The following is a 57,671-nucleotide window of genomic DNA, read 5'->3' as shown; positions in this document are numbered from 1 at the left end:
TGGGCGCTGCCGCCGGCTTCCTGTCGCTTTGGGGCCTGTCTTTCTTTTACCTGAAACTGCGTGGACGGCACGGCCTGGGCATGGGTGACGCCAAGTTCCTGGCGGGTGCCGGGGCTTGGGTCGGGTGGTTTGGCTTGCCGCCCGTTTTGCTGGTTGCGGCACTGGCCGGACTCGGCGCATTCCTGCTTAAAACCGTCAAAAAAAGGCAATTTGACCCGCAGCAGCCGATACCTTTTGGTCCCTGTCTCTGTTTCGGGACGTGGCTCATCTGGTTGTTTTTTGCCTACCCAAGATAGTTTTTAGCGACACTTTTGCCACATTTTGGCACATCCGCACCCCTTCCTGGACGCAGAATCGGAATGTGACATCAATGGTCAAGGAACTGCAAACAAACTGAAACATATCGGGATTACCGATCATTCCCCGTGAGCCAACAGTCATTCGTTGGCCATCTCGCTTGCACCAAATTTTCAAGCGACATCTTAGGCGTCGTACGGGGAATACAATGACAAACCTTCAGATCATGAAAAACACGCTTCTTGCAGCAGTGGCCGCTTTGGCCCTGGTTGCTTGTGGTGACGATAGCACAGAGCTTGCATCTCCGGGTACTCAGGGCCCGAACCCCGGCACCGGTGACGGTGGTGGTGACGGTGGCGGTGATGGCGGTGGCGACGGCGGCGGTAGCGCTGGCGAATGCCCGACCGGCACCACTACTGTAACTGTTGGCAGTGAAGACCATTGCCAGTTGTCAGGTACCATTACGGATGACCTGACGCTGTCGACCGACAATATTTATCAGTTGTCCGGTAAAGTGACGATCGGTGTTGACACAGGCGCGGACGGTTCCGCCGCTGCCGGTGATGCCGCAACACTGACAATCGAGCCGGGCACACGCGTATACGGCGCAACCAAAACCGACCTTCTGGTTATCGCGCGGGGTTCCATGATCGATGCTGAGGGTTCCGCAAGTGAGCCGATCATCTTCACATCCGGCCTGGACCTCGGCTACGCCAGCGACCTGGGCCTGACGCCACGTGGCGGGCACAGCGGTTCCGCACTGACCGAGCCATACACCTCCGAGTGGGGCGGCGTGATCCTCAACGGTAAAGCAACCATCAATACCTGTGACGGTGCTGGCGTTTGTGAAGCTGAGGGCGAGGGCGACAGCGGCCTTTATGGCGGCAGCGACGATACCGACGACAGCGGCACAATGAAATATGTGCAGATCAAATACGCCGGTAACCCGATCACGGGTGACGATGAACTGAACTCTCTGGCTCTGCAGGGTGTTGGTTCCGGCACAGAGCTGGACTATATCCACATCCACAACGGTGCAGATGACGGTATCGAATTTTTCGGTGGTACAGCACAAGTCAAGCACCTTGTCATCACAGGTTCCGATGATGACGGTTTCGACTGGACACAAGGCTGGCGCGGTAAAGCGCAGCATGTGATCATCATGCAGAACCCGAACCAGCCAGCATCTGATCAGGGTATTGAAGCTGATAACTTCGGCGACGGTAACGACTTCCTGCCGCGCGCCAAGCCGCGTCTTGCCAACTTCACCATCGTGGGTTCGCAAAGCCAGGGCGGCGAAAGCGACATCGGCATGCTGCTGCGTGAAGGTACAGGCGCAAACATCTATAACACTGTGGTCTCCGACTTTGGTGACGCCTGCCTTGACATCGACCAGGATGCGACTTTCACAAACGCCGGTTCTTCCGCGACAAACCTGACGGGCAACCTGACGATTGAAAGCACGCTTCTTGATAATGGTTGCGCGTCTGTCTTCAAGGATGATGGCAACAACTTTGATCTTGAAACCTACTTTACCAACCAGGACAACAACGTTGTTGGCACAACGACGCTGTCGAATGGCTTCATCAACGGTTCCGCTGAAAATGCGGTTGTTGCGACCAACGTTAGCGCAGTCGACAGCTTCTTTGACGCCACCGACTATGCCGGTGCGGTGAAAAGCTCTGGTGGTTCCGACAACTGGACCCTCGGTTGGACCTATGGCCTGAACCCGGATCCTGAGTGTCCTACGGGCACGACCGAAAATACGGACGGGCAGTGTGTGCTTTCCGGTACCTACACAAGTGATCTGCGCCTCGTTAGCGGCCTCGACTATGTGCTTGACGGCAAGGTGGTCGTTGGTGCCGACATGGGGCCGGACGCGGGCAGCCCACTTGCTGGCGGTTCTGCTGCTACGCTCACCGTTGAGCCGGGCGTGACAGTAATGGGTGCGGATCTCGAGAGCTACCTGGTTATCTCTCGCGGTTCGAAAATCCGCTCGAATGGTACAAAAGACGCACCGGTAACCTTCACGGCTATCAACCCTGATACCCGTAACCTTGACACCGACACTTCCCTCTGGGGCGGTATCGTGATCAACGGCCGGGCTACTATCAACACCTGTAACGGTTCCGGAATTTGTGAAGCCGAAGGTGAGGGCGATAGCGGTCTTTATGGTGGTGTTGACGACACGGACGACAGCGGCCAGATTTTCTACACCCGCGTTGTTTATGCCGGTAACCCCATCACCGGTGACGATGAGCTGAACTCCATCGCTTTCCAGGGTGTTGGTTCCGGCACGGAAGTTGATTATGTCAACGTCCATAACGGTGCAGACGATGGTATCGAGTTCTTCGGCGGTACGGTAAACGCGAAACACCTCGTGATCACCGGTTCCGATGATGACAGCCTCGACTGGACCCAAGGTTGGCGCGGTAAGGTACAGTACGTTGTGATCCTGCAGAACCCGAACCAGCCAGCAACGGACCAAGGTATCGAGGCCGATAACTTCGGCGACGGTAACGACTTCCTGCCGCGTGCTCACCCGCAAATTTCCAACGCAACCATCATTGGTGCAGGGGAAGCTGGCGGCGAAAGCGACATCGGTATCCTGCTTCGTGAAGGTACAGCCGGTAACATCTACAACACTGTTGTTGCGGACTTCGGTGATGCGTGTCTCGACATCGACCAGGACGCTACCTTTGCGGTTTCGGGTGCCAATGCAACCACGCTGACCGGTGACCTGACCATGCAGTCCACGATGCTGGCAGACACCTGTGCCTCGATCTACAAAGACGACGGTAACGTCTTTGACCTCGAGACATGGTTCCTGAACCAAAGCAACAACTTTGTTGGCACACACAGCCTGACCACGCAAAGCGGTGCGGCTTCTTACAAGAACTACATCAACGGTTCGACGGAAGCTGGCGCAACGGCAACGGATGTGACTGCAGTTGACAGCTTCTTCGACGCCACCACCCACATCGGTGCGGTATCGGGTGCAAACGCTGACTGGGTTGCAGGCTGGACCGTCTGGCTCAACCAGTAATCAAAACCATGAGCCGCGGTGGGAGAATATCTCTCGCTGCGGCTCCCGTTTATGCAAATCCCATAAGCTGGATGTGAAAAATGAAATTGTTCCACAATAGTCTTAAAGGCTCTTTGATGGCCTCGACTTTCCTAGTGGCAGCACCTGCGCTTCTGGCAGCAGGTGTAAATGCTCAGGATAGTGATAATCAAGACAGTGGTGTTGAGGAAATCACCGTTCAGGGTCGTTATATCCCTGACGAAAAGCGGGCTACTTCCGAGATCGCAAACGTCATCGACGCCGATGCCTTCTCTCTTGCCGGTGACAGTGATGTCGCGGTGGCGCTGCAGCGTGTGCCGGGCCTGTCGCTGGTTGGCGGCAAATACGTCTATGTGCGTGGCCTTGGTGAGCGTTATTCCTCAACCTTGCTCAATAACTCGGGTATCCCGAGCCCGGAACCACTGAGGAAGGTGGTGCCGCTTGATATTTTCCCAACAGCACTGATTGAAAGTGTTCTGGTTCAGAAAACCTATTCACCTGAGTATCCTGGTGAGTTTGGTGGTGGCGTGATCGACCTGCGGACCAAAGCTGTGCCGGATGATTTTGTGCTCGAGATCGGTATCGAAGGCAAATACAATTCCGAAGCCACCTTCAAGGACGGCCTCAGCTATGATGGCACTGGCTCCGAAATCTTCGGTTTTGGCGGTTCGCGCCGGAATATTCCTGATGAGCTTCTCAAGGATGTTACGCTTGAAAGCCTGACCGCAGACGAGATCGAAGCTGCGGGGGAGGCCTTGCCAAACATCTGGTCGATCGACCGTGAGACCAACCTGCCCGGCGCGGGTATCGATTTTGTCTGGGGTAACCGCTATGACGTGGGGGATGAAAGCGCCTTCGGTTTCTTTGCGGCCGTTACCTATGATGTCAACACCCGCCACCGTAACGGTGTACGCCGCACGGTCACCACGTCGAACGCCGGTCCGGTCATCCGCTCCAACTTCGCGCCGGAAGTCTGTAACTTCGAGGATTTCGAAGGACGCGGCGGTGATGATTGTGGCGTCCGCCAAACCAATATGGACGTGTCGCTCAACGGTATTCTCTCGCTTGGCTATGAGTTCAACAACAATCACTCGCTGAACGTGACGTCGACAGTGCTGCGCCAAAGCACAAAGCGCTCGCTCATCGAGAAGGGCTTGTTTGCGCAGGAAGATTCGCTCCGGACCAAATCCAGTATAGACTGGATCGAAAGTCAGGTGTGGGCCAACCAGTTGAGCGGTGAACATGTGTTTGCGCTCTTTGGGGACAGTGATACCTTCCAGGAAACCAGCTTCAAATGGCGCGCCAATATTTCTCGCTCCGACCGTGATGTGCCTCTGCGCCGGAACACGGTTTATGAGTATAACGATCAACTCGGTACGGACCTGATCCTCGCGCGGACGGACGGCAACACCACGTCTTACAACGTGCTTGATGAAGAAACCAAAGAGTTCGGTTTTGACATTGAACAGCCCATGTATGTGGCTGATATCCCGGTCGATATCCTTGGCGGTTTCACCTATGCCGACAAAGAGCGTAGCTTCGGCCTTGTGCGCTATAACTTTGCGTTCCCGTCCGGGACGAGCACGGACCTGCGTCAGCTCGCGCCCGAGATCATCTTTGGACCGGTCAATATTGATCCCAACGGCATCCGCCTGACGGAAATTTTCGATGCGTCTGATTTCTACACCGCAAGCTTTGAAAACATTCAGGGTTACCTTGGTGCGGACGTTGAAATTTCGGCCAAGGCCCGCCTTGCCTTTGGTGTGCGCTATGAAGACAGCACACAGATTGTCGACACGGTAGACCGGACAACCGACGATGCGATCACGGTGACGCAGAAGGGCGAATACTGGTTGCCCGCCGCGACCTTCACCTATGAGATCATCGACAATATGCAGCTTCGCCTTGCCTACAGCCAGACGATTGCCCGCCCGGACATGCGCGAGCTTTCAACAGCGCCGTTTGTGGACGACGAGCGCGGCCTGACAGTGCGTGGTAACCCGAACCTGCGCATCGCCGAGATTGATAACTATGACGCCCGCTTCGAGTGGTATTTTGCGGCCGGTGAAAGCCTGACCGTCGGTGCCTTCTACAAGGAGTTCACCAACCCCATTGAGCAAAGCGCGCAAGCCCTTGGTGAAGGTCGTCTCATCACCTATGTGAACGGCGAATCTGCCAAGCTGAAGGGTGTCGAACTTGAGGTCGAGAAGATCCTCTTCCTGCAGGACTGGCTCGGCTGGGACTGGCTTGGCACGCGTGAGGTGTTCGTCAAGGCCAACGGGTCCTACATTGACGGTGAAACCAAGACCGCCGAAGCGGATCTGGGTATTGTGACCAATTCGGTCCGCAGTTTTCAGGGGCAGTCCGAATGGTTGGGTAACATCCAGTTTGGCTGGCGTGATTACGAGCGTGGTGAAAATCTCGCGCTTGTGCTGAACTACACCGGCAAGCGCCTGTCGCTTCTGGGGGTGTTTGGTGCGCCGGACGAGTTCGAGAACCCACCGCTGATGCTGAACTTTGCCTATAGCAAAGAGTTCGACCTTGGCGGCAACGTGCTTGAGATGAAGCTTGAAGCGGAAAACCTGCTGGGGGATGAAATCCTCTACACCCAGTTCGGTATCGCGACAGAGCAATATGATCTTGGCCGTACTGTCTCGCTCGGATTTAAATATAAATTCTAGGATAAAGCCTTTAGGCTATGGCCCAATGCTGCGGCGTTGGGCCGCCGAGTTGAAAACACATATGAAAAACAGATTTCGTTCTTTCTTCGCTGCGCCTGAGACTGGTGGCGTGCAACGCAAGGCCCGGCCATCTGCGGGCCAAGCTGGGGGCCAAGGTGCGGGCCCGGTTCCGGCTCGCGTTGTTGTATTCATGTGCGAAGTCACGGCCACCCTGGCGCTGGCCTATATCGCCGTGCAGTTTACCCATACCCTGATGACACCCGAGCGCACGCCGTCTGCGACCGCGCCGCAAGCCATGCGGACAGTTTCGGGCACGGGCGCTGCCGACTATAGCGCCCTGTTGAACTTTGACCCCTTCTTCCGCGCGGTGAACGAGCCAGCGGCCTCACAAAATGACGTTGCGCCAGAAAGTTCGCTCAAGCTGGCGCTGTTTGGGCTGCGCGCAGGCGCTGACGGTAACGGCACCGCGATTGTTACAGCGTCGGGCGAGGCGCAGAAGCTGGTGCGTATCGGCGATGAGATCACATCAGGGGTGAGCCTGAGTGCGGTTTACGCTGACCGTATTGAGGTCAGCCGCCGCGGTATGCGCGAGACCATCTACCTCAAGCCGAAGGGGGCACGTATGGCTGCGCCGAAGGCTGCAAACCGGGGCGCGGGCATAGGGGGGCAGGACCTTCTGTCCTCACTCGGAAAGCTGGATCTGACCCCTGTTATGCGCGGTGGTCGCCTTGTCGGTTTCCGCACGGGGGAAGGCGCAGACAACGGGCTTCTGGCCCGCTTTGGCCTTCAGCCAAATGACATCCTGATCGCGGTCAACGACAGCCCGCTGACCTCCTTTGAACGGCTCAAGGAATTGCCGGATGAGTTTGCAACCGCTAAAAGCCTGACCCTTGAGATTGAGCGCAACGGCGCCCCGGTCATCCAACAGATTGATATGCAATAGTGCCTTTGAAGATTGAAAATGCCATGCTGAAACATATCCTGAAAATAACTTTCCTGAGCGCAGCCCTCGCCTTCACGGGCGCTGCTGCCGCGCAGGAGCATGTGCTCAACTACCGTGACGCGGACATCCGTGTCTTCATTGACGACATTGCGGCGCTGACCGGTAAAACCTTCATTATCGACCCGCGTGTGCGCGGCAAGGTGAATGTGGTTTCATCGGCGGAAGTCACCAGCGACGGCGTATTCCAGACCTTCCTGTCGGCGCTGCGCGTGAACGGTTTCACCGTGGTGCAGACATCATCGGGCGCGCTCAAGATCATACCGGATGACGAAGCCGCCCAGGACGCTGGGCCGGTGGATGAAAGCCGCGCCGGGGACCAGCTTATCACCCGCGTCTTCACGCTTAAGTTCGCCGACCCGCTGGCGGTGCAGGCGGCGGCCAAGCCTTTTGTGTTCAAAAACGGCCGCACCTTCGCGCGCCGGGGTATGCCGCACCTCATCGTTACAGACTATGCCGACAATCTGGCCCGCATCGAGAAGCTCATCGCCAGCATGGATGTGGACAAATCCGTCATCCGTACCGTGATGCTGGAGAACACGTCAGCGGGCGAAATGGCTGAAATCGCGCTGTCGCTGTCGGCCCAGCCGGGCTTTGAAGACAACAGCTACCAGACCCTGTCGGTCATTCCGCTTGAAAGCAGCAACACCCTTATCCTCAAGGGGCAGGCCGAGGTGATAGACACCTTCCTGCCGGTGATCCGCGACCTTGATAAAAACAACGCGTCGCGCGGGGACCTCCGGGTGATTTACCTCAAGCATGCCAATGCCGAAAAGCTCCTGCCGATGCTGGAGACAATCACCCAGTCGATCAAGAAGACAGACGGCAAAACCCAGCCGACGGCCTCCAATGAAGTGACGGTGTCGACCTATTCGGGTGCCAATGCGGTTATCGTTAATGCGGCGCCCGAGATGCAGCAGAAAATCAGCTCCATCATCCGCATGCTCGATGTACCGCGTGCGCAAGTGCTGGTGGAAGCCATTGTGGTTGAAGTCTCGGAAGGGGCAGCGAAGGACCTTGGTGTGCAATATGTGCTGGCGGGCGGTGACCGCGACGGCATCCCCTTCACCGTGGCCAACTATTCCAACACCGCCCCCAACGTGCTGGCGGTCACCGGTGCGCTGGTGGTGGATGATGACAGCGGCTCCGGCAGCGACGATGACAGTAGTTCCTCGTCGTCAACGTCTGACCTGCTGCGCGCGGCTGCCGTTGACAGCCTTCTGGGGTTCAACGGCTTTGGCCTTGGTATCGGCGGTCGCACCAAGGGTGGCGGTGTGTTCGGCGTTATCCTCAACGCGCTCGCCAGCGATACCGGCAGCAACATTCTCTCCACCCCGTCGATCGTGACGATGGACAACGAGCCGGCAAGTTTCCTGTCGGGACAGGAGATTCCCATTACCACGGGTGAAGCGCTCGGCAGTGCGAACGCCAACCCCTTCCGCACGGTGGACCGCAAAAATGTCGGCATCCAGCTTGAGGTGACACCGCAGGTCAATGAAGGGGATGAGATCCGCCTTGCCATCAGGCAGGAAATCTCCTCGATCGCCGGGCCGATAAATAGCGAGTCGACCGACCTCATCACCAACAAGCGCGAAATCCAGACCACAGTGCGGGTCAAAGACGGCGAGATTGTCGTGCTGGGTGGCCTTATCCAGCAAAATGAAACTACGTCGGTTGAGAAGGTGCCTTTCCTTGGTGACATCCCGATTCTGGGTCACGCTTTCCGGTCCGACAGCAAAAGCACACAAAAGACCAACCTGATGATCTTCCTACGCCCCACTATCCTGCGCGGCAGCGAGGATATGAGCGCGGTCACCGCGCGCAAATATGATTATATCCGCGCCAAACAGGCCGGGGTGAAATCGCAGATGCCAATTGACGATCTGGTGCGTGATGTCATGGGGCGCGGTGCGCTGCCGGGCAGCACGCCAGCCGGTCGCCCGGAATGAAATCATGACGGCCCGGAATAAAATCGGAATAAAATCATGACGGAACGCGCTGATCCCAGGCTTAAATACAGCTTTGCCCGCGAACACGGCTTCGCGCTGGTGGATGCGCGTGACGCTGACGCGACGGTGATGATGCGCGACGGCGCCAATGCCTTGATGCTGCGTGAAGTACGGCGCGCGATCGGCCTGCCGCTTGTCACGATGAGCCGGTCCGCCAAGGATTTCGACACCCACCTTTCGAACCTCTACGCCGCTGACGGCATCGGTGCCCATGTGGATACCGAGGTACCGGTTGAAAGCCTCGACAGCGCGCTTGAAGGCATGCCCAAGGCGGCTGATCTGCTCGCCAACGACGACGACGCACCGGTCATCAGGCTGATCAATGGCATGATGGCAGAGGCGGTGAAAACCAAGGCCTCAGATGTGCATCTTGAACCGTTTGAGAACAAGCTGTCTGTACGCCTGCGCACCGACGGCGTGCTGTCGGAAGTGGCCAGCCTCTCCGCGCGTCTCGCACCTTATATCGTGTCGCGCATCAAGGTGATGGCGCGGCTTGATATTGCCGAAAAACGTATCCCGCAGGATGGCCGTCTGTCGCTGACGCTGGGGGACCGAACTTTTGACGTGCGGGTTTCCACGCTACCGTCCCGGCACGGCGAACGGGTTGTGCTCAGGCTTCTTGATACCTCACAGGCGCATCTCAGCCTTGAAGACCTCGGCATGCAGCGAAACGCACATGACGGCATCCTCGATGCGCTGGCGGAACCAAACGGCATTATCCTTGTGACCGGTCCGACCGGTTCGGGTAAAACCACCACGCTTTATGCCGGGCTGTCGATCCTGAATGACCAGTCGCGCAATATCATGACGGTCGAGGACCCGATTGAATATGCGCTTGAGGGCATCAGCCAGACACAGGTGAACGCCAAGGTGGGCATGACGTTCGCCAATGGTCTGCGTGCTATTCTGCGGCAAGATCCGGACGTGGTGATGGTTGGCGAAATCCGCGACATGGAAACGGCAGAGATGGCCATTCAGGCCTCGCTCACTGGTCACCTTGTGTTGTCCACCGTGCATACCAACAGCGCCGTGGCAGCGATCACTCGGCTGAGGGACATGGGCGTTGAGCCTTTCCTGCTGTCCTCTACCGTCAAGGCTATTCTGGCGCAGCGCCTTGTACGCCGCTTGTGCCCTTCTTGCAAAAAGCCGGCGTCGGACGACAAGCGTATCCGCGCGCAACTGGCGGTGAGACCTGATGCGGAGGCGACCTTTTTTGAGCCGGTCGGCTGCCCGGACTGTGGCGGTAAGGGCTATAATGGCCGGATCGGCATCTATGAACTGGTCAAGATCGACGACAAACTGCGCCGCATGGTTCAGGAAGGCGCGCCCGAGCAGGATATGGAAGAATATGCCTTCAGGAAGGCCAAAACGCTTGCTGACAGCGGGCTTGATCTGGTGCTGCGCGGTATGACGACGGCGGAAGAAGTGCTGCGCGTCTCGAAAGTGCAGGGGGCGGTGGATGCTGGCGTTTGAATATGAAGCGCTGGATGGCCGTGGCCGCGCCAAAACCGGCATCATCTCGGCCGATAGCGAACGTGACGCGCGGGAGCGGCTGAAAGCCGGCGCACTTTTTGTCACGTCGCTTGCGCCCGCGTCGCAGAAAAAAGCCGCGCGCAAGTTCAATCTGCTCAGCCGTGAGGATGTGATCGCAGCCAAGGAACTGGCGCTCGTCACGCGGCAACTTGCGACCATGCTGGGGGCTGCGGCCACTGTTGAGGAAGCCTTGGGCGCCATCGCCGCGCAGGCGGAAAAACCCGGCCCGCGCCGTGTGCTGACCCGCGTGCGCGCCAGCGTGATGGAGGGGCTCAGGCTCAGCCAGGCCATGGAACAGGAACCCAAAAGCTTTGACCCGCTGTACCGGTCCATGGTGGCGGCGGGCGAAGCCTCAGGCGACCTCGCCCGTGTGCTAGGCAGTGTGGCGGAACATCGGGAAAAATCACAGGACACCAAAAACAAGGTCCAGTCCGCGCTCATTTACCCGCTTGTGCTGGCGGTGGTGGCTGCGGCGGTGGTAACCGCCTTGATGATTTTTGTCGTGCCCAAGGTGGTGGGCCAGTTTGACAGTTTTGGCTCGGAGCTACCGATGCTGACACAAATTGTGGTGGGTGTGTCTGATTTCCTCGTCGCCTACGGCTTGTGGCTGGCTGTTGTGATCGGGCTGGGCATTTTCGCCTTCCTCTCTGCCATGCGCGCGCCAGCGTTCCGCTTCCGGGTGCACTCTGCCCTGCTGCGCCTGCCGGTCATTGGCAAGCTCATCCGCGCGGTAAACGCGGCACGGTTTGCCCGTGCGCTCGGCACTCTGGTCGAAGGCGGCAGCCCGGTGCTTGAGGGCCTGATGGCCGCGCGGGAGACAGTCAGGAACGACCGCATGCGGCTTGCGCTTGACGGTGCCATCGGCCAGATCCGCGAAGGCATGGGCACGTCCGCCGCGCTCAGGCAGGCGGGTGAATTTCCACCCATGCTGGGCTATATGGCTGCGGCGGGGGAGAAAAGCGGCCAGCTTGCGCCCATGCTGCACCGGGTGGCGGACTATCTGGATAGTGAATTTGACGGCTTTACCAAAACAGCGCTCAGCCTGCTGGAGCCGATGATTGTAATTTTGATGGGCGGTGTCGTCGGTGCAATTGTGCTGTCGATCATGCTGCCGATCCTCAAGCTGAATAGCCTTGTGCTGGGGTAACGGAGAAAACGAATGATACAAAGCGTTAAAAAACTGCTGCGGGCCACGCTCCGGCAAAGCCGCCGCGATGAAGGTTTTTCGCTTATTGAGCTGATGGTGGTGATCGTGATCATTGGCTTGATCACGACTATCATCGTGGTGAACGTACTGCCAAGCCAGGACCGCGCCATGTTTGAAAAAGCACGCGCGGATGTGAAGCTTCTTGAGCAGGCGGTGGAGATGTACCGCATGGATACGCTGAAGTACCCTACGCTTGAACAGGGTGTCGAGGTGCTGACAAGTCCGCCCAAGGGCGCAAAGTTCCGCAGCGAAGGGTATATCAAGACCCTGCCGAAAGACCCATGGGGCAATGCCTATCAGTATCTGTATCCCGGAGAGCACGGCGCGTTTGATGTTTATTCCTTTGGTGCAGATGGCCGCTTGGGCGGGGAAGGCCTGAACGCCGACATCGGCAACTGGGAAAGCGAATAGGGTACAGGGATCATGCAGGGCACAGGGGCCATGCGGCGCGCACTGAAACAGGACGACGGCTTTTCGCTTGTCGAGATCATGGTGGTCATGGCTATCATGGGCTTGATGGCAAGTGCTGTTGTGCTGATGATGCCGCGCGCTGATGACCGGCTGATAGACGCGCTGGACGGCACCCGTTTCTATATGATGGCCATGGCCCGCACATCCGTCAGTACCGGGCGGGTGCTGGGCCTGAGGTTTGATGACAGGGGTTACACGCCGCTGGTGCTTGAGGCAGGCCTATGGCGCACTGACACTGCTCTTGTGGGGCGAGGTAAAGCATGGAATGACGCGGTGCTTACGGCTGTTGAGCTTGACGGCGCGCGCGTATCGCTTTCCCAAAAGACAGGCGACGCGCTCATGCCGCATGTCTGGTTCCTGCCTACGGGAGAGGTCGCGCCCTTCAGGCTTTCGCTGATGGTGGACGGCAGGACAGGCGCGCTGAAAGGCGCAGGCATTGGCCGGTTTGAGGTGTTGGCCAATGAAGGCTAGCGCACATCTGAGCGACGATGGCGGTTTTTCGCTTCTGGAACTGCTGGTGGCGGTGGCGGTGCTGTCGCTTGCCGCGGTTACGATGCTCGAGCATCAGGGTCAGGGTGCCCGCATGACAGCGATGGTGCAGGAACAGGCGCTGGCTGCCACCGTGGCGGAAAACCGCCTCGCGCTGATGGCGACACAGGAAGACGACCTGAGGGTTGGTTTGCGCAGCGGAGCGGAAGAACAACTTGGTGTAACCTACCGCTGGCGTGAAAGCGTTCGCGCCATTCCGGGCAGTGAGTTGCTGTCGCTCGATGTTACCGTAACGTCAGAAGATGGCGACGCGCCGCTCGCGCATCTCACTGGGTTCCGGAGGGTTGCGCCATGATGCCTCGTGATGCAGGTTTTTCACTTGTGGAAACCATGGTGGCGATGCTGATATTCGCTTTCGTCTCCGCGTCCGGTGTGGCGCTTCTGGTCAGCTTTAATTCGGGCGAACGTGCCATGGCCGCGGCGGACAGTTTTATCGCTGATATTCAAACCACGAAAAGCCTCATGCGCGCCGACCTTGAACACGCCCTGCCGCGCACCATGCGCGACAGCCATGGTGGCATGTTGCCGGTGTTTGCGGGCGGTATGCCAGTTGGTCGGCTCGTGGGCAGCGCAGATGATCTGGCAGAGCCGTTTTTGCGCTTCATTCGCGGCGGCCATCTGGCCGCGCTTGTTAGCGACACGGCGCCTGCCATTCAGCGCGTGGAATATGTGTTCGCGGGCGGTGATCTTATCCGCCGCTCCTACGCCCGGCCTGACGTCACACCCGACACACCCGTTGCACAGCAGATTTTACTGTCCGGGCTTGATAAAATCCGGGTGCGCTTCCGAACCGGTGATATCTGGGTGCAGGACTGGCAAGGCAAGGCAGGCGAACGCGGCAGCATGCCTGCGCTGGTTGAAATTGAGTGCGATATTGCGGGGCGTGGCAGGTTCCGCATGCTGCTGCCGGTGGGGGTTGGCGCATGACACATATCCTGCACAGATTCCTGCACAAATCTGCCGACGAACGCGGCGCCGCACTTGTCACCATCCTGCTTCTTGTCGCCATCATGAGCGTGGGAGCAGCCGTCGCATTTGAGCGGCTCGGTTTTTCCATCAAGCGTGCCACAGCGGTGAAAACCCATGACCAGGCAAGGCTTTACGCACTGGGCGGTGAAGCCATGGCGCTCGCAGCCGCCGAGCAGCTTTATCGCACCAATGCAAAACTTCTGGCGCTCGCGGGTGGTAACAAGGGGCAGGTTGTCTCCTATCCGCTGGATGGCGGGCAAATTGACGGCGCGCTGTCAGATGCCAGTAATTGCTTTAATATCAATAGTTTGGTCGCTGTGCAAAACACTGTGCATATCGCTGATCAGGCTGCTATGCAGCGCTTTGTCCGCCTTGGTGCGGCGCTTGGCCTGTCGGACTTTGAAGCTGAAAAGCTGGCCGCCAGCCTCACCGATTGGCTCGACAGCGATAGCCGGCCGCTACCATCCGGCGCGGAAGACTATGATTATGCAGCGCTCTCGCCTGCCTACCGCGCGGCAAACGGTTTGATGGCTGACATCAGCGAACTGCGCCTTGTGCGTGGCTTCACGCCCGAGGTTCGCGCCTTTCTGGCGCCTTACCTCTGTGTGCGGGCCACGGCTGAGCCGATCAAACTCAACGCCAACACCCTCAGGGTATCCGATGCGCCGCTTCTGGTTGCATTGGTCGGCAAGGGCCTTGACCTTGAGGACGCGCAGCGCGCCATCGCGGAACGACCCACCGGCGGTTATGCAGATAACGCGGCATTTTGGCGGCACCGCGCGTTTGCCGGGCTCACGCTGGACCAAAACATTCGCGCTCGTGTCGGGGTCAAGCCGCAGGCGTTTGACGCAAAAATTTCAGTTTCCTATCATGACGCAAGAGTGGAGCTAACGTCCACCCTTGCACTGGGGGATGACGGTTCGGCCGACGTCATCGCCCGCAGGTTTGGGGTAATCTATTGAGCGAGTATCTTGTTATAATCCTTAATGAAACCGGCGCTGAGGTCACGGAGGCCGGTCTTGTGAACAAGGCCGGGGCGTGGCTTGAGGCCGTGCCTGCGCATGCTGTGGCAAGCACCACCGCAGATCAGGTTGTTGCGGTGCTGACGGGGGCTGGTGTATCGCTGTGGCGCGAAACCCTGCCTGCGCTGCCGTCCGCCAAGTTGCAAAAGATATTACCCGGCCTGATGGAAGACCGGTTGGCGGGCCCGGCCAGCGCCATGCATTTTGCCCTGATGGGGACGAGCGCTGACGGTAGTCAACTGGTCGCCGCTGTGGACCGTAGCGTGATGGATAACGCCGCTGCTACGCTCGCGGCGCTGGGGCATGCTGCCGCGCGGCTCGTGCCTGATTTTATGTTGCTAAGCGAGAGCGAGGGCGCACAGGTTCTCAAAGGGCCGGATGGCCTGTGTCGGGTGCGCTTGCCTGACGGCACTGGTTTCACTGCAGAAGAAAGCCTGACCGAGAGCATGCTGGAATCCGCGAGTGAAGTGGTGGTTAGTCCTGAAAGTTGGCACGCCACGCTCGCGCGTGCTGCAGCCACCCCTATAACCCTGAAGCAGGGTCGTTATGCGGGCCGCGCAGACATGGTGACAGCTTTGCTATGGTTCCGCCGTGCCGGCCTGATAGCCTTGGCTGGTCTTATCCTCTGGGCTGTGACGGTCAGCTTCGAAACCACCCGGCTCAACAGGGAAGCGGATGCCGCTTATACCGAAGCCGAGGCGCTGTTCCGCGCCAGCTTCCCTGATGTCAGGCGCGTCGCCAACATGCGCGCGCAAGCACGTCAGGAGGTGATGAAACTCAGACAACTGAGCGGCGGCGAGTTCCTGAAGCTTTCCACACTGCTGTTTGAGCAAAGCAATACGCTAGAGGGTGTCTTGCTTGAAGGGTTGCGCTTTGACAATGCACGCGGCGAGCTTGCGGCGACGCTTTCATTTGCCTCCTTCGCGGACGGTGAAACATTCAAAAACGGGCTGTCGGCATCCGGGGTTATGGTCACCGAAGGCGGCAGCCGACAGGAAGGTGCCCGCGTGGTCACTGACCTCACACTCAGGAGCGCGTCATGAAGGATTACTGGAACGGCCTGACCGCGCGCGAACAGGCTTTGCTATTGCTGATGGCGGTGCTCACCACGCTTGTTCTGTTGTGGCTTTCGGTGGTGCGACCGTTGCAAGCCTCCCATGAAACTGCTTTGCGTGAGCGGGCTGCAGCGCTTGATCTCTATAGTGTGGTGGCTACTGCGGCGGCTGAGGCACGGGGCCTCAAGGCCGCAGGACAGCAAGCCGGAACCAAGGCCAGTAATGAACCGCTTCGGGTTGCTGTAGCGGTCACCGCGCGTGCCGCCGGTGTGTCCATCAGCCGTATCCAGCCGGGTGAAGACAGCACGATTACAATCTGGGCTGATGAGGTGGTCTCGGCATCGCTTTACCGCTGGCTGACCACGCTTGCCAATGATCGGCAGATCACACCGGTAAAGGTATCGGTGCAAAAGGCTGGTGACGGACGTACGCTGCGGGCGCAGGTGCAGTTTGAGGAGGCGGGTTGATGCTGTCGCGTGCGCAACTGCTGGCCCTGTTCGTCGTCGCCTTTGTGGTGTTTTTTGTCGCGTTCATGCCGGCCCGGCTGGCGGTGGGCTGGATGGGCCTCAGTGACACGATAAGGTACAGTGGCGTGGCCGGCAGTATGACAGAAGCGCGGCTGACGGCCGTGTCATACCGTGGTGTGCCTATTGGCGATATCACGATTGAACCGTCGGTGCCCGCGCTGCTGATGGGCTCCTTTCGGGGTGATGTCACGTTGCGTGGTGGCGAGACTTATGGTGATTTTGAGGTGTCAGAATATTCCGTATCCGAAATAATAATTGAAAAAGGTTCGCTGAACATGCCTTTTGCGGCCGCGCTAAAAGGCTGGCCGCTATCGGGGGCTGTGTCGCTGACCACGGACGGTTTGACGTTGAATACCTCTCAGGGCTGCGCAGACGGCAGTTTCGCGCTGCGGACTGATGCCTTTGCGCAGGCCTTGCGGGTCTTTGGTGGTGATGATGTTATTCTGGCCGGTGACGGCCGGTGCGCCGCAGGACGATTGAACGCAGACCTGAGCGGAGAGAATGCCGTTGTCTCGGTCACTGTTGCGGCAGCATGGGAACGGGGCGCCTCTCTGCGCGCAGACATCGTCCTGACTCCCAAGGCGGGCGCAACTGTGAGTGAGGCCACGCAAATGATGCTTGATTTTGCCGGGCTGCGCCGTGAGGGTAAGGTGTGGCGGGGGCGGTTGAGTGTGCCCGTAGGTTTTTAAAGCCGATGACTTCTAAACTAAGGAATTTTGGGCGGTGAAGAATATCCTGTTGCTCACTGTGGTGATGATGCTGGCGGCTTGTGCCGGGGGGGCGGAAAAGCCCGATGCGCGGGTGGCACAGGCGCAGAAGCAACCGCGCCTGGGCACCGATGAAGTGCTCTCGCGCTTTAGTGCACTGCCAGCGCAGACGTTGGCCAAGGGTGAATGTGGTCTTTTCCTGTGGCTCAAGCGTGAGGATGCGCCGCTGGTCTTTTTCCAACGCTCCGGCAGCTTGGCCGCTGAAATGATTGTGGACGGCAGCTTGCGCGCGCTGACCCGTGACGCTGCGGAAGGCCCGATTGGCATGTCTTTCTTCGAGCGGCAGAATTTTGTCGGGGACGATATGCGCGTGAACCTGCGTATTCAGGTAGAGGCTGACCGGTCGCTCCAGCAGGGGCTGAAAGTGCCGAGCGGCATGATCTCCATCGATACCCATGAAGGCTGGTCGGCGGCGCTTCCTGTCGCCGGTGCCATCGGCTGCAAATAAGCTTTCTGCCAAATATTCATCATGTCACGACTTTTCTTGCTCCCGGGCAGGGGAGCGGCTAAAGGGGTTTATTGCGCATTTTAGCGGAGCCCATGCCGATGAACGAGCTTGTGCCTGATCCCGTGACCGATGTGGTCGACCTGCCCTCCATCGCCTTTATCGGTGGAGGTAATATGGCGTCTGCCATTATCGGTGGTCTTGTGGCACAGGACTTTGCCGCCGCTGATATTATTGTTGCCAACCCCGGTGTGGGGCGGCGCCTGCATCTTGCTGAAAAGTTTGGCGTGCGCACCACGGACAGTGCGGCCGACGCTGTTGCATCCGCGCCGGTTGTTGTGTTGGCGGTCAAGCCCGATGTGTTGGGGTCTGTGCTCGCGGATATCGCGGCCGCCGGGCGTATTAAGGGTCGGCTTTTTATTTCTATCGTTGCCGGTAAACCGGTGAAGGTGATGGAGAAGGCGTTGGGGGATGAGGCAGCGATCGTACGTACGATGCCCAATATGCCCGTACTGGTCGGCTCGGGCGCGACAGGGCTTTATGCCAACAGGAATGTCAGCGAAGACCAGCTCAACACTGCGATCGCGCTGATGTCTGCGGTGGGTATTTGTGTGCCGCTGGATGATGAAGCGCACCTTGATACTGTGACCGCGTTGTCGGGCACTGGTCCTGCGTATTTTTTCCTGCTGATGGAAGAAATGATCAAGGCGGGCAAACAGCTTGGGCTTGACCATGATACCGCCCGCGCCCTCACGCTGCAGACAGCGCTGGGTGCAGCGGAACTTGCGGTGTCATCTGATGAAAATCCAGCGTCGCTTCGGGCGCGGGTTACCTCACCAAACGGGACGACGGAACAAGCGATAGGCAGCCTTGTTTCCAGCGGTTTCGGCCCGCTGATTGAGCAGGCAATCCGCAAGGCGAAACGTCGGGTGGCGGAGCTCGCGGGCTCCTGACTTTCTAGTGGAAATCACGGCTTTTGGGCACCAGTCCCTTCACGTTGCGCGGGTGCATGGCGGGCCGGTAGGCGGGCAGGCGTGTGTCGCCCGCTGTGGGGCAGAGCACTTCATCTGCCGCGGGTGTCGGTAACTGAAGCTGATCGTCCGACAGGCGCAGAAGCTCGGCCGAACGGTCTATGACCTCATCGGCGACGATATGGGTAACCCCGTCTTCGCGCTGCAGCTTGCCGTGAATAAGCGCGAGGCGGCTGCCCATGACGGCGGCGCGTGCCGCTTCAAAAACCTTTTTCCACACGATAATATTGGCGACCCCGGTTTCGTCCTCCAGCGTCATGAAAATGACCCCCTTGGCGCTGCCGGGGCGCTGTCGCACCAGCACAAGGCCAGTGATCGTCAGCTTGTCGCCGTCCTTCATGCGAGTGAGGTCTTGGGCGCGCACGGCACCTTCATCCTTCAGCAGGGGGCGAAGGAAGGAAAGTGGGTGCGCCTTAAGCGACAGCCTGAGCGTCTGGTAGTCGTTGACCACATGTTCCGCCAGCGGCATATGAGGCAGGGCAACACGGGCGTCGGGCCCCTGGTCGCCGGTGTCTGCATGGGTAAAGAGCGGCAGGTTCGGTGTGTCGGCCAGCGCGCGCACCTGCCAAAGCGCGGCGCGCCGGTCAAGCGCGCAGGAACGGAAGGCATCGGCTTCGGCCAGTTTTTCAAGCTGTGTTGTGGGCAGACGGGTGCGAGCATGCAGGTCTTCCACATCAAGGAAGGGGCGCAGGCGGGCGTTCTCAATCGCTTTGGCGCAGGCTTCCTGCACGCCTTTGACTTGTCGCATGCCCAGCCTGAGCGCAAAACCCCAGCGGTTATCCGGCGCGCGTTCCAGGGTGTTGTCCCAGTCGCTGTGGTTGATATCCACTGCCCGCACGTCAACACCGTGTTCGCGCGCGTCGCGCACGATCTGTGCCGGGGCATAAAACCCCATGGGTTGGGAGTTGAGCAGTGCGCAGGCAAACACATGCGGATAGTGGCACTTCAGCCATGATGAGGCGTAGGCCAGCATGGCAAAGGCTGCCGCGTGGCTTTCGGGGAAGCCGTAATCTGCGAAGCCCTTGATCTGCTCAAAACAGCGCACGGCATAGTCATGTTCGTATCCCCGGCCGGTCATGCCGCCGATGAATTTTTTCTCAAATTTGTGGATGGTACCCTGGTTGCGGAACGAGGCCATAGAACGCCTGAGCTTGTCAGCCTCCACGGGGGTGAAACCGGCGGCAACGATGGCGATTTTCATTGCCTGTTCCTGAAACAGGGGCACGCCATAGGTTTTACTGAGCACGGCCTTAAGCTCGTCAGGGTCGCCATGTTCGCGTGCGGGGCTTGGGAAGGTGACAGGCTCCTTGCCCTGCCGCCGTTTGAGGTAGGGATGTACCATATTGCCTTGAATGGGGCCGGGTCGCACAATGGCAACCTGCACCACAAGGTCATAAAACACATTGGGTTTCAGGCGCGGCAGCATGCTCATCTGTGCACGGCTTTCAATCTGGAACACGCCAATGGTGTCTGCCTTGTGGGTCATCTCGTAGGTAGCGCGGTCATCTTTCGGGATGTCATGCAGGCTCAGAGAAACGCCGTGATGAGTATGCAGGAGCTGAAACGCCTTCCTGATACAGGTCAGCATGCCCAGCGATAGCACGTCGACCTTCAGGATCTCCAGCGCATCAAGGTCATCCTTGTTCCATTCAATCACTGTACGGTCGGCCATGGCGGCATTCTGAATGGGAACAATTTCGTGCAGCGGGCTTTCCGTCAGTACAAAGCCGCCGACATGCTGCGACAGGTGACGTGGGAAGCCCACCAGTTCGTGCGCGATCTCCAGCGTTTGCCTCAGCCGCCTGTCCTCCGGGTTGAAGCCCGCTTCCGCCACCCGATCATCCTTGATATCGCGACCGTATGAGCCCCACACGGTGCCCGCCATGGCGGTGATGGTGTCCTCCGACAGTCCCATCACCTTGCCCACGTCGCGCACGGCGCTGCGCATGCGGTAGGTGATGGTGGTGGCGGCAAGCCCGGCGCGGTGACGGCCATAACGTGCGTAGATATACTGGATCACTTCTTCGCGGCGTTCATGCTCAAAATCCACATCAATGTCTGGCGGTTCCTCCCGCGCGTCGGAGACGAAGCGCTCAAACAACAGGTCAACCTCAAGGGGGTCAACGTCGGTGATATGCAGCGCGTAACAGATGATGGAGTTGGCGGCAGAGCCACGCCCCTGACAGAGAATTTCGTTCGCGCGGGCATAGTGCACAATGTCATGCACGGTGAGGAAATAGGGCGCATAGTTTTTCTGTGCGACGATGCCAAGCTCGCGCTCAAGCGTTTTTGCCTCGCGCTCAGGCACGCCGTTTGGGAAACGCTGTTGCATGCCCGCCCGCGCAAGGTTGGCCAGATGGGCCTGTGGGTCCAGGCCCTTGGGGGTTTGTTCGCGCGGGTAGTTGTATCGCAGCTCATCCAGCGAGAAAGTACAGCTATCTGCAAGTGTCAGGCTATTGCGCACCGCATGCCCGAACCCGTCAAAAAGGCGCGCCATCTCCTGCGGTGGTTTGAGGAAACGTTCCGCATTCTGCGCGGTGAGATACCCGGCGGTATCGATGGTTTTGTGTTCGCGCACACACGCCAGTACATCGGCCATCACCCGCCGTGCCGGCGCATGATACAGCACGTCCCCCGTCGCCAGCAGCTTTGCGCCGGTGTGATGCGCGATATGGTCAAGCCACGCTATGCGCTGCCGGTCCTGCCCCTGATAGCGGTGGGTGGCGACCAGATAGACGGCTTTGCCCAGCATATCCTGCAGGGTCGGGATGAAGGCAGCAAGGTCACCGGCGACAGTTTCCGGTAGAAGGGCGAAATGAATACCCTCCGCGTATGTGGCCACATCCTCAAGCCACAGATGGCAGTGCCCTTTGGCGGCGCGGCGGTTGCCGGTGGTCAACAGCGTCGTCAGCCGGGCGTAGGCGGGGCGGTCTGCGGGGTAGGCCAGCAGTGAAATACCGTCTGGCGCGGCATCACCGTCCACTTCATGCTGTCCCTCTGCCATCAGGTCAAGCCGTACGGCGGGGATGAATTTGAGGCCGTGTTCCTTTGCGGCCACATGCCCGCGCACCACACCCGCAAGCGTGTTACGGTCCGCGATGGCCATGGCCTTGAGGCCCAGCGCTTTTGCCATGATCACCAGTTCATCCGCGTGGCTTGCACCGCGCAGGAAACTGAAATTGCTGGTCACCTGAAGTTCTGCATACATGGCGGACACTCAGGCAAAAAAGCCGTGCAGGAACCAGTCCGGCCTGTCGCTTTCCCCCGGCCTCACACCGGGCACAGCATAAAGCCCGCGCCGGAACAGCCAGAAGCGGCTGCCGCCCGCCACTTCCACCCGGTAATAGTCGCGCGTGCGGTCATCCGCGTTTGTCCACCATTCATTGCTGATGCGTTCCGGTCCTTCGGCCTTCACCACCCGGTGTTCGACCCGCCGCCAGCGGAAGGAACGGGGTGCGCCTTCGGGCACGGCGGAAAGCGCGTCCACCGGTTCAGGGCGCGGCAGCAGGCGCAAGGGGCGCGGGGCACAGGTTGTGGTGGGGCAGTGGGCCCAGCCCAGCTCACTTGCCTCAAGCGTATTGCTTCCCTGTGTGGTGACGGTTTGTGCGCGTCCGGGCAGGTGGCTGGCGTTGTGCCTGAGGCGCAGCACTGAGCCGGGGCCAAGTCGCGCGGCCAGCCGGTCCATCAACAGCGCGGTGGAATGCGCTTCTTCCTGCCGTATATCGCCCACTTGGGTGGGTACAAGGCGTTCGCTTTCAAGGGCGGCGAGGGTCAGGAGGTCAAAACCAAACCCGGCATCAAGGCTACCCAGCTTCTCTGCGAACAGGCGCTGCATATGCGCCTTGTCCCGGCTGGGACGGGTCATGCCGACCATGATGGTCTGCACCGTGCCGTCCACCCGGTAGGCATCAAGGCGCAAACGCCGGGCACCACGTGTGGCTTCGCTGAGCACAAGACACAGGTCTTCCGCGAGTGCATCAAGGGCGCCCTCAACCTGCGCAAGGTGTTGCGTCGGTTCCATGAAAGCCTGCCTCACCTGCCATTCAGGCAGGGGCGTGAGCGGGCTGATCGGCTCATCGCGCCGGCCCAGGGCCTGGTCAAGCCGTTCCAGCAGTTCCGTTATTGCTTTAGCCGGGTTGCTTTGAAAACGTCGGGCTAGCGAGGCACGCGGCAGCTTGGTGATACTGCCGATGGTCTTGAAACCAAGACGGCTCAGCATCAGGGCCGTGGCATCGTCCAGCCTCAGCGCACGTAAGGGCAGGGGGGCGATGGCCGCCATGCTGGTGCCCGCATCCACGGTGCTGCCGGGGCTGTAGCGTGCCAGCGCCCATGCCGCACCCACACTTTCCGCGATGGCACCGCAGACGGTGATGCCTGCGTTTGCAAGGCGGGCAGTCATTTCCGCCAGCATGGCATCCTCCCCGCCAAACAAATGCGGGCAGCCGGTGATATCCAGCAGGAGACCATCACGCCCATCCATCGCCACAAGGGGCGTATAGCGCACCATATACCGCGCGAGGCTTTCAAGCGCGGTCGCATCTGCTGCCGGGCTGGCGGCGTCTGTCTTGATCGCGGGGTGGATGGCGCGGGCCTCGGCAAGGGTCATGCCAGCGGCAAGGCCCCGCCTCCCCGCTTGAACGTTGACAGCGTACAGACGCTGGGTTTGAGCCAGGGTTTCCGTGAGTACAAAGGCTGTATCAGCCTGTGGCGCGGTCTTGTGTCCACGGTTCGCCCGTTTGTGCCGTTCGATCGGCCATTGGGGCAGCCAAAGGGAAAGTATCCGGCGCATGGGTCCACTCCAGTATAGTCTCATGGGGGCGTGTGCCGCCCCGGTGTTTGACAAGCCCGGCTTGCAGGCGTGGTTCCCCCGGTGTGCTTTCAGCAAAATGTGGCGGTTGGCTTGTTGTCGCGCGTAACTGCATGCGGCTATAGGAGGCGCTTGAGGGTGCTTTTGCCGTGCGCAGCAGCAATGTGCAGCGTGTCATGACCTCCCTTGTGACAAGCGACAGGCGGCGGCTTTCCGTGAGATCAATGCCCGCGACCTCGCCTACCACAGCGGCGAGCTTGGCAGATTTCAGCCCTTCTTCAACCGCCCACAGCGCATCGATGCGGCTTTGGGCGCGCACGATGACGAGGCGGGCGGGGTCAATACCGAAACGCAACAGGCCGGGGCCATAGGGCAGGCCATGTTCAGATACCATGCGTGGGCTAGTGACCCACAAAATGGGGCGTTCGTCACTGCTGAGGCCCGCCAGCGCATAAGCCATGGCGGGCGTGAAATCATCGGGCTTTTGGGCCCATATCTCATGCGCCCAGCCGTTCGGGAACTCAGGCCGTGCAGGTGCCTGCATGGTCTGGGTGGCCGCTTTTTCTTCATCTTTGCCTTCATCTGGCAGGGTATAGGCGTCCGGCCGAGCTTCAAGCTGACTGACAGTCTGGCGCAGTTTGTCGAGAAGGGCGTTTTTGGGGCCCTCTGCTTTTTGGATACCAGTTTTTGGCTGGTCTGTTTTCTGGCCTGCATACTTGTCCCTGACGTTGTCTCCGGCGCCGTCCCCGGAGGGGCGGGAGCTGTTATCATTTTGCGCCAGATGCTGCACGGGTTTGCCTCGGATGCTGTTGTGACTCGGGATGTATTTTGTTCACTATTTGTTCTCATAAATGGAACGGAGAGTCAAGCTGGATGGCACAGGCGCCCAGCATGTTCACCAAGCCTTGATTACATTGCGCTTGACCTTGGACCATGGTTCAACCTTATAGTGCAGGCCATGATCCGCCTTAAACATACACTCGGCCTTGTGCTGCTGATGGTTGCCTTCCTTGGACAAGGCATTGCCGCGTCTGCTGATCAGGCAGGGTGCTGCGCACCTGAAATGCAGGTACGGATGCAGCAGGCAAAGATGGCGGGCATGGATATGCCGTGCCATGGTGATGAGGCAGGTACCCTCAGTGACACGAAAGCCGATACTTGCTGCAAGGATATGACAGGTGGCCCTGTTATAGCGGATATTGGCAGTATTGATGCGCTGACAGTTTTTTCTGCCAGCCTGCCGCGTCGCTTTGAAAAAGCCGCTGCTGAAGGCCGCCAGCCGGATTATATCCCACCCCCACCCAACGCCTGACCTTTGTTCGTGCGGGCACAGCTGTGCCTTGGATCAATAGGGTTAGGTGATATCAGATGAAATTTACGCAGGGCCTCGTGAGCGGGGCAATACTCACACTTGTTGGGGTGGGTGCGCTTTATATAAGCGGCGCTTTTGATGGCGTTTTCTCGGACAATGGCGCGGTTTCCGAGCGGGCAGATACCGTGACTGGGGAAAAGGAAATCCTATATTGGGTAGCACCGATGGACCCGGGTTACCGGCGTGACGGGCCGGGCAAGTCTCCCATGGGAATGGACCTGATACCGGTTTACAAGGGGGAGGAACAAAGTGGTTATGACGGCGTGGAGATTGACCCACGCCTTGTGGCTGCCATCGGTGTGAAAACCGCCCCGGTCCGGCGTGAAACCCTGACGCCTGAGATAACCACTATTGGCCAGTTCACCTATGACGAACGGCGCATGGAACATGTGCATGTGCGCGCCGCCGGATGGGTAGAAGAACTGTATGTGCGCGCCGTGGGTGAGCCGGTGCGTGAAGGCCAGCCACTGTTTGATGTATACGCGCCGGAGCTGTTGGCTGCCCAAGCCGACTATATCCAGGCGATGGAAACCGGACAGAAACAGTATCTGGACGGTGCGGTGGAACGATTGCGTGGTCTGGGTCTGACGGCAGAGGATATTAGCGCGCTTAAGGGGCGAAATTCCCTGAAGCCACTGCTGACCATCCGTGCACCACGCGCGGGTGTCGTTCACAATATGAATATCAGTGACGGAGACCGCATCAATGTGGGGGAACCGGCTATGAGTATTGCGGAACTGTCGCCAATGTGGCTGATCGCCAACGTGTTTGAGGCTGACACCCGGTATGTGAAACAGGGCGCAGCGGTGAGCTTTGCCCCGATGGACGGCGGTGAAGCTGTCACCGCAAAGGTGGATTATATTTATCCCACACTTGATACGGTCACGCGTACCAGCCGTGTGCGCATTGTGGTTGAAAACCCGGACGCGCAGTTTCTAAACGGCATGTATGCCCGCGTGAAAATCGCCCGTGCGCCGCTTGAGCGCGTGCTGACAGTCCCTGCAAGCGCTGTCATCCGGTTGGGCCACGGCGCCCATGTGCTGGTGGCACAAGGTGATGGGCGCTTTCGCCCGACCGAGGTAGCCCTGGGCGATGAGGTGGGCGAGCGCATGGTGATCACGGACGGGCTGACAGAAGGCGATGAAGTTGTTGTACGCGGCCAGTTCATGATCGATTCCGAAAGCAGTTTTCAGGGCGCAAAAATGCGTATGCTGGGCGACGCGGATGGGGCTGCTAGTGATATCGACATGGTGGAGGGTACCATCAACGCCGTAGACCTTGATGCGCGCAAGCTGACCATCACCCACGGTCCGATGGAGGCTTTCGGCATGATGGGAATGACAATGGATTTCCCGGTCGCGGAAGGTGTTGGCCTTGATGAAAGGCTTGAGGGTGTGCGTGTCCGCTTTACGGTTAAGCGCGAGGGTATGCGCTTCACGGTTATTCGCCTTGATGTGCTGGAGGCCGCGCCATGATTGCCGGGCTGATCCGCTGGTCGCTCGGTAACCGTTTTCTGGTGTTGGCGTTTGCGGCGCTGCTGACCGGGCTTGGCCTTGTCGCGGGGAAAAATACCCCCCTTGATGCCATCCCGGACCTCTCGGACGTGCAGGTGATTGTGAAAACATCCTACCCCGGTCAGGCGCCAAGGGTGGTGGAGGATCAGGTGACCTATCCGCTGACGACAGCCTTGATGGCGGTGCCGAAAGCGACGACCGTGCGCGGGTACTCCTTCTTTGGTGACAGTTATGTCTATGTGCTGTTCGAGGAAGGCACAGACCTTTACTGGGCGCGCTCAAGGGTGCTGGAATATCTCAATCAAGTGTCCGCGAGCCTGCCTGCCGGTGTGCAGCCCTCGCTGGGCCCTGACGCTACCGGCATTGGCTGGGTGTATCAGTACGCACTGGTTGACCGCACCGGCAAACATGACCTCGCAGACCTCACGAGCCTGCAGAACTGGTTTTTGAAATTTGAGTTGCAGTCGGTGCCGGGTGTCGCGGAAGTAGCGACAATCGGTGGCATGGTGCGGCAGTATCAGGTGACTTTGGACCCCGACCAGATGCGCGCTTATGGCCTGACGCTTGCAGGTGTGCGGCAGGCGATCATGGCCGGCAATGCCGAAGTTGGCGGGTCGGTTATCGAGATGGCGGAAGCGGAATACATGATCCGCGCGCGCGGTTATGTGAAAAGCCTTGGCGACCTTGAAGCCATCCCTGTCGGACGGCTGTCGAACGGTACACCGCTGATGCTTCGGGATATTGCCACCATCGCCTTCGGGCCCGAGATGCGCCGCGGCGTGGGCGAGTTGAACGGCGAAGGCGAGGTGGTGGGTGGTGTCATCATCATGCGCATGGGTGAAAATGCGCTGGGCACCATTGGGCGGGTAAAAGAAAAGCTGAACGCCTTGAAGGCAGGCCTGCCCGAAGGGGTGGAGGTGGTGGAAACCTATGACCGGTCCGGCCTTATTTTGCGTGCGGTCGATAACCTCAAGGAAAAACTGACCGAAGAATTTATTGTCGTCGCGCTTATCTGCGCCTTGTTCCTGCTGCATATCCGCTCGGCCTTTATCATTATCCTCACGCTTCCCCTTGGTGTGCTGGCTGCCTTTCTGGTGATGCGCACACAGGGCATCAATGCGGACATCATGTCGCTGGGTGGTATCGCCATTGCCATTGGTGCCATGGTGGACGCCGCGATTGTGATGGTGGAGGCGCTGCACAGAAGGCTGGAGGAAGAAGAGATCACCCCTGAGAACCGCTGGCAGATTGTCGGGGAGGTGTGTAGCGAGGTGGGGCCTGCGCTCTTTTTCTCGCTGCTGATCATCACGGTCAGTTTTGTGCCGGTGTTTGCGCTTGAGGCGCAGGAGGGGCGCATGTTCGCCCCGCTTGCGTTTACCAAGACCTACGCCATGGCAGGGGCGGCTATCCTCTCGGTTACGCTGGTGCCGGTCCTTATGGGCTACCTCATTCGCGGTCGTATGCGGCCAGAGCGGGCGAACCCCATCAACCGGCTGATGCTGGCGCTGTACCGGCCGGTGCTCAGACTGTCGCTGCGGTTCCCGAAAACAGTGCTGCTGCTGGCGTTTGTGGCAGCGGTGTCAGGTATCGTTCCGCTATCGAAACTGGGTAGCGAGTTCATGCCGGATCTCAATGAAGGGGACCTTCTGTTCATGCCGTCAGCTTTTCCCGGCGTGTCGGTGGGAAAAGCGCGGGAGATTGTGCAACAAACGAGCAAGATGATCATGACTGTGCCGGAGGTGAAAACCGCCCACGGAAAGCTAGGCAGAGCCTTGTCTGCCACCGATCCCGCGCCGCTGACGATGATCGAAACCGTTGTGCAACTTAAACCGCGCGCCGAATGGCGCCCCGGTATAACGCTTGCCGACATCAGGGCTGAGCTGAACGCGCGGGTACAGATGCCGGGGCTGACGAACCTGTGGGTGATGCCGATCAAAAACCGGATCGACATGCTGGCGACTGGCATCAAGACGCCCATCGGCATCAAGATCGCCGGTGCGGACCTTGAGGTGATAGGCCAGATCGGCGCTGAGCTTGAGGCACTGCTGAACCCGGTGGAGGGCACGGCGTCCGTTTACGCCGAACGTGTGGTGGGCGGGCGTTATCTGGATGTGGACGTCAAACGGACCGAGGCTGCGCGCTACGGCATGTCGGTCGCTGACGTGCAGGATGTGGTGCGTTTCGGTATTGGTGGCGCCAACATTGGCACCAGCACTGAGGGACTGGAGCGTTACCCCATCAATATGCGCTTTCCCCAAGCTGACCGCATGACGCCTGCGCTGCTGGAGCGCTTGCCGGTGGTGACAAAATCCGGCGCACATGTGCCGCTGGGCGCGCTTGCCACCCTAACGGTTCAGGATGGCCCCGGCATGATCAGGAGTGAAAACGCACGCCCCGGCGGTTGGGTTTATATTGATATCACCGACCCCGACGTGGGGGGCTATGTCAAACGCGCCAAGGCGGTTGTAGATGCGGGCCTTGACCTACCCACGGGGTATACGCTGCATTGGTCAGGGCAGTATGAATTTATGGAGCGCGCAACCAAGCGCCTGCAGGTGATTGTGCCCATCACGCTGGCGGTGATCGCTTTGCTGCTCTTTATGGTGTTCCGCCACCTTGGGGATGTGGCGATTGTGATGCTGTCGCTGCCGCTGGCGCTCACGGGCAGTTTCTGGTTCCTGCACCTGATGGGCTTTAACCTCTCTGTCGCGGTGGTGGTGGGGCTTATCGCCCTTGCCGGTGTGGCGGTGGAGACCGCCGTTGTCATGCTGGTGTTCCTGCACGGCAGTGAGAAGCACTATAAGGCCAGGTTCGGCGACAGCTATGACGTGAAGGCCATGGTGATGGACGGCGCGCTGCTGCGCTTGAGGCCGATCCTGATGACCGTGATAACCGTGATTGCAGGCCTCGTGCCCATCATGCGTGGTGACGGTACGGGGTCGGAGGTTATGCAACGTATCGCCGCGCCCATGGTGGGCGGTATGGTGACGGCAACTGTGCTGTCGCTTATTGCCGTGCCGGTGATCTTCTACTTGTGGCGGCGCGCGGGCATGTCCAAATAAGCGCTTGACCCTGTAGCTGGCTACAGGGTGTAGAATGAATGCGAATCAGGCCAAAGACTGGTTTTATCCGGCCCGAGGCGACAGACGAGGAGCATAATCATGAAAGCCATGACAATTGGCAAACTGGCAAAAGCCACCGGCGTTGGGCCCGAGACTATTCGCTATTATGAGCGGAACGGTTTTCTGCCTGCGCCTGAGCGCCTGCCGTCCGGCTACCGGGTGTATAGCAGCGATGCGGCAAAACGGCTTAGGTTCATCAAGGAAGCCCAAGCGCTTGGGTTTACGCTCAGCGAGATCAGCGAACTGTTTGCGCTGACAGATGACCCTGAGGCTGACTGCGCGGACGTGAACGTGCGCGCCGAGTCCAAGCTGCAGGAAATCAATGAGAAGATCGAACGCCTGACATTGATGCGTGAAAGCCTTGAACGTATCTCGCGCTATTGCCCGGCGGATGAACACCCGATCACCGAATGCAGCATCATTAACCACCTATACGGCAAGGCGGGGTTTGACGCATGAGCACACATCAGCACCAGTCGGGCTGCTGCCCAAGTGAAGTGTCGCAAAAGCCGGTTCACAGCCATGATGACGGTGGCGGATGCTGCCCACCCAAACAGAAGGTCGATTGGCTTTTGTGGGGCAGCGCAGCCCTTGTTGCGATTGGCTTTGCCCTGTCGTTTGTCCCCGCCCCGTTGCCGGGGTTCGTGCAAACCTACGCCGACGGTGTGTATGAGCTTGTCACCCGCATGTGGTGGGGCGTGCTTATCGGCCTTGTTATGGTGGGCTTGCTGTCAAAGGTGCCGCGAGAATTTGTGCTGTCGGTGCTGGGGCGCGGCGGCAGCATGACGGGACTTGTGCGGGCGGTGGCGGCAGGTGTGATCCTTGACCTGTGCAACCATGGTATCCTGATGGTGGGTGCGAAACTTTATGAACGCGGGGCGTCATACGGCCAGGTGGTGGCCTTTCTGGTTGCCAGCCCCTGGAACAGCTTTTCGCTGACCCTTGTTCTGGTGGCGCTCATTGGCCTCAAGTGGACAATTGCCTTCATCGTGTTTTCCATGGCAATTGCGCTGATAACCGGTTTCGTATTTGACGCGCTGGAACGGCGCGGGATGATTGCACCCAACCCCAACAGCGCAGATCTGCCGCAAGATTTTCATTTCTGGCGGGAAGCAAAGGCCGGCATGGCATCGGTACGGTGGGACGGCGCCTTTCTTGTCGATGTGGCAAAAAGAGGTGTGAGCGAAAGCCGCATGGTGCTGCGCTGGATACTTTTTGGCATTGTGCTGGCTGTGTTGGTGCGCGCGTTTATGACCGGCGATATGTTCGCAGACTATTTCGGCCCGACGCTGCTTGGTCTTCTGGCCACAATTGGGGCGGCGACAATTATCGAGGTTTGTTCGGAAGGCTCAACGCCGTTGGCTGCGGACCTTATCACCCGCGCTGATGCCCCCGGCAACAGCTTCGCTTTCCTGATGACAGGGGTGGCGACAGACTATACCGAGATCATGGTGCTGAAATCTGTCACTGGACGCTGGCTCAATGCATTATTGCTGCCGCTTATCACGGTGCCACAGGTGCTGGTCATTGCCTGGTTCCTCAATATGGGAGCCTGACGCTGGGCTTACTGTTTGTCAACTGGCAATTGCCGTTTGGCCGTTGCTAGCAGACCTACATATTCCTCAAAATTGGGCTTTGCGATCGTCAGGCAATATTGCTGGATTGTTGCGCCTATTTCTGTGCGGCTGACGCCCATATCAGCAAGGGCGGCAGCAAATTCAAAAGCATAAACATCGTGGCTGACATCCCATAAATACCGTTTGGTGTCGTTGTCCTCTTTGCCGACAAAGTTTGCCCACTCTGGCTCTTCATACTGGGCGCTGTTGATCTCGATAAGGTTCATGAGCGCTAACTTGTTGATGGGTGCCATGTCGACATTGAGATCATGACGCTTGCAATAGTTGATGTAAGCCCTGAATTTGGCGGCCGCCAGCACGTAATGATACAGGGGATGGTTTGTAAGCCGGATGCGAGACCATTGATCCAGCGTGAAGGTGCGCAATTTGGCAAGGCCGGCTTCTTCCGCTTCAAACAGGTTCCGGGGTACGTCGTATGTCGGCAGATTTTCCAGCGAAAGCCTGTCTTTGTTCCCCGCTTCCTGCGCGGATACGCTGGAAAGCGCAATGAAGCCCAGGAGAAAGGGCGTGAAAAATCGGCTGAAAATTTGCATGCTGTCCACCAAATATTGATTAGTGCCCACAGTTTGTAGGTTTCGCGCCGAGGCGCAAGAGGTAATATAGTCGCATATAGAAATTGACAGGCGAATCCATGATAGTTGAAACAATGACGGCACTTTTTATGCTCGCGGGAGAGGGGAATACAGCCTGCGCGCCCATTGAGAAGGAGATCATTGGCAAGTCGCTTGAAGGCCAATTGATGCCGGGCCAACTGGTGCATGTGTTGCCGATCGCCTGCCATGACCCTCGCCGTATGGATTTTGTCATCTTCACCGATGCCGAGAGCGAGAACCTTGTCATCAAACAGTTATGGGGGCTGCCGGGTGACAGTTTTCGGGTGGATGACCGCGGCGGGCTGTATGTGAATGGTGAACGCGCCCTCACTTCTTTTGACCGACCCTATACCGTGAACCGCTTCTATAAGAAAAAGCTCAAGAAGTTTGAAGGCGTGCTGGAAGGCTATCTGGTGCTGGGCCATCCCGGCAGCCTTGACAGTGGCCGCATTGGCCCCATCGGTAAGGATGTTATGCTGGGCGTGGTGCTGAGCGATGAGGGACGCGAGCGTGAATGAGCTAGAGAGCCGCCGCCAGTTGTTTGCGGTAGCGCCTGCTGACCGGCAGGACCGTACCGTCGGTTAGCCGCAACTCGGCGTCGCCGTCTCCCTTTGGGGTGACTTCCGCGACCAGAGATGTTTTCACAAGATAGGAGCGGTGAATGCGGGTGACATTCGCTCCCGCTTCCGTCAGCGTTTCCTGAAATGCTGCAAGGCTCATGCGGATAAGGTGGGTTTCGCCGCTTCCCAGCGACAGTTCTATATAATTGCCAGCAGTCTTGGCAAAGCTGAAGTCATCCGGGTTGATGAGAATGGTCTGGCTTCCGCTTTTAAGCTGAAGGCGTCGCGGTTTTTGCCCGGATGGCGCTTTCACCTTGGCCTGGATGATATGCGCGAGCGCGACCACCATGGCAAAACTGACCAGATCCTTGCGGTATTCATAGGCGCTTTCGCGGAATATATCGCCAAAGAAGATATATGTACCGTCAAGGAACAGCCACAAAACGACCTTCCTGATCGCGACCATGCCAGTGACATGGGCGGCGGAAAACAACACGCTGAAAACAAGATACAGCGGCAAGTGCGATTTCCAGTTCCTTGTGGTCATGGGCATGCGCCTGACCGCGGTCAGCAAAAGTGGGTACAAGACAACCAGAGCGACCGCGCTGGAGATTTCATATAACCATGGCAGGCGGGGGTCGACCGAGCCGCCCGCCCGTTCCGCATCCACGATAACGGTAAAGGCATTCACGCAGGCGATAGCGCCTGTGACCACAATCAGGAAGATGATAAATAACCGTTCTTCCCGGGTGGCGGTAAGCTGGCTGAAAAATGTTCTGGCTCTCGTCATGGCGCCACTATACTCAGACGCTTGAAAAGCAGGAATGAAAAAGTACAGGAACTTGTCCCGGCTTTGCCGCCGCTTGCATTAAGTAAGCCGCCGTTCATCCCGGACAGCGAGTGAGCCTGCCGCCGTTTGTCCCACCACGCTGCCGTCTGTGTCACGCCCTCTCGCCTCGTTGAGGGGAAGAGGCTAGCTCTAGCTCAATGCCCGAGTAACCTAGCGAGGAAACAAAAATGAATGCACTATTATCAACCCGGCGCTATGACCTTGACTGGCTGCGCGTCATCGCCTTTGGCCTGCTGATTTTTTATCATGTCGGCATGTATTATGTAACGTGGGGCTGGCACGTGAAAAGCCCGTATGAGGGCGACTTTCTCGAACCTGCCATGATGCTCCTGAACCCCTGGCGTCTGCCGCTTTTATTCGTGATATCAGGTGTGGCGGTCCGCTACGCCGGGGAGAAAATGGCAGCTGGGCCCTTTGCATGGTCGCGCTTTAAACGGCTTATGATCCCGCTTTTGTTTGGCTCCTTCTTCATTGTACCACCCCAGACATATTTTGAACTTCTGCGTGGTGGTGCCATTGAGCCCGGCTATTGGGATTTCTATAAGTTATATGTTGATTTTGGCCGCCACTGGGAGATCGCGACACCGACCTATAACCACCTGTGGTATGTGATGTATGCGCTGATTTACACCATGCTGGCGATCCCGCTGCTGGTCATCATGCGCTATGTCAAAATGCCAGCCTTTGTGGGGCGTCTGTTCTCAACCCCGCTGGTGCTGCTGTTGCCGGTGCTGCCGTTTGTCCTGTACCGCTTCACGCTTGATCCACAGTACCCTGAAACCCATGACTTTATGAAAGACTGGGCAGCGCATGCGCGCTACGGCAGTTGGTTCCTGCTCGGGCTTTTGTGCGCAAAAAGCGAAGGCTTTTGGCAAGGCATCAGGAAATACTGGCGCTATTCGCTGGGCTTGGCAGTGGCAAGCGGGGTTATTCTCACTCCCGTGTGGTTGAACTGGGACAGCCTTACCGTTGACAGTGCGGCCATGCAGGTGGCGCGCACCGCCCGTGTTGCCTATATGTGGTGGGTGATTGCGGCTTTGTTCGGTGCGGCGGAGAGATACCTCAACCAGCCGAGTGCAAAACTTACGTATCTGACCGAAGCCATCTTCCCTTATTATATTCTGCACCAGACATTGATTGTGGTGGTTGGTGTGGTGCTGGCACCCTATATGGTCGGCGCAGTGCCGGAATTCCTGCTGGTAACCACCGGGACGGCGGCGGGTTGTGTGCTGCTGCATGAATATGTCATTCGGCGGGTGTCCTTCCTGCGCCCGTTCTTCGGTCTGAAACCGAAAAAGGCCAGTCCCGTAACACTTGCGCGACACACGGCCTAAATTAATTGGGGCGCCCTGCTCAGACTATTTCATTGACTTTGCAGGGCTACCTTATTTCTTCAACATCGGTCCCCCAAACCTCGTTCAGCTTGTGTTCAGCTTTCCAAGCTTAGGTGGAAAGTCATTGCACGAGTTTTGGGGGTGCTATGGCTTGGCCGGTCGGGCCGCTGCCTTGAATAAAAGGTGGTGGCCCGCACGGTTATCACAACAGTGGTGCGTGGCCAGATTTTCGGCCACAAACCAAAGGATATCGCCACACTCCCCGTATCAATTCGGACCTTTTGTTGCTTGGGAGCTAAGCATGTCATTTTCCAGTACCGTTCGCCATTTGCCCACCTTCTGCCTTCTGGCTTTTACGGGCAGCATGTTACCTCCTTTCACCTCGCAGGTGCTTGCAGACGACAAGACAATCGACACCGACCGAACGACGGCGGTAACCACCAGCAGCTTTTTAGGGAGTTCAGGCAAACTCACGGTCACGACAGACGGTACCATCGCGGTAGCGACAGGCGCCCCCCTGACGCTGGACGGAAATCATACACTTTTGATGCAGGGTGCATTGACGTCCAACAGCACCGATGCCGGTATTGGCCTTAAAGTCGACACGGGGGATGACCTGCGCCTGACTTCGGGCATTGATATTGAGGGCAGCATCAGTGTGCCGGGCAACACCAATGCCGTTAATGCCGCATCGACCAATGTCGGTTTTGGACTTTATGGCACTGGCGTGTTTGACGGCGATATTGCGCTTAGGGCAGGCAGCACGATCACCGTCGGCGGTGGAAACGCCAAAGGTATTTATGTTGGCAGTGACCTCGACGGCGACCTGTTCATGAATGGCGCCGTTACCATGAGTGGCGCCGGCAGCACCGGCGTCCATCTTGAAGGCGATGTGACAGGCGATGTCACCATTGACGGGGCGATCACAGCTCGGGTCAAGGATGGTACCGGTGTTCTGCAAAGCGGTATTATTGACGGTGCTTTTATCCATCAGGGTAGCATCAGCGTGGGGGTCGCGGCGACGACAAACAGCGACGGCGAAGCAGTCGCCGGCGTTCCCGGCAAGGCAGGGGTGCACCTTACAAACGATATCACAGGGGGTGTGCTTTTTGGCGGGGTAGGTTTGAATGATACGCCGGATGAGGATGAGGTGGTGCCAACGGCTGCAATCACGTCCTATGCGGGTGCGCCAGCGCTACTCATTGAAAACCTCAAAGAGGATGGGAGCGATCTCGTCATTGGTCAGGTTGATGGCCTCGACTATGCTGTTGTCAGCAAAGGCTCGATGACGGTTACCGGGTCTTCCGCCGGGATTGAAGCTTGGGGTATCCGCGTTCTAGGCGGCGAAGGCGATGCCTGGACCCGGTTGTCGGGTGGGCTGCATATTGACAAGGGACGTATAGATGTCAAAACCCTTGATGCGGACGCCACGGGCCTTGAACTTGGTGCAAGGACGGAAGCGCGTACTGTGCTGAACCGGGGTACAGTTGTTATCGCGACAACGGTAACAAGTGAGACCGCGACCGACGGCACAGTTACCTACAGCGATGGCGGCGCAGCCACTGGGGTGCTGATAGACGAGAACTCGGTTGTTACGAAATTTCGCAATGCGGGCACGTTTTATACCTCTGCGGCAGGCGCCGGTCAGGACAGCTTTGGTCTGGTCGATCTGTCTGGCAAGGTCACGGATATCTCCAATGCAGGAACCTGGATTGCAACGCGGGGCAACAACAACGAAGACGGCAACGCCGTCGTAATTGATGTTCGGGCAAATACCAGCGGTGTGAAGCTGCTTAACGAAGGGTCTATCAGCGGTGACATCTGGCTTGGATCGGGAAGTGACAGGGTCACTTTGGCAGATGGCGAACTGACCGGGAATATCGTATTTGGTAGCGGAAATGACCGTCTTGTTATCGAAGGGGATGCGGTTTTTACAGGCGGGGTCAGCCATACCGGCACATTGGACCTGACGCTGTCGGGAGCCGACCTTTCACTTGGCGTGAGCGATGAGTTCAATGTGACGACAGCCACGCTGGACGGCGACGCGACACTCTATTTCGCGATAGATCCGGCGCAGGACAAGGCGGGGCAATTCAAAGCCAGTGGCGCTGTCGTCATTGGCGAGGACGTCAATCTTACTCCCGTCTTCCGGACCTTCGTCACCAAGGAAGAAAGTTATGAGATACTGACCGCTGGTTCGCTGACACTTGGTGGTGGCCTTGATGCGCCGGTACTGGATAACAAGTCCTTCATGATCGACGCTGCGCTGGATCTTACCGAAAACGGCGACGGTGTCGTGCTGACTGTACGGCCCAAAACAGCTGACGAGCTCTTGCTCACCGGTAATAAGGCCAGCATTTATGACGCCGTGTTGGACGGGGTCGATCCCACCGATGATCTGGGCGGAGCCCTCGCAGCTCTGGAAAGCGAAGAAGAGGTCGCGAACGCCATGGAACAGATCTTGCCGGACACCACAAACGCCATGTTCCAGATGGCATTTAGTGGCGTTCGGCAGTTGGAAGCCACGCTTGGTGATCGTTTGATCGACACCACTGCACAGCGGCGTCTAAGTGGTGGCTTCTGGGCGCGTGAGGTGGTCGGTTTCGGCTCGTACGATATAGCGGACTCTGCTTCCGATACGGATTATCTTGGCGCCGGCATCATGGTAGGGTTCGATAAAAACCTGTCGCAGAATATTCTGTGGGGTATCAGTACGGGCTTTATGCTGCAGGGCTCCGACCGTCAGGCAGAGACCGGAGACGATGTATCCCTCTTTACGCCTTACCTCTCCAGCTACCTGATCGCAAGCAACGGGGCAGCGTTTATCAGCGGGTCTGCTTCTTTTTGGTATAACAGCGTCACGCGCAGTCGCGCGCTGACCATTGGCGGGTTGTCGAAATCGATAGAGAGCAGTGCCAGCGGCTGGACCGGGGCGGCTGATGCCCACGTGGGTTACGACCTGAAACTTGGTGGTTTCCATTTGCGGCCGAAAGTGGGTGTTAGCTACACACGGGCGAAAGAAGGAGAATATGCGGAAGAAGGCGGCGACGGTGCTGCACTGGTTGTTGCCAGCCGCAGCTTTGATCGGCTGGACGGGGTCGGGAACGTGGCGCTTGGATATGATTTCCGCTGGAAAGGCCAAGGAGATAGCGCTGTGTATATCCGGCCGGAAGTGTTTGCCTCTTACCGTAAGCGGCTGGGTGGAACCCAGCGGTTCATCACCAGTGCGCGGTTTTCGGGCGGGACGGAGTTTTTCGAACTGACGAATGATGCCATCGCGGACACCAGCTATGAGGCGGGGGCAAATCTGAATATCTTCAGTGGGTTTGGAGCGGCAAGCCTGAGGTATACATATGAGAAGCGTGAAGATTGGCGTGCGCACTATGGCGGGTTCAATTTCAAGATGGAGTTTTAAGGTCGGGCAACTTTGTGCCGCGACATGAGCTCATAAGAAAAGCGGTGTGGTCAGGCTTGGCCACACCGCCGTCTAATGAGTGATATCATGAGTTTCAGGCCGCTAGGTTGGCAAGGCGTAGAACGAGTGTCTCAATTCTGGCGCTTTTGACGGTGATGATTTGACGGATTTTGTTGAGGAGTACATTGGCGCTGTGGTCGTCAAGGTCGGAGCAATCAAGCTCGATCCACTGGAAGCCATCTTCGGTACGCCGTGCAGAAAGCGTGTCGCAGATAAGGCCGCGGATGGTGAAAAGTTCCAACACGCGCGACAGGGTGTTGGCATCACGTTCCGCCATAACGGAAAAACGGGTTCGGGTATTTCCTCTCAAAACCATGATCTGGTCTCCATGTGTGAAGGGCGTTGCTGACAGCCCGGTTGCAGTCTGGAGAAGTTAGACTGCCCGCGCCGGGAAAGGGTTCCTAAGATCGCGGCAATACAGTATCATATGAGAATATTTCTCATAATAAGTTGGTAAAATGGAAAAATGGCCGAAAAATTAGATGATCTTGATGCGCGTATCCTGAATTTGATGCAGGAAGATGCACGAATCCCCCTGGTGGATCTCGCGGAAAAGGTGGCGTCAAGCCGGTCCGCTGTTTGGCGCCGCATCCAGAAACTCGAAGAAGCCGGGGTCATCAAAAAGCACACCATTCTGCTTGATGCCGAAAAGGCCGGGCTTGGTGTACTGGTGTTTGCGCAGGTAAAAATGCAGGCGCACAGCCGCGACAACCTGCCAAACTTCATCGAGAAAGTGCGCAACTTCCCTGAAGTAATTGAATGCCACACCCTGATGGGCGATGTTGATTTCATTCTGAAGGTTCGTGTCGCCAACATTCAGGCCTATGAAGAATTTTTCTGGAACCAATTGTCCCAAATTGACGGGGTGCGCGAGATCAATTCGTCGATTGCGCTTACGGCAGTGAAGGACACTACCCGCGTGAATGTTATCTCCACCGCTTAATAGTCCGGGGCAGCAGCCTTGAGGACATTGCTGGAGCGTGAACTTCATCTTGTCGGCCAGAGGCCGATGCAGTATAGCCAAGGCATGGACGGTGCTGTTCGGCCTCGCGGTCGAAAGCTAAGAGGGAACACGGTGCGGCAATGGCCAAAACCGTGGCTGTGCCCGCAACTGTAATTGGGGACACCCGCCTGCATATCCACTGGACCCTGCTTTTGCAGGGGTTGGGAAGGGGCAGGCAGTGGTGGTTGATCCAGAAGCCAGGAAACCTGCCGCCTAGTCGCCTATCTGCCGGTCGGGACAACTGTGCGGGGACGGATCTCCCGTGTTGGCGACAATCCCGGTGACTGGGCCGGAGATTGTGTCGCATGCGTGCCAATCTGACGCCCTTCACCTCCCGAAGGCATCGTGATGATGCCGTGATGAGGAAGGATTGGCGGTGCCGAAGTTGCGAAGGTTATGGTTGTTTCTGGTTCTGGTGGCCTGTGCGGGCCCGCTGCGCGTGGGCGCAGACGGCGCCAATGGTAACCCCAGCGTCATGTCGCTTGATTTCTGTGCTGACCAATATGTGCTGGCCTTTGCCGCGCGGGATAATATTCTCGCGGTGTCGGATGAAGCGGCTGGAGTCAATTCATTCTTCGCAAACCGTGCTGCGGGATTGCCCGTCAGCGGTGGGGCACTTGAGAATGTGCTCATGATGAAGCCTGACCTTGTGGTGCGTACCTGGCGGGGCAGCATGGTGGGGGATGCAATGGCCAGACGCCTTGGCATCCGCACATTCCAGCCGCCCTATGCCATGACACCGGAAGACAACCTGCGCAACCTTGTGCTGGCGGCAGAGGCCTTCGGCGCAACGGCGGGCGCTTCGGAAATGGTGGCGGCGTACCACGCCCGTTGGGAACGGCTCAAAAAACAGCCTAAAAGCCCACTCAAGGCGGTCTATATGACACCCAGCGGGTTTACTGCCGGGCTTGGGACCTTTGTTGATGACATTATCAAGCTGGCGGGCTTTGATACTGTGGCTACAGACGCGGATATGCGCGGCTGGGTGCCTTTGCCGCTCGAGAAAATGGTGATGGATCCGCCGGATGTTGTCATTGGCAGTTTTTTTAACGAGGGCACAGTACATATTTCACACTGGAGTGGCGGCCGCCACGGCGCTTACCGTGATATTATCAAGGAGCTACCAGTCATCATGGTCCCCAGTCGGCACCTCTCATGCAGTGGCGCCTTTTTTGTCGATGCGGCGGAATACATCCGCGCGGAGGCGTCAAGACTTGGCCTTTTCGGCACGAAGACAGGTGTGCAGGAGGGTGTGCAATGACCGTGCGGTTTTACCGACACCCCTGGGCACTCAATATCGGCTTGCTGGGTTTGATAGTGATTGCCGCGCTTCTGTCAGCCAAATTTGGTCAGGTTGACCTTAGCACAGCACAGGTCATCAGTGGTATGTTTGGCGCGGGCGATACGGCAGAAAGCATCATCGTGCGTGAGTTGCGCCTGCCACGCATCATCCTTGCCATCATGGCAGGGGCATCGCTTGGTTACACTGGTGCTGCGCTTCAGGGCCTGCTTCGCAACCCGCTGGCGGACCCGGGTGTGATTGGTGTTTCAGCCACCGCGAGCCTTGGCGCGGTGATTGCGATATACATGGGGCTGACGGCAATCGCGCCGCTGGCACTGCCAATTACCGCCATGCTTGGGGCCTTGGTCGCAACGATTATCCTGATGGTGCTGGCGTCGCGGGATGCCAGCGTGCTGACCCTTATTCTGGCGGGCATCGGTATTTCAAGCCTTGCGACGGCGGCCATGTCATTGGTGATGAACTTCACGCCAAACGCCATCACGGTGCAGGAAATGGTGATGTGGATGCTGGGCTCGCTCGAGAACCGCACCTTTGATGACCTGATGCTGGCCGGACCTTTTATTGTTATCGGCTGGGTGCTGATGATCGGCGTGGGGCAGGGGCTTAATGCGCTTAGCCTTGGCGAGGAAGCAGCAAGCACCCTGGGTGTGGACCTCAAGGGTTTGCGCTGGCGGGTGATTTTGGGCACCGCGTTTTCCGTAGGGGCAACGGTTTCCATTTGCGGTGCGGTAGGCTTTGTCGGGCTTGTCGTGCCGCATATCGTGCGCGCCTTCGTCGGGTTTGAGCCGCGCCGTATCCTGTTGCCAAGCGCGCTGTGTGGTGCCGCCGTCATGGTGTTCGCCGACATTCTCACTCGCTTGCCCATTGGCCACGGTCAGCTCCGGCTTGGCGTGGTGATGGCGATGATCGGCGCGCCAGTCTTCCTTTATATCGTCTTTAAAACGCGGGAGAGCATGCGATGAGCGGTACTGAAAAGCGCTTGGCCGCCAGCAACCTGTGCGTTTCACTGGGCGGCAAGGATGTCCTGCACAATCTTTCGTTTGACGTGAACGCAGGGGAAGTGGTTGGCCTTATCGGGCCGAACGGGGCAGGCAAAAGCACCGCGCTCAAGGCTATCCTTGATATCGTGGAAACCGGGCAAGCAGCCATCAATGTCGACGGCAGCGACACACGTTCCCTCGCGCCGAAGGAGCGGGCGAAAAAGCTGGCCTATGTGCCGCAAGGCGCGCCGGTGCATTGGCCGTTGACCGCGGAACGTGTGGTTGGGCTCGGCCGCACACCGCACCTGAACCCATGGCAGCAACTGGGCGCACATGACCGCGCGACCGTTAAAAACGTGATGCAGACAACCGATTGCTGGTCCATGCGCGACAGGATTGTCACCACCCTGTCAGGCGGGGAACGGTCGCGCGTACTGCTGGCTCGGGCCTTGGCTGTCGGCGCGCCCTACCTGCTGGCTGATGAGCCAACAGCCTCGCTTGACCCTTTGCACCAGTTGCAGGTGATGGAGATTATGCGAGCGGTGGCGACATCAGGTGTTGGCGTGTTGATCGTAATGCACGACCTTAGTTTTGCGCTTCGCTATTGTGATCGGCTTGTGCTGTTGACCGACGGCAAGGTGCTGGCAAGCGGCACACCTGCTGACGTGCTGACTGACGAAAACCTTGAGGCAGCGTTTGGTGTGGCGGTTTCCCGCTGGGGCGAGGGCGGTGAGCAGTTTCTGGCCCCCCACAGGGTAAAGGTGCGACCGTGACGGCGCGGGCACTAATGCTGCAGGGCACTGGGTCAGATGTCGGCAAGTCTGTGCTGGTGGCCGGGCTTGCGCGCGCCTTTGTCAACCGGGGGCTTCGGGTATTGCCGTTCAAGCCGCAAAATATGTCCAATAACGCGGCCGTCGCGGAAGACGGCGGCGAGATTGGCCGTGCCCAATGGCTACAGGCCCGTGCAGGGCGTGTGCAACCCAGTGTGCATATGAACCCGGTGTTATTAAAACCCGAAAGTGATACCGGCGCACAGATCATTGTGCACGGCCAGCCTTACGGCCGGGCGGAAGCACGGGTTTATCAGGAACACAAGGCCGAACTGCTTGGCAAGGTGATGCACAGTTTTGACCGGCTGAAGGCGGACGCGGACCTTGTGCTGGTTGAAGGAGCAGGCAGCCCGGCTGAAGTGAACCTGCGGGCAACTGATATCGCCAATATGGGATTTGCGCTGCCGACGAGGACGCCCGTGGCGCTGGTGGGTGACATCAACCGTGGCGGTGTTATCGCCGCCGTTGCGGGCACATACCATTTGCTGCCGAGTGAAGAGCGAGCCCTGATCAAAGGCGTGATCATCAATCAGTTTCGCGGTGACGTGCGGTTGTTTGACGGTGGGGTCGATGCCATCAGGTCCGAAACGGGCTGGCCACTATTTGGTGTGGTGCCGTTTTTGCGCGAAGTCCGCACCCTGCCGGCAGAAGATGCTGTGGTGCTGGAGCGCGAGACAAAAGCTAGCACCGGCAAGCTGCGGGTCGTGATGCCGCTGTTGCCGCGCATTGCGAACTTCGACGACCTCGATCCGCTGGCCGCGGAAGCGAATGTTGACCTCGTGGTGGTGCCGCCGGGCAAAACACTGCCGCGGGATGCGGACCTCATTGTCTTGCCCGGCAGCAAGGCAACGGTGGCGGACTTGCGGTTTTTGAAGGCTGAGGGCTGGCACCATGATATCCATGCCCATGTGCGCGCCGGGGGCTACGTGCTGGGCCTGTGTGGCGGCTACCAGATGCTGGGCAGGGCGGTTAGCGATCCGCAAGCAACCGAAGGCAAGGGCGGTACAGAGGAGGGATTGGGCCTCCTCAATGTGGAAACAACGTTATGGCCACGCAAGGCGGTGCAGTCGGTTCAGGCCGAGGCGCTGGGCTGCCGGCTTGAGGGCTATGAAATCCACACTGGGCGCACGGTGGGGGCTGCCAAACCTTTCATGACGGTGGGCGACGAGGTTGTTGGTGTGCAGTCGCATGGTGGCCGTGTGATGGGCACATATGTGCATGGCTTGTTCAGCCGAGGTGAGTTCCGAAAGGCGTTTCTGGCGCGGCTGGGGACGGCAGCAAGCAGCGCAGATTTTGACAGTAAAGTTGATGAAGCGCTTGACGCGCTGGCCAACGCGCTGGAAAAGCACCTTGATCTTGACGCCCTATATGCGGCAAGCATGTAGTATAGCAGCAACCGGGGCAGGCCGATGGAAAACCTTCTGACGATTTTTGATGCCGTGGGCATCTTTGTCTTCGCAATTTCAGGTGCGCTTGCCGCAGTGAGAAGCGGGATGGATTTGTTCGGTATTATGGCCCTGTCGCTGGTGCCCGCTATTGGTGGCGGTACCCTGCGCGACCTTGTACTGGACCAGCCGGTCTTCTGGATTGAAGGCACACAGACAATCTATATTGCACTTGCCGCAGCGAGCCTGACCTTCTTTTTTTCGCGCCATATCGCAGGCCGCAGGCTTACATGGCTGACATGGGCCGATGCGGTCGGCCTCGCGCTGTTTTGCGTGGTCGGTGCCGAGAAAGCGCTTGACGTGACCGGCAGCATATTGATCGCCACGATGATGGGCGTTGTTACCGGCGCTGCCGGCGGCATCATCCGCGATATCATCTGTAACGAAATCCCGCTGGTGATGAAAAAGGGCGAGATTTATGCAACCGCAGCGTTTCTGGGCGCAGGATCGTTTTGCCTGTTAACCTATTTCGGCATTTCCGGCCCGGTTGCGCTTTGGCTTGCCATGGGCGCCGCATTTCTCGCGCGCGCCGGCGGTATCCTCAAAGGCTGGACCTTACCGGAAGCACTTCACTAGCCGAAAATGCAATTGTCTGTTTTCACCGGCGGTTGAAAACGGCATAATACGCCTCTGGGGGCATAGAAGGATGATGCACTAATGGACTTTTTCTCTGAAGACGCTCCGTCAATGGACGTTATAGTTGCCTATGGTATTGATATCGGCCTGACCCTGCTGGGTGCGTTTATTGTACTGCTGATCGGTTTATGGCTGGCCGGCTTTGTTGAGCGCCGGCTGGACAGCTTGTTCACGCGCAGTGAAAAAATCGACGCAACTGTCGGTAACTTCCTTGCAAGCGCTGGTAAATATGCCGTTCTGGTCTTCACGGGCATAACCCTTCTGGGCCAGTTCGGCGTTGAGACGACAAGCCTTATCGCTGTACTTGGTGCCGCTGGCTTGGCTATTGGCCTCGCGCTTCAGGGCACCTTGTCGAATTTGGCGGCTGGCGTGATGCTGCTGATTTTCCGTCCGTTCCGGGTCGGGCAATTTGTTGAGGTTGGCGGTCAATCCGGTACGGTGAAGGGAATCTCCCTGTTCATGACCAAAATGGACACCGCTGACAATGTGCGCATTACCATTCCCAACAGTTCTGTGTGGGGCAGTGCAATTCGCAACTTCAACTATCATGATACACGCAGACTCGATCAGGTTTACGGCATCAGCTATGATGACAATATTGATAAAGCCATCGATGTGATCAAAAGCGTTATTGCCGATGATCCGCGTTGTTTTAGCGATCCTGAGCCGTTGGTGGCTGTCAAAGGTCTTGGCGATAGCTCGGTAGATATCGTGGTGCGGGTATGGTGTAACGGTGGCGACTATTGGGCGCTGAACTGGCACCTGCTGAAAACGGTCAAGGAGAAATTCGACGAGAGCGAAATCTCTATCCCTTATCCTTGCCGGACGATCTACCGCGGCGACGAATAAGGCGGGCATCTGCCGGTTTGAAAATTTGAAAGGCGGGGGCATTTGCCCCCGTTTTTTGTTTCATATGTATCTTGTTTGTTGACCCGTGCAGCGCCGCGCTGTCTTATGCAGGGCGCAACCCGCGCGCATGGCTGCTGTCGCGGGAAAAAGAAAACAAATACACTGGAGGGGTATATGCTCAAGTCACTGTTAAAATCATCTGTCGCGGCGACAGCCTTGTTGTTGGCTGCATGCGGCGACAATGCATCCGACCAAAACACGGAAACCCAGACGAGCGAGATGGCGGCTGAGGCCGCAAAGCCGGAGTTGGGGACATGGGGTGTCGATATGACAGCCCAGAAAACCGACGTGAAGCCGGGTGATAACTTCTTTGAATATATGAACGGTCAGTGGCTCGATACCTTCGAGCTGCCGGCAGACCGTACCAACTATGGCGCCTTTACGGTGCTGGCGGAACGCTCCCGCGACCGTGTGAAAACCATTATCGATGAAGTATCAACCGGCGACTATCCCGCAGGTTCGGTTGAGCAGAAAATTGGCGATTATTACGCCAGTTATATGGATGTAGATGCCGTCAATGCACGCGGGATTGAGCCGCTGCGCCCAACGCTTGATGCCATTGCGGGCATTGCGACTGTGGCCGACCTGACGAAAGCCTTTGGCCGGGAAGGGCTGGACGGCAGCGCGTCCCCGGTGACCGGTGGCCTGGGTATCGACCGCGAAAACCCTGACCGCTATATCCTCAATATTGGCCTGGGCGGCATGGGCCTGCCCGACCGTGATTATTACCTCGAAGACAACGAACGTTTCAACGCGATACGTGATGCATACAAGGCGCATATCGCTGAAATGCTGACGTTCGCGGGGGCCGAGGATGCTGCCGCCAAAGCGGACGCCATTCTGACGCTTGAAACAAAACTGGCTGAAAAACAGTGGCCACGGGCAGAACGCCGCGACCGCGATAAAAACTTCAACCCCACAACGATGGACGAGTTGAAGGCAAACTACCCCGGTTTTGACTGGGACGCTTATTTCAGCGCGGGCGGTGTTGAAGGTGTTGAGAAGTTTAACGTGTCCGGCCCGCAGCCGCTGAAGGATGCGATTGCGCTGGTCAACGAAATTCCGGTCGATGACTGGAAGGCATACCTAGCCTATCACACCATCTCAAACCATGCGGCGGTACTGTCGGCGGAAATTGATGAAGCTAACTTCAATTTCTACGGTAAAACCCTGCGCGGCCAGCCTGAGCAGCAGGACCGCTGGAAGCGCGGTGTTGCCCGCGTTGGCGCACTTGATGCGCTTGGTGAAGCCATCGGTCAGGTTTATGTGAAGCGCCACTTCCCGCCTGAGGCCAAGGAAGAGATGGTCAAGCTTGTGGCAAACCTGCGCGCGGCTCTTGGCCAGCGCATCGACAGCCTTGATTGGATGAGCGAAGAGACAAAGGCAGAGGCTCATAAAAAGCTGGCGTCCTTCAATCCGAAAATCGGCTATCCGAACAAGTGGAAAGACCTTTCTGACATTGACATCAAGGAAGGTGACCTGTTCTCCAACGCCAAAAGTGTGAGCGATTATAACTACCGCGACACCCTCGACCGCCTGACCCGCAAGACGGACAAGGACGAGTGGTTCATGACACCACAAACCGTCAACGCCTATTATAACCCGCAGTTCAACGAGATCGTTTTCCCGGCCGCTATCCTGCAGCCGCCGTTCTTTGACCTTGCGGCTGATCCAGCCGTGAACTATGGCGGTATTGGTGCGGTGATCGGCCATGAGATGGGCCACGGTTTTGATGATCAGGGCTCAAAGTCGGATGCGGATGGTATCCAGCGTAACTGGTGGACCGATGCAGACCGCGCAGCCTTCGAGGAGCGGACCACAAAGCTCGGCCACCAGTATAATGGCTATGAGGCTGTGCCGGGCCACAATGTGGACGGCACCTTTACCATGGGTGAAAATATTGGTGACCTTGGCGGCCTCGCCATGGCCTATCACGCCTACAAGCTGTCGCTTGGCGGCGAGGAAGCGCCGGTGATTGACGGCCTGACGGGCGACCAACGGTTCTTTATGGCGTGGGCGCAGGTCTGGAAGCGTAAATACCGCGAAGAAGAGCTGATCAGCCGCCTCAAGTCCGACCCGCACTCACCGGCTGAGTTCCGCGTCAACGGTATCGTGCGCAATATGGACGAATGGTATGAAGCCTTCGACGTGAAGGAAGGCGACGCCTTGTATCTGCCGCCTGAACAGCGTGTGCACATCTGGTAACAAGACCGGACTAAACGGATGAAAAGGGCGGGGTTTTCCCCGCCCTTTTTGTTCCCGTTTGCCGCACCGGGCGCACGCATTGTCGAGTGCGGCTGGCTCGCATGAGCAGTGTCTGTTTGTATACTGTCCGGATAGGCGGCAGATAGGTCGAAAAGATGAAAATACTCTCTCTGGTTATACCGTTCATGGTGTTCTTGATAGTGTCGGCTACGCAGGCAGGCGCGCAGGGGCAGATCAAACAGACACAGATCGGTGACAGCTTTCATGTGCTTGATGGCCGTGGTGGTTTTGGGTCCAACGTGGGCGTGCTTGCGCATGGGAGCGGGCTCCTGATCGTCGATTCCATGATGGCTAAATCCACGGAAGAGCTGAAAGCAGCCTTGCGCGGGGTTTCGTCAAAGGCGGTAACTCACATTATCAACACGCACGCACATAGTGACCATACTGGCGGCAACGCGGTGTTTGCAGATACGGGGGCCCTGCTGCTGGCGCCTGCATCTGGCGCCGCTATGGGCACAGCCGAGGGAGTGGCGGATGCCTCTAAGTATTCATTGATCGTTGGTGGGGTGCAGGTTGAAATTTATCCTGTTCTGTCGCATTCCGAAGATGATGTTCTGGTTTATTTTCCCGCTCAGAATGTGCTTTTCATGGGCGATACTTATACCACAAACTGGCACCCGACTTTTTATGCAGGTGGCGCCATAGGTCAGTTGGCCGCAGTTGACAAAGCACTCTCGCTTGCTGATGCGGAAACACTAGTTGTTCCCGGCCATGGCAGTGTTAGCAACCGACAAGGCTTGCTCGTTTATCGTGAGGCTTTCCAGGCTTGGGTCGCTCGTTTGGGTGGGCTGTTGGCAGAAGGTAAACACGGTAACGCGCTCTATAAAGACCGGGGCCTTCGTGAAATTGTTCAACGCTTTCTAATAGGTACAACGCATGAGCCGTTGCCTGAGGGAGCGTACCGGCGCTTTATCGAGCGTTCAATTGCAGCAGAACTCGCGCTAAACTAGGGCGCCCGACAGCCGGGGCCGCTGCGTCATGGCGAAGAGCGAGAAAAGCCTGTTGCCGCGGGAACCTTGCTTTTGCGTTATTCCTGTTCGGGAACGCAGGTGAACAGCAGGACACAGGGCAGCTTGTCTTCGAAGTAAGACTGTTTGATTTTGTCCAACTCGCCAGAAAGTCGCATCTGGATAAGCTCCGCCCGTAACTTTTCGGTCACGCCGTGGGGTACATCAAGCGAGGCGACCAGATACTGCTCGGGCGTTGTCCACAGGCCAAGTGTGTGCAGAACGCTGTTTTCACCCCCTGCTTTGGTATAAGCCCATCGCCCAGGCAGTCCGCGCTGCATCCATAGTGTTACCCGCCCAGCACCAAGCAGTCGGGCCGCGACCTCTTCATCCTCAACCAGTGTTATGGTTTCGAACCCAAGACCACGGGCGGTGAATTCTGCCGGCGATTCCATGCGCGCGGCGACGGGCAATCTGAGCAGGTCCTCAAATTTCCAGTTCACATAGGAGGCTTTGGTTGTCACCAATTGCAGGTATGAAATATTAACAGGCGCTACCCATTGATAAAGGTTTTCCCGTGCTTCTATGCGCGTCAGGGGTGCCATGAAGGCAAAGCCGCGCTGCTGGACTGCTGCCTGCTCGCGCTTCCATGGTGCAAAGACAATATCGTATGGAATACCAGCGCGCTTGAAAGCGGTTTCAGTGATTTCAACAATGAAACCTTCGCCAGTTTCAGCTTCTCCCCAAGGTGCGTTGTCTGGCTGAAACAAGCGGAAACGAAGCTCAGTTTCATCTTGCGCGAATGACGGGCGGGACGCGCACATCAGAATCAGCGCGGCAAGCGCAGCCAAGGAATATCGCCAAACGTTTGGAATACGTCGACCTCACGGTTTGTATTATACTCAGCCATGCCTCAAATGCACCGAATGTGTGGTACCTGATCGAGGCGTAGGGACCCCTTCCTCTAGGATAAATTACTACACTTTTTGCCCATATGCACGCATAACCACAGCCCAGTATATTTAACGGATATGAAGTAACCAATCCCGGAAGCTTTGCACTTTCTTCGTATGTGCGTGGGTTTCACTGTAGACAAGGTAATAGGCATTCGTGCTTTTCACCGCCTCGCCGAAGGGCGCGACCAGACGCCCGGCCGCAAGATCCCTGGCGATATACATCAGCGGCAAAACTGCAACGCCAAGGCCTGAACGCACGGCCTCGATCATCATTGTGAAATTCTCGAACTGCGCTCCGCCTCGCACTGGTCCGTCATCATGGCCCAGCCACTCGGACCAAGCATAGGGCCGGGTGGTCATCTGAAGCCTGTCATAGTTATCGATCTCAATATGGCTTTCTCCGGCAACAAGGCCGGGTGATATCACCGCGACGATCTCTTCCTCCACAATCTTGTGGCCGACCATGCCGGGCCAGTCTCCGTTACCATACTGCACGGAGACATCAGTGTTGGCGGCGGCAAAATCCTGTGGCGTAAGGCCGGTGACAATATTTAACTGAATATCCGGAAAAGCTTGTGTAAAGCCACCCAGCCGGGGGATGAGCCAATGAGAGCCGAAGGTCGGCAGCAGCCCAAGTGTCAGCACGCGGTCATCTGCGCCCCAGGTCATCAGACGGAGGGTTTCGCTTTCAATATTGGCCAGCAGCGGTGCAATAGCCGTATTATATTGAAGGGCGGCATCGGTCGGTATGAGACGTTTTCGCTCCCGCCGGAAAAGCGGTTGTCTTACATAGTCCTCAAGGTTTCCGATCTGTCGGCTTACCGCACTTTGAGTCAGATTGAGGCTTTCGGCGGCACGGGTGACCTGCCCGCTTCTCATCACAGCTTCGAAGCATTCAAGGGCGATCAGGCTGGGTAATTTGCGTTTCATAGTGGCTATTCATGACTTTTTGTAATGGTTTCAGTCCTAAATGTTACTTTATGCGACAGCTAATTGCTATATACATGCAACAAAATCATTGAAACCGAATGAGCCAAGGGAAAATTCATGTCGAAGCCTCAATTCAACTGGGAAGATCCGCTGTTTCTTGACGATCAGCTGACGGAAGAAGAACGCATGGTACGTGACAGCGCGCGGGATTATTGCCAGTCCAAACTGATGCCGCGTATTCTGGAGGCCAACAGGCATGAAAAGTTTGACCGCGAGATCATGAGCGAACTTGGCGAAATGGGTCTTCTTGGGGCGACGTTGCCGGAGGAGTTTGGTGGCGCCGAAGTCAGCCATGTGGCTTATGGCCTGATCGCGCGCGAAGTCGAGCGTGTGGACAGTGGCTACCGCTCCGCGATGTCGGTACAAAGTTCGCTTGTGATGCATCCGATCTATGCTTACGGCAGCGACGAGCAGCGCAAAAAATACTTGCCCAAATTGGCATCGGGCGAAATGGTCGGCTGCTTTGGCCTGACCGAGCCTGACCATGGTTCTGACCCGGGCGGCATGCGCACCCGCGCCGAAAAGGTAGATGGCGGCTATAAGCTGACCGGCAACAAAATGTGGATCACCAACAGCCCGATCGCTGATGTGGCCGTTGTCTGGGCCAAGCTTGACGGTAAGATCCGCGGTTTCATCGTGGATCGTGGCACTGAAGGTTTTTCAACCCCGAAAATTGAAGGCAAAATGAGCCTGCGGGCCTCTATCACTGGAGAGATCGTGCTGGACGGTGCTGTGGTGCCTGAAGAAAACCTTCTGCCGAATGCGTCCGGACTTGGCGGCCCGTTTGGTTGCCTCAACAAGGCACGCTTCGGCATCGCCTGGGGTGCGCTCGGCGCTGCGGAGTTCTGCTGGCACGCGGCACGTCAATATACATTGGACCGCCAGCAGTTTGGCCGTCCGCTGGCGCAGACCCAGCTTGTGCAGAAGAAGCTGGCCGATATGATGACCGAGATTACCCTGGGCCTGCAAACATGCCTGCGTGTGGGGCGGTTGCTTGATGAAGGACGGTCAGCGCCTGAGAATATCTCGCTTATCAAGCGCAACAGTTGTGGCAAGGCACTTGATATCGCGCGCATGGCGCGTGACATGCACGGCGGCAACGGTATTTCAGATGAGTTTCATGTTATTCGTCACATGGTCAATCTTGAGACCGTCAACACCTATGAGGGCACTTATGATATCCACACCCTCATTCTGGGGCGTGCGCAAACCGGCCTTCAGGCCTTTATGTAAGGCTGGGTGATTTATGGCAGGCCCCTTAAGTGGTATCCGCGTTCTTGATCTCAGCCGCATTCTTGCCGGGCCTTGGGCCTCGCAGTGTCTGGCAGACCTTGGTGCGGATGTAATCAAGATTGAGAACCCGAACGGCGGGGACGATACCCGCACATGGGGCCCGCCTTTCTTTGATGAAGGCGAGCAACCGCTCTCTGCCTATTTTATGTGCGCCAACCGGGGTAAACGCTCGGTGACTGTCGATATTGCAAAAGCACAGGGTCAGGCGCTTATCCGCCGGTTGGTGGCTGAAAGCGATATTGTCATTGAGAACTTCAAGGTGGGAGGTCTCAAGAAATATGGCCTTGATTATGCTAGTCTCGCGAAGGTGAACCCAGGCCTGATATACTGCTCCATAACAGGCTTTGGCCAAACGGGGCCTTACGCCAGCCGTCCGGGCTATGACCTGCTTATCCAGGCTGTTGGCGGCCTGATGAGCATCACCGGCGAAGCGGATGACCAGCCGGGAGGCGGGCCGCAACGGGCAGGCGTGGCAGTGACCGACCTTTTTACTGGCCTGTATAGCACCATCGCTATTCTGGGAGCCGTGCATCACCGTGAAAAAACCGGTGAAGGGCAGCATATAGATATGGCGCTGCTGGACACGCAGGCAGCGGTGCTGGCTAATCAGGGTTCCTATTATCTGGTGTCCGGCAAGGCACCAAAACGGCAGGGCAATTCACACCCCACCATTGTGCCATACCAAAGTTTTGCGACCAAAGACGGCCATATGATTTTGGCCGTTGGCAATGATGGCCAGTTCGCCCGTTTCTGTGAGGCCGCAGGCATGCCTGCGCTGGCGGAGGACGAACGCTTTATCACCAACCCGGCAAGGGTCGCGAACCGTGAAGTTCTGGTGCCGATTGTGGCAGGTATTGTCGCTGGTAAAACCACTGATGAGTGGGTAGCGATCCTTGAGGCTGCAAACGTGCCGGGTGGTCCGATCAATACCATCGACCGCGTGTTTGCTGATGGGCAGGTGAAGGCCCGTGGGATAGAGCTTGCACTTACGGCAACCGATGGCACATTGATGCCATCGGTAGCGAACCCTATACGCTACAGCAAAACGGACATCGAATATAAAAAGGCACCACCGTTTCTGGGCGAAGATACGGACGATGTCTTGCGTGAGGTATTGGCGCTGGATGATGAGGCCCTGGCGCAGGTGCGCGCAAGCCGGGTTTTAGGGTAATGTTTGTGAAAAAGGGCTCCGCAGAGCCCTTTTTCTTGTTGTTCTGTTTGGTGCAGACCGCCTTAAAGTGTAACGTCGAGATCTGACATTGACGCCAGCGTAACACCAGCCAGGAAGACGCTGGAGCCCTCACCTGTGTCGATCATCACGCCCGACGAGCCGTCAACCGTTGCCGTTTCACTGGCGTTGATAACGTCATCAAGGCTCTGGAAGTTTGCTGTGGCATTGGCAAGGAACAGGATATCCTCGTCTACATCGAAGTCGGTTACCTCATCGTCACCATGTGCGCCGGCGAAGAAGAAGCTGTCGGCACCCGTACCGCCACTCAGTTCATCGTCACCTGTACCGCCGTAGAGATAATCATCACCGCTGCCGGCAATCAACACGTCAGTTTCGTCACCGCCGTAAAGCGTGTCGTTACCTTCTTCGCCACGCAAATCGTCGTCACCATCGCCGCCAAAGACAAGGTCGTTACCTGCGCCTGCGAAAACCTGATCATCAGAGTCGGTCGTACCCGCATAAACTATGTCATTGCCTGAATGGGCGAAAATACGGTCGTCGTCGTCACCCCCACCGAGGATGTCTGCACCCGCCGAGCCATAAATCGAATCGCTACCAGACCCAGCCCATACAGTATTTGATGCCGTGCCTGTAACCACGGCTTCACCTTCGTCAAAGCTGCCGTTGGTATTGTCATCAAACCAGCTGTCCACAACGATGGTGTCTTCGCCGCTGCCGCCGAAGATGGTGTCCGCACCTACAGTCGCTGCAACCTCAGCCTGAACATCGTCGCCGACAATAAAGTCGTCTCCCGCGCCAGCGCCGAGAACATCATCACCTTGGCCGCCAATCACCATGTCTTCGTCGTCCTGGCTCGATGCTGCGTATACAGTGTCGTCGCCAAAGCCACCTTGAATGGTATCGTCGCCTTCACCGCCTGTCATGTAGTCGTTGCCGTCGTTACCAACGAGATAGTCTTCACCGCCGTTGCCGGAAATACGGTCGTTACCGCTCAGACCACTTAATGACTCATCGTTGTCAGTACCGTTCAGGGTGAGGTTACCATCGGTGTCTGCATCAAGATCAAAGCTGGCAGATACATCGGCCCAGGTTGCGCCTTCGATTGTCAATGTGCCACCTGCAGGCATCTCAATCGTGAGGTTGCTGCCTACCTGTGTTGACGCAGCAAGTACCGCATCCAGCGAGGTGAACCCACTTAGCCGGGCAATATCGATGGTATCGCCTTCTGACGCGTCAAAGTCGATGATTGTATCCGAGCTGTTCTGACCGATGATGAAGGCATCCGCACCGCCACCACCAGACAGTTCGTTGCTACCGCTTCCGCCAACAAGAATATCGTTACCGGAGCCCGCATTTAGTGTGTCATCACCCGTGCCACCATGAAGCTCGTCATTGCCGGATGTTGCGACAATCGTGTCTGCACCGCCATAGCCATAGATCTGATCGTCGGCATTTGTGCCGACAAGAGCGTTATTGGTGAATGTGCCGTCTATCTTACTCATGTAATTTCTCCCAAACATTTTGGTGAAAGGTTCACCGGAACCAGTAATTGGTCCTCGCTGTATTGTGGATACGGCATGTATCATGAGGTTTCTGTTGGTAAGACCCGCCGCAGCATCAATTGCCCGTCAAAGTCGTGACGACTTGCGGGTGAAAGCTGGGCAGGTTTGCAGCGCATGACAACACCAAAGCCGCCACGTATGGGGAAATAACAAGCCGCTGCCGGGCTATGGGCTTTTATGAGATATTTAGATTCAGCGTTATGCGTATGACATGCGTGCCGAAGTGACACGGCAAACGCCCTGACATGACATCAGGTCCAGTCGCCTTCGGTCGGGATCTCCAGCACTACACCGCAGTGTTTGCAGTGCACTGCATCTGGATCGTGCCGGTTGAGGCCACAGCTTTCGCACGGGAATTCCACTTTCGTCGGACGAAAGATGGTCTGCACAAGCCGCAGGAAAAGGGCAACACCAAAGATCATGATAATGACAGCCACCATGCGGCCCAGCGTATCGTCCATGGTGATATCGCCGAAACCTGTCGTGGTCAGGGTTGCTACAGTGAAGTACAGCGCATCAAGATAGTTGCTTATGTTCTCATTCCGGCCGGATTCGAGAACAAAGACCACTGCCGTTACAACAAAGATGAAGATCAGCAGATTTACCGATGATTGGATAATCTGCTCATTGGCCTTGAACCAGGAAAACTCGCGCCGCATCGCCGCGAGCATGTGATAGGACCGTAATAACCGTAACATGCGGACAACCCGCAGAAATGCTAGGTTATCAAGGAAAATGGGTGCGATCAGCGACAAAATAACGATGATGTCGGCAAAGGTGTCGAATTTGAAGACGAATCGAAGTTTTGACTTTGTGATGAGAAGCCGTGCCTGAAATTCAATAAGAAGAACAAGCGCGATTACGAGATCAGCGACCCTGACCCAGGAGCCAGTCTCGACCATCGAAGAAACGATGAAAAATGCGATCGTGAGCAGATCGAAGCCCAGAAGGAACAGCCGATAGTGATGCGCATTACTGCTGTCTCCGAAGTAGAGAGACCTGATCTTGTCTTTCACGCTGTATTCTCCTTGACTGCAACGAGCCTGTTATCATGCCACTTTGTTAGCGATAAGTTAACGCCTGAGGTCGTATACTAAGATAGTACGATTCTGGGTGAGTCTCATGTTGGCCTGTTTTGAGCCGTTTATAACATATTGGCAAGCACTGCGTTCTGATGCCCTTGTGCCGACCCGTGCGGATTTCAATCCTGTGCGGGTAAAAGAGTTTATGGGCCGCATCGTGATTGTTGAGCGGCTCAGCAGGGATCATTTTTACGCGCGGCTTGTCGGTACCGAGATCGTGGAACGGGTGGGCCGTGAACAAACTGGCGCAGATTTCCTGACCCTGTTGGAAACTCCGGAAGGCCGCGAAGAGCAACTCGCGTTCTATAACGCGGTGCTTGATAAACCGTGCGGCGCGTATGGGAAACGCAACGTGATTACCAGCAAGGGGACCTATCACGCCAAGTTTCTTTTGCTCCCGATCAGCCATCAGGCCAGCCACGCCGGCGAATTTTTCGCAGTATTTGACTTCAACCAGTCGCTGGCTCAGTTGTCCGGAGTGAAGTTTGAACGCTTTGGAGCGCTTGTTCGACAGGTTATGCTGGATATTGGCGCAGGTGTGCCGGAAGCATATGCGCATTTTCCCCATGAGCCGTTATCACGGTGAATTCTCAGGACTGGACGCCGCGTAAACTCCCATTATGATGGGCGCACTCGTCTATGCAGTGGCAAGACAATTGGAAAATTAAGGGAGCTATGCATGCAAATGCTGCGTAAAGCCATTATTCTCGTGGCGGCCTTATTCGCTTTCACGCCAGTCGTGGTGGCTGAGAACAAAGATCCTATCATTGTATATGATACCCAGTTTCACCCCACTTTGGCCAAAAATGGCATGGTGGTCAGTCAGGAATATTATGCCAGTGAGGCCGGGCTTGAAATTCTGCGCGCGGGCGGTAATGCGGTAGATGCAGCGGTTGCGACCGGCTTCGCGCTGGCGGTAACACATCCGCAGGCGGGCAATCTTGGTGGTGGCGGCTTCATGATGGTTTACCTGAAGGCGGAAGACCGTGTGATTGCACTTGATTACCGCGAGATGGCGCCGTCGCGCGCGCACCGCGACATGTTCCTGGACGATGCAGGCAATGTGGACAACAACCGCTCACGCTTCAGTCTTAAGGCCAGTGGCGTTCCCGGTACCGTGATGGGCCTGACGACGGCGCTAGAGAAATATGGCTCGCTGCCGCTTAAAGCCGTGATGACCCCGGCCATTCGTCTGGCAGGTGAGGGGTTCCCTATGACATGGTCGCTTTATGATAGCCTGGGTCGCTATGAAGATCGCCTGAAGGCGGACCCGGTGAGTGGTGCGAATTATTTTAAAGCGGATGGAAGCCGATATGAACCGGGAGAGGTTTTTAGGCAGCCCGACCTCGCGCATACGCTGTCCCTGATCGCAGAAAAAGGCGCAGCTGGCTTTTATGAAGGCCCTGTGGCGGATAAACTGGTTGCCGCAATGACGGCAGGCGGCGGTATCATCGATCACGAAGACCTTAAAAGTTACAAAGCCGTTGAGCGTGAGGCCATTTCAGGCACATTCCGTGGTTATAAGGTGGTGACCATGCCCCCGCCGTCGTCAGGTGGTGTTCATGTGGTTGAGATGCTGAATGTGCTTGAAGGCTGGGACATGAAGTCTCTTGGTCACAATAGCGCGGCTTATATTCACCGCCTGACCGAGACGATGAAATACGCCTATGCGGACCGGTCGAAGTATCTGGGCGATCCTGATTTTTACCCCGTGCCTGTCAAGGCGCTGACCAGTAAGGATTATGCGGCGACCATCCGCGCGAAAATAAAACTGGACCGGGCGACACCGTCCACCGACATCGGCCCCGCACCGGACCTTGACCGCGAAAGCCATGACACGACCCATTTCTCCGTGGCGGACAATCAGGGCAATATGGTTGCCAGCACTTATACGCTGAATTTCACCTATGGTAACGGTAAGTCGGTCAAAGGGGCGGGCTTCCTTTTGAATAACGAAATGGATGATTTCTCGGCCAAGGTCGGTGTGCCCAATGCCTTTGGTTTGCTTGGCGGTGAGGCAAATGCCATTGAGCCGGGCAAACGTCCGCTCAGCTCGATGACGCCGACTTTGTTGTTCAAGAACGGCGAACCCTATATGGCGACCGGTAGCCCGGGTGGTTCAACCATTATCACGGTGGTATTGCAGGCGGTACTGAACGTTATGGAATTTGATATGAATGTGCAGGCCGCCATCACGGTGCCGCGAATTCACCATCAGTGGTTCCCTGACCGCCTGTTTATGGAACCGGGGCACTCGGTAGACACCCGCCGCATTCTGGGCGAGATGGGCCATAATGTGAAGGTAGGCGAAACAGAGGCATGGGACAGGGTGCTGGGCTCTGCACAATCGCTTGTTCGCGGTGAGAATGGTTTGCTCATGGGCGCGG

Annotated in this window: 48 protein-coding genes and 1 riboswitch (1 of these 49 running past the window's edge); of the genes, 38 read left to right on the top strand and 10 right to left on the bottom strand. The window is 57.5% G+C overall.

Annotation, left to right across the window (positions count from 1 at the left end):
• The 17 genes from ACN0VM_RS06545 to proC form a co-directional block, all read left to right on the top strand.
• A protein-coding gene (locus ACN0VM_RS06545; protein WP_417450058.1) for a prepilin peptidase crosses the window boundary here: on the top strand, positions 1–296 show its 3' portion. Its footprint begins 241 nt before the window's first position; the window shows 296 of its 537 coding nt (coding positions 242–537); its start codon lies off the left edge, out of view; it ends in the stop codon at positions 294–296.
• 209 nt (positions 297–505) lie between these two features.
• A complete protein-coding gene (locus ACN0VM_RS06540; protein WP_417450057.1) occupies positions 506–3,343 on the top strand; it encodes a hypothetical protein in 2,838 nt (945 codons plus the stop codon).
• A 116-nt stretch (positions 3,344–3,459) separates the two neighbouring features.
• The gene (locus ACN0VM_RS06535) at positions 3,460–6,042 is read left to right on the top strand and encodes a TonB-dependent receptor domain-containing protein (protein WP_417450056.1); all 2,583 of its coding nucleotides are present in this window, start codon (positions 3,460–3,462) and stop codon (positions 6,040–6,042) included.
• A 61-nt stretch (positions 6,043–6,103) separates the two neighbouring features.
• Positions 6,104–6,985 carry a type II secretion system protein N gene (locus tag ACN0VM_RS06530; RefSeq protein ID WP_417450055.1) on the top strand — a complete coding sequence of 294 codons (882 nt, stop codon included), beginning with the start codon at positions 6,104–6,106 and terminating at the stop codon, positions 6,983–6,985.
• Between the two features lie 23 nt (positions 6,986–7,008).
• On the top strand, positions 7,009–8,991 hold the full coding sequence (gene gspD, locus ACN0VM_RS06525; RefSeq protein ID WP_417450054.1) for a type II secretion system secretin GspD: 1,983 nt from the start codon (positions 7,009–7,011) through the stop codon (positions 8,989–8,991).
• A 36-nt stretch (positions 8,992–9,027) separates the two neighbouring features.
• Entirely contained in the window at positions 9,028–10,524 is a 1,497-nt protein-coding gene (gene gspE, locus ACN0VM_RS06520; RefSeq protein ID WP_417450053.1) for a type II secretion system ATPase GspE, read from the top strand.
• Positions 10,511–11,731, top strand: a complete 1,221-nt coding sequence (gene gspF, locus ACN0VM_RS06515) for a type II secretion system inner membrane protein GspF (protein WP_417450052.1) — start codon at positions 10,511–10,513, stop codon at positions 11,729–11,731. Before gspE ends, gspF begins: the two co-directional genes overlap by 14 nt.
• 12 nt (positions 11,732–11,743) lie before the next feature.
• A complete protein-coding gene (gspG, locus tag ACN0VM_RS06510; protein WP_417450051.1) occupies positions 11,744–12,202 on the top strand; it encodes a type II secretion system major pseudopilin GspG in 459 nt (152 codons plus the stop codon).
• Between the two features lie 12 nt (positions 12,203–12,214).
• Complete coding sequence (locus tag ACN0VM_RS06505; RefSeq protein ID WP_417450050.1) at positions 12,215–12,733, top strand: prepilin-type N-terminal cleavage/methylation domain-containing protein; 519 nt, start codon at positions 12,215–12,217, stop codon at positions 12,731–12,733.
• Complete coding sequence (gene gspI, locus ACN0VM_RS06500; RefSeq protein ID WP_417450049.1) at positions 12,723–13,106, top strand: type II secretion system minor pseudopilin GspI; 384 nt, start codon at positions 12,723–12,725, stop codon at positions 13,104–13,106. The genes ACN0VM_RS06505 and gspI overlap by 11 nt, the downstream gene beginning before the upstream one ends.
• Entirely contained in the window at positions 13,103–13,738 is a 636-nt protein-coding gene (locus ACN0VM_RS06495; RefSeq protein WP_417450048.1) for a type II secretion system protein GspJ, read from the top strand. The genes gspI and ACN0VM_RS06495 overlap by 4 nt, the downstream gene beginning before the upstream one ends.
• Entirely contained in the window at positions 13,735–14,742 is a 1,008-nt protein-coding gene (gspK, locus tag ACN0VM_RS06490; protein ID WP_417450047.1) for a type II secretion system minor pseudopilin GspK, read from the top strand. Before ACN0VM_RS06495 ends, gspK begins: the two co-directional genes overlap by 4 nt.
• Positions 14,739–15,845 carry a type II secretion system protein GspL gene (gene gspL, locus ACN0VM_RS06485; RefSeq protein WP_417450046.1) on the top strand — a complete coding sequence of 369 codons (1,107 nt, stop codon included), beginning with the start codon at positions 14,739–14,741 and terminating at the stop codon, positions 15,843–15,845. Before gspK ends, gspL begins: the two co-directional genes overlap by 4 nt.
• Positions 15,842–16,324, top strand: coding sequence for a type II secretion system protein GspM (gene gspM / locus ACN0VM_RS06480; RefSeq protein ID WP_417450045.1), 483 nt, complete (start codon positions 15,842–15,844; stop codon positions 16,322–16,324). The genes gspL and gspM overlap by 4 nt, the downstream gene beginning before the upstream one ends.
• Positions 16,324–17,073 (top strand): type II secretion system protein N, encoded by a 750-nt coding sequence (gene gspN / locus ACN0VM_RS06475; RefSeq protein ID WP_417450044.1) that lies wholly within the window; start codon positions 16,324–16,326, stop codon positions 17,071–17,073. Before gspM ends, gspN begins: the two co-directional genes overlap by 1 nt.
• Positions 17,074–17,107: 34 nt before the next feature.
• Entirely contained in the window at positions 17,108–17,599 is a 492-nt protein-coding gene (locus tag ACN0VM_RS06470) for a hypothetical protein (protein WP_417450043.1), read from the top strand.
• A gap of 98 nt (positions 17,600–17,697) precedes the next feature.
• Entirely contained in the window at positions 17,698–18,549 is an 852-nt protein-coding gene (gene proC / locus ACN0VM_RS06465) for a pyrroline-5-carboxylate reductase (protein WP_417450042.1), read from the top strand.
• A gap of 4 nt (positions 18,550–18,553) precedes the next feature.
• Here the strand turns inward: proC and ACN0VM_RS06460 are convergent, their stop codons facing one another.
• The 3 genes from ACN0VM_RS06460 to ACN0VM_RS06450 are packed head-to-tail and all read right to left on the bottom strand — an operon-like array spanning position 18,554 to position 24,224.
• The gene (locus tag ACN0VM_RS06460) at positions 18,554–21,835 is read right to left on the bottom strand and encodes an error-prone DNA polymerase (protein WP_417450041.1); all 3,282 of its coding nucleotides are present in this window, start codon (positions 21,833–21,835) and stop codon (positions 18,554–18,556) included.
• 9 nt (positions 21,836–21,844) lie between these two features.
• On the bottom strand, positions 21,845–23,416 hold the full coding sequence (locus tag ACN0VM_RS06455; RefSeq protein ID WP_417450040.1) for a Y-family DNA polymerase: 1,572 nt from the start codon (positions 23,414–23,416) through the stop codon (positions 21,845–21,847).
• The gene (locus tag ACN0VM_RS06450; RefSeq protein ID WP_417450039.1) at positions 23,325–24,224 is read right to left on the bottom strand and encodes an ImuA family protein; all 900 of its coding nucleotides are present in this window, start codon (positions 24,222–24,224) and stop codon (positions 23,325–23,327) included. The genes ACN0VM_RS06455 and ACN0VM_RS06450 overlap by 92 nt, the downstream gene beginning before the upstream one ends.
• Before the next feature lie 168 nt (positions 24,225–24,392).
• Between ACN0VM_RS06450 and ACN0VM_RS06445 the strand changes: the two genes are divergently transcribed.
• The 5 genes from ACN0VM_RS06445 to ACN0VM_RS06425 all read left to right on the top strand — a co-directional run bounded on the left by ACN0VM_RS06445 (position 24,393) and on the right by ACN0VM_RS06425 (position 30,998).
• Positions 24,393–24,746 (top strand): hypothetical protein, encoded by a 354-nt coding sequence (locus ACN0VM_RS06445; protein ID WP_417450038.1) that lies wholly within the window; start codon positions 24,393–24,395, stop codon positions 24,744–24,746.
• A 56-nt stretch (positions 24,747–24,802) separates the two neighbouring features.
• Positions 24,803–26,281, top strand: a complete 1,479-nt coding sequence (locus ACN0VM_RS06440) for an efflux RND transporter periplasmic adaptor subunit (RefSeq protein WP_417450037.1) — start codon at positions 24,803–24,805, stop codon at positions 26,279–26,281.
• Positions 26,278–29,382, top strand: a complete 3,105-nt coding sequence (locus tag ACN0VM_RS06435; RefSeq protein WP_417450036.1) for an efflux RND transporter permease subunit — start codon at positions 26,278–26,280, stop codon at positions 29,380–29,382. The genes ACN0VM_RS06440 and ACN0VM_RS06435 overlap by 4 nt, the downstream gene beginning before the upstream one ends.
• 99 nt (positions 29,383–29,481) lie before the next feature.
• On the top strand, positions 29,482–29,901 hold the full coding sequence (locus ACN0VM_RS06430) for a heavy metal-responsive transcriptional regulator (protein WP_417450035.1): 420 nt from the start codon (positions 29,482–29,484) through the stop codon (positions 29,899–29,901).
• Positions 29,898–30,998: a permease gene (locus tag ACN0VM_RS06425; RefSeq protein WP_417450034.1), complete on the top strand. Its 1,101-nt coding sequence runs from the start codon at positions 29,898–29,900 to the stop codon at positions 30,996–30,998. Before ACN0VM_RS06430 ends, ACN0VM_RS06425 begins: the two co-directional genes overlap by 4 nt.
• Positions 30,999–31,006: 8 nt before the next feature.
• On the opposite strand, the gene ACN0VM_RS06420 is transcribed toward ACN0VM_RS06425, so the two are convergent.
• Positions 31,007–31,612 carry a hypothetical protein gene (locus ACN0VM_RS06420; RefSeq protein ID WP_417450033.1) on the bottom strand — a complete coding sequence of 202 codons (606 nt, stop codon included), beginning with the start codon at positions 31,610–31,612 and terminating at the stop codon, positions 31,007–31,009.
• Positions 31,613–31,710: 98 nt separating this feature from the next.
• On the opposite strand from ACN0VM_RS06420, the gene ACN0VM_RS06415 reads away from it, so the two are divergent.
• Positions 31,711–32,190, top strand: coding sequence for a S26 family signal peptidase (locus tag ACN0VM_RS06415; RefSeq protein WP_417450032.1), 480 nt, complete (start codon positions 31,711–31,713; stop codon positions 32,188–32,190).
• Position 32,191: 1 nt separating this feature from the next.
• On the opposite strand, the gene ACN0VM_RS06410 is transcribed toward ACN0VM_RS06415, so the two are convergent.
• The gene (locus tag ACN0VM_RS06410; RefSeq protein ID WP_417450031.1) at positions 32,192–33,022 is read right to left on the bottom strand and encodes a LytR/AlgR family response regulator transcription factor; all 831 of its coding nucleotides are present in this window, start codon (positions 33,020–33,022) and stop codon (positions 32,192–32,194) included.
• 227 nt (positions 33,023–33,249) lie between these two features.
• Between ACN0VM_RS06410 and ACN0VM_RS06405 the strand changes: the two genes are divergently transcribed.
• Positions 33,250–34,416 carry an acyltransferase family protein gene (locus ACN0VM_RS06405; RefSeq protein WP_417450030.1) on the top strand — a complete coding sequence of 389 codons (1,167 nt, stop codon included), beginning with the start codon at positions 33,250–33,252 and terminating at the stop codon, positions 34,414–34,416.
• Between the two features lie 301 nt (positions 34,417–34,717).
• Positions 34,718–37,831, top strand: a complete 3,114-nt coding sequence (locus ACN0VM_RS06400; protein WP_417450028.1) for an autotransporter outer membrane beta-barrel domain-containing protein — start codon at positions 34,718–34,720, stop codon at positions 37,829–37,831.
• 94 nt (positions 37,832–37,925) lie between these two features.
• Here ACN0VM_RS06400 and ACN0VM_RS06395 read toward each other — a convergent pair whose 3' ends face one another.
• Entirely contained in the window at positions 37,926–38,207 is a 282-nt protein-coding gene (locus ACN0VM_RS06395; protein ID WP_417450027.1) for a hypothetical protein, read from the bottom strand.
• A 150-nt stretch (positions 38,208–38,357) separates the two neighbouring features.
• Between ACN0VM_RS06395 and ACN0VM_RS06390 the strand changes: the two genes are divergently transcribed.
• From ACN0VM_RS06390 to ACN0VM_RS06350, 9 genes are all read left to right on the top strand, one after another.
• Positions 38,358–38,834, top strand: a complete 477-nt coding sequence (locus ACN0VM_RS06390; protein WP_417450026.1) for an Lrp/AsnC family transcriptional regulator — start codon at positions 38,358–38,360, stop codon at positions 38,832–38,834.
• 72 nt (positions 38,835–38,906) lie between these two features.
• Positions 38,907–39,123: riboswitch (cobalamin riboswitch) on the top strand.
• Between the two features lie 147 nt (positions 39,124–39,270).
• Positions 39,271–40,155 (top strand): ABC transporter substrate-binding protein, encoded by an 885-nt coding sequence (locus ACN0VM_RS06385; RefSeq protein WP_417450025.1) that lies wholly within the window; start codon positions 39,271–39,273, stop codon positions 40,153–40,155.
• Positions 40,152–41,159 carry a FecCD family ABC transporter permease gene (locus ACN0VM_RS06380; protein WP_417450024.1) on the top strand — a complete coding sequence of 336 codons (1,008 nt, stop codon included), beginning with the start codon at positions 40,152–40,154 and terminating at the stop codon, positions 41,157–41,159. Before ACN0VM_RS06385 ends, ACN0VM_RS06380 begins: the two co-directional genes overlap by 4 nt.
• Positions 41,156–41,950, top strand: a complete 795-nt coding sequence (locus ACN0VM_RS06375) for an ABC transporter ATP-binding protein (RefSeq protein WP_417450023.1) — start codon at positions 41,156–41,158, stop codon at positions 41,948–41,950. The genes ACN0VM_RS06380 and ACN0VM_RS06375 overlap by 4 nt, the downstream gene beginning before the upstream one ends.
• A gap of 14 nt (positions 41,951–41,964) precedes the next feature.
• Complete coding sequence (locus ACN0VM_RS06370) at positions 41,965–43,392, top strand: cobyric acid synthase (protein ID WP_417450074.1); 1,428 nt, start codon at positions 41,965–41,967, stop codon at positions 43,390–43,392.
• Between the two features lie 24 nt (positions 43,393–43,416).
• Positions 43,417–44,028 (top strand): trimeric intracellular cation channel family protein, encoded by a 612-nt coding sequence (locus tag ACN0VM_RS06365; RefSeq protein WP_417450022.1) that lies wholly within the window; start codon positions 43,417–43,419, stop codon positions 44,026–44,028.
• 81 nt (positions 44,029–44,109) lie between these two features.
• On the top strand, positions 44,110–44,937 hold the full coding sequence (locus ACN0VM_RS06360) for a mechanosensitive ion channel family protein (RefSeq protein ID WP_417450021.1): 828 nt from the start codon (positions 44,110–44,112) through the stop codon (positions 44,935–44,937).
• Positions 44,938–45,111: 174 nt separating this feature from the next.
• Entirely contained in the window at positions 45,112–47,202 is a 2,091-nt protein-coding gene (locus ACN0VM_RS06355) for a M13 family metallopeptidase (RefSeq protein WP_417450020.1), read from the top strand.
• 155 nt (positions 47,203–47,357) lie between these two features.
• Positions 47,358–48,212 carry an MBL fold metallo-hydrolase gene (locus ACN0VM_RS06350; protein WP_417450019.1) on the top strand — a complete coding sequence of 285 codons (855 nt, stop codon included), beginning with the start codon at positions 47,358–47,360 and terminating at the stop codon, positions 48,210–48,212.
• A gap of 77 nt (positions 48,213–48,289) precedes the next feature.
• On the opposite strand, the gene ACN0VM_RS06345 is transcribed toward ACN0VM_RS06350, so the two are convergent.
• Together ACN0VM_RS06345 and ACN0VM_RS06340 are read right to left on the bottom strand one after the other, a co-directional pair.
• Positions 48,290–49,060, bottom strand: coding sequence for a substrate-binding periplasmic protein (locus tag ACN0VM_RS06345; protein WP_417450018.1), 771 nt, complete (start codon positions 49,058–49,060; stop codon positions 48,290–48,292).
• Between the two features lie 171 nt (positions 49,061–49,231).
• Positions 49,232–50,095 carry a LysR substrate-binding domain-containing protein gene (locus ACN0VM_RS06340; protein ID WP_417450017.1) on the bottom strand — a complete coding sequence of 288 codons (864 nt, stop codon included), beginning with the start codon at positions 50,093–50,095 and terminating at the stop codon, positions 49,232–49,234.
• A gap of 117 nt (positions 50,096–50,212) precedes the next feature.
• Between ACN0VM_RS06340 and ACN0VM_RS06335 the strand changes: the two genes are divergently transcribed.
• Together ACN0VM_RS06335 and ACN0VM_RS06330 are read left to right on the top strand one after the other, a co-directional pair.
• Entirely contained in the window at positions 50,213–51,388 is a 1,176-nt protein-coding gene (locus ACN0VM_RS06335) for an acyl-CoA dehydrogenase (protein ID WP_417450016.1), read from the top strand.
• 13 nt (positions 51,389–51,401) lie between these two features.
• Positions 51,402–52,619 carry a CaiB/BaiF CoA transferase family protein gene (locus ACN0VM_RS06330; protein WP_417450015.1) on the top strand — a complete coding sequence of 406 codons (1,218 nt, stop codon included), beginning with the start codon at positions 51,402–51,404 and terminating at the stop codon, positions 52,617–52,619.
• 62 nt (positions 52,620–52,681) lie between these two features.
• Here the strand turns inward: ACN0VM_RS06330 and ACN0VM_RS06325 are convergent, their stop codons facing one another.
• Both ACN0VM_RS06325 and ACN0VM_RS06320 read right to left on the bottom strand, forming a co-directional pair.
• On the bottom strand, positions 52,682–54,142 hold the full coding sequence (locus ACN0VM_RS06325; protein ID WP_417450014.1) for a calcium-binding protein: 1,461 nt from the start codon (positions 54,140–54,142) through the stop codon (positions 52,682–52,684).
• A gap of 311 nt (positions 54,143–54,453) precedes the next feature.
• Positions 54,454–55,218, bottom strand: coding sequence for a potassium channel family protein (locus tag ACN0VM_RS06320; protein WP_417450013.1), 765 nt, complete (start codon positions 55,216–55,218; stop codon positions 54,454–54,456).
• 106 nt (positions 55,219–55,324) lie between these two features.
• Between ACN0VM_RS06320 and ACN0VM_RS06315 the strand changes: the two genes are divergently transcribed.
• Together ACN0VM_RS06315 and ggt are read left to right on the top strand one after the other, a co-directional pair.
• A complete protein-coding gene (locus tag ACN0VM_RS06315; protein WP_417450012.1) occupies positions 55,325–55,870 on the top strand; it encodes a PAS domain-containing protein in 546 nt (181 codons plus the stop codon).
• Between the two features lie 93 nt (positions 55,871–55,963).
• The coding region (gene ggt / locus ACN0VM_RS06310) for a gamma-glutamyltransferase (RefSeq protein ID WP_417450011.1) at positions 55,964–57,671 on the top strand (1,708 nt) is incomplete at its 3' end.

It is taken from the genome of Kordiimonas sp. (assembly GCF_048260245.1).
GTDB lineage: Bacteria > Pseudomonadota > Alphaproteobacteria > Sphingomonadales > Kordiimonadaceae > Kordiimonas.
Note: the sequence above shows the minus strand (reverse complement) of the source record. Positions and strands in the feature narration are given on the sequence as shown.

Excerpts from the sequence above, each read along its gene's own strand:
- ACN0VM_RS06540 (WP_417450057.1), top strand. The coding sequence starts at position 506 with ATGACAAACCTTCAGATCATGAAAAACACGCTTCTTGCAGCAGTGGCC.
- ACN0VM_RS06535 (WP_417450056.1), top strand. The coding sequence starts at position 3,460 with ATGGCCTCGACTTTCCTAGTGGCAGCACCTGCGCTTCTGGCAGCAGGT.
- ACN0VM_RS06530 (WP_417450055.1), top strand. The coding sequence starts at position 6,104 with ATGAAAAACAGATTTCGTTCTTTCTTCGCTGCGCCTGAGACTGGTGGC.
- gspD (WP_417450054.1), top strand. The coding sequence starts at position 7,009 with ATGCTGAAACATATCCTGAAAATAACTTTCCTGAGCGCAGCCCTCGCC.
- gspE (WP_417450053.1), top strand. The coding sequence starts at position 9,028 with ATGACGGAACGCGCTGATCCCAGGCTTAAATACAGCTTTGCCCGCGAA.
- gspF (WP_417450052.1), top strand. The coding sequence starts at position 10,511 with ATGCTGGCGTTTGAATATGAAGCGCTGGATGGCCGTGGCCGCGCCAAA.
- gspG (WP_417450051.1), top strand. The coding sequence starts at position 11,744 with ATGATACAAAGCGTTAAAAAACTGCTGCGGGCCACGCTCCGGCAAAGC.
- ACN0VM_RS06505 (WP_417450050.1), top strand. The coding sequence starts at position 12,215 with ATGCAGGGCACAGGGGCCATGCGGCGCGCACTGAAACAGGACGACGGC.
- gspI (WP_417450049.1), top strand. The coding sequence starts at position 12,723 with ATGAAGGCTAGCGCACATCTGAGCGACGATGGCGGTTTTTCGCTTCTG.
- ACN0VM_RS06495 (WP_417450048.1), top strand. The coding sequence starts at position 13,103 with ATGATGCCTCGTGATGCAGGTTTTTCACTTGTGGAAACCATGGTGGCG.
- gspK (WP_417450047.1), top strand. The coding sequence starts at position 13,735 with ATGACACATATCCTGCACAGATTCCTGCACAAATCTGCCGACGAACGC.
- gspM (WP_417450045.1), top strand. The coding sequence starts at position 15,842 with ATGAAGGATTACTGGAACGGCCTGACCGCGCGCGAACAGGCTTTGCTA.
- gspN (WP_417450044.1), top strand. The coding sequence starts at position 16,324 with ATGCTGTCGCGTGCGCAACTGCTGGCCCTGTTCGTCGTCGCCTTTGTG.
- proC (WP_417450042.1), top strand. The coding sequence starts at position 17,698 with ATGAACGAGCTTGTGCCTGATCCCGTGACCGATGTGGTCGACCTGCCC.
- ACN0VM_RS06460 (WP_417450041.1), bottom strand. The coding sequence starts at position 21,835 with ATGTATGCAGAACTTCAGGTGACCAGCAATTTCAGTTTCCTGCGCGGT.
- ACN0VM_RS06455 (WP_417450040.1), bottom strand. The coding sequence starts at position 23,416 with ATGCGCCGGATACTTTCCCTTTGGCTGCCCCAATGGCCGATCGAACGG.
- ACN0VM_RS06445 (WP_417450038.1), top strand. The coding sequence starts at position 24,393 with ATGATCCGCCTTAAACATACACTCGGCCTTGTGCTGCTGATGGTTGCC.
- ACN0VM_RS06440 (WP_417450037.1), top strand. The coding sequence starts at position 24,803 with ATGAAATTTACGCAGGGCCTCGTGAGCGGGGCAATACTCACACTTGTT.
- ACN0VM_RS06435 (WP_417450036.1), top strand. The coding sequence starts at position 26,278 with ATGATTGCCGGGCTGATCCGCTGGTCGCTCGGTAACCGTTTTCTGGTG.
- ACN0VM_RS06430 (WP_417450035.1), top strand. The coding sequence starts at position 29,482 with ATGAAAGCCATGACAATTGGCAAACTGGCAAAAGCCACCGGCGTTGGG.
- ACN0VM_RS06425 (WP_417450034.1), top strand. The coding sequence starts at position 29,898 with ATGAGCACACATCAGCACCAGTCGGGCTGCTGCCCAAGTGAAGTGTCG.
- ACN0VM_RS06420 (WP_417450033.1), bottom strand. The coding sequence starts at position 31,612 with ATGCAAATTTTCAGCCGATTTTTCACGCCCTTTCTCCTGGGCTTCATT.
- ACN0VM_RS06415 (WP_417450032.1), top strand. The coding sequence starts at position 31,711 with ATGATAGTTGAAACAATGACGGCACTTTTTATGCTCGCGGGAGAGGGG.
- ACN0VM_RS06410 (WP_417450031.1), bottom strand. The coding sequence starts at position 33,022 with ATGACGAGAGCCAGAACATTTTTCAGCCAGCTTACCGCCACCCGGGAA.
- ACN0VM_RS06405 (WP_417450030.1), top strand. The coding sequence starts at position 33,250 with ATGAATGCACTATTATCAACCCGGCGCTATGACCTTGACTGGCTGCGC.
- ACN0VM_RS06400 (WP_417450028.1), top strand. The coding sequence starts at position 34,718 with ATGTCATTTTCCAGTACCGTTCGCCATTTGCCCACCTTCTGCCTTCTG.
- ACN0VM_RS06395 (WP_417450027.1), bottom strand. The coding sequence starts at position 38,207 with ATGGTTTTGAGAGGAAATACCCGAACCCGTTTTTCCGTTATGGCGGAA.
- ACN0VM_RS06390 (WP_417450026.1), top strand. The coding sequence starts at position 38,358 with ATGGCCGAAAAATTAGATGATCTTGATGCGCGTATCCTGAATTTGATG.
- ACN0VM_RS06380 (WP_417450024.1), top strand. The coding sequence starts at position 40,152 with ATGACCGTGCGGTTTTACCGACACCCCTGGGCACTCAATATCGGCTTG.
- ACN0VM_RS06375 (WP_417450023.1), top strand. The coding sequence starts at position 41,156 with ATGAGCGGTACTGAAAAGCGCTTGGCCGCCAGCAACCTGTGCGTTTCA.
- ACN0VM_RS06370 (WP_417450074.1), top strand. The coding sequence starts at position 41,965 with ATGCTGCAGGGCACTGGGTCAGATGTCGGCAAGTCTGTGCTGGTGGCC.
- ACN0VM_RS06365 (WP_417450022.1), top strand. The coding sequence starts at position 43,417 with ATGGAAAACCTTCTGACGATTTTTGATGCCGTGGGCATCTTTGTCTTC.
- ACN0VM_RS06360 (WP_417450021.1), top strand. The coding sequence starts at position 44,110 with ATGGACTTTTTCTCTGAAGACGCTCCGTCAATGGACGTTATAGTTGCC.
- ACN0VM_RS06355 (WP_417450020.1), top strand. The coding sequence starts at position 45,112 with ATGCTCAAGTCACTGTTAAAATCATCTGTCGCGGCGACAGCCTTGTTG.
- ACN0VM_RS06350 (WP_417450019.1), top strand. The coding sequence starts at position 47,358 with ATGAAAATACTCTCTCTGGTTATACCGTTCATGGTGTTCTTGATAGTG.
- ACN0VM_RS06340 (WP_417450017.1), bottom strand. The coding sequence starts at position 50,095 with ATGAAACGCAAATTACCCAGCCTGATCGCCCTTGAATGCTTCGAAGCT.
- ACN0VM_RS06335 (WP_417450016.1), top strand. The coding sequence starts at position 50,213 with ATGTCGAAGCCTCAATTCAACTGGGAAGATCCGCTGTTTCTTGACGAT.
- ACN0VM_RS06330 (WP_417450015.1), top strand. The coding sequence starts at position 51,402 with ATGGCAGGCCCCTTAAGTGGTATCCGCGTTCTTGATCTCAGCCGCATT.
- ACN0VM_RS06325 (WP_417450014.1), bottom strand. The coding sequence starts at position 54,142 with ATGAGTAAGATAGACGGCACATTCACCAATAACGCTCTTGTCGGCACA.
- ACN0VM_RS06315 (WP_417450012.1), top strand. The coding sequence starts at position 55,325 with ATGTTGGCCTGTTTTGAGCCGTTTATAACATATTGGCAAGCACTGCGT.